Consider the following 57,671-nt stretch of genomic DNA (forward strand, 5'->3'; position numbering starts at 1 on the left):
GCCCCGCACCAACGGCAAGGCCGAGCGCTTCATCCAGACCTCGCTGCGGGAATGGGTCTACGCCCAGCCCTATCACTCCTCGCACGAGCGAACGCGCGCCATGCAGCCCTTCCTCAGAGCCTACAACACTGCCCGCCCACACTCCGCCCTCGCCCAACAAACTCCATGGCTCCCGCTGAATAATCTTCTTGGAAACGACTCCTAGTTCTCGCGCAGCTCTTTGAGCCGAATGGCGAGGAGCGTCGGCCCGATGCCGGACACGGCGCATGGGAGGCCAGCGTGCGAAGAGAGTGTCAGACCGTGCTCCATGTGATGGGCGATGGCGTGATCGCGTTCGGCAATCTGGTGGGTGAAGTGGTAGGGGATCACCTCGATCTGGTCGGCGACCTCGTCTCGACGTCCATTTTGGCAACGTGGCTTCTCGGTCTTGTGGATGACGACCAACGGTCTGCGGAGCCTGAGGAAATCGGGCAATCGGCTTGGCGCCTTGCTGCTTGAGCGAGTGATGGGAAGGTCGAGAACGGAGCTTGTTGGGCAAGCACCCGGGTATCGACACGGTCGGTCTTGGCAAGGACGCCCGAGACTCTCGCGAACTCGCGTGCCCCGCGGATTGGTCCGTGAGAGGTCAACGCCGAATGCGGCGACGGGCCTTCGAAACCACTGGCCGCCTCAAAGACGACGAAGGCGTCCGCCCCCAGCGACGAAACCGGGCGGCGATAGCGTCAGGGACGTTTGGGACCTGCGAGGACGTGGCGTCCGGCAGGCGTGGAGGTCGAGGAAGGTGCGCGCACGGTCGAAGCCGATGACGGTGCGTGGTGTGGGTCCTATCCGTGTCGTGCGCGATCGGCTGTCGCAACCAACTGTCCAGGGCTTAAGAGCGATGCGGAACTGAGCCACGCTCCCTAACGGGTTCAGCGACCCTTGAGGGACGGTCTTCCTTCCGCGACTCCGGAGCTATCACTTCGGCAAAAGACAGGAAGCGCGCGTTATGCCGGCCGGCCACAGGGTGCCCGGTTCCGATGCAGCGAGGTCCACCCGGTCACCACGCACCTTCGTGCTGGGCAGCACTTCGCCCGCCACCAATTCCGACGCCGTCCGCGGCACAAATGCTAACGCCAAGCCGCCCCGGTGCGCTGGGCGACTATCGTGGCCAAGCGGACGGCAGCGCACGGCCCGCAATGCGGTTGGAGTCCACCTTCGAGAAATGCCTTAGTATCGCACCGACCAACTGATTTGCTCAGCACCCAGCATTTCCCGATCCGTCACGTGGGGCGCGGACGTCGCGCGGTGCCCTGCCGCGTTCGGTTGGAGAGCGTTTTATCGGGCCGAGCTTGCAGTGCGCGCGCCGACCGCTTGGAAGTGGTTCGGGTGTGGCAAGGGCGCCCAGCCACCAAGTCCCGTCGTGAAGGTTGATATTTGCTGGGCGCAGAATTCGGCCGGGTTCACCAGCGTTTATGTCTAACGCCCTATCCGCGGGGGAGCGCGTCGACCGTGGGAGACGGGAGTGGAGGGGCCGTCGGCAAGGCGGTCGGGTCCGAGTATGGTTTCGGCACCGCCTTGCCCTCGGCTCCCGTGATCCGAGTTGGCGACCATTCCGTGCGCTCCGGACTCGCTGACACGAGGCGATGTCGTTGCGGAACGCCTTCCGCGCCTCAGCCGGAAGGGGCGGCGATCTGGCATGTGGCCGGGCGGACATCGGGCCTGTCTGCTGCATCTGCCAATCTTCAGCGCCATCGTCCGGTGCGGTCCGTCCCCCGCCATCCCCATGAGAATGGAGGATTGTGGTGCGGACATCACCACTCCTTCCGATGTACGCCGTGACGGTTAGGTGGCAAATAGCATGTTTCGCCGGGTATTGAGGCCTGTCGCCGAGGTGGTGCGAGGGACCTCAAAAACCGGGACGCAGACTGCCGTTCAGCCGGTGGCACGTGTCGCCATTCCACTTCGGGTCACTGAGCAGCGGTGACTTGGCGCTCTCCTGGAAAAGGCGGGAAATCAACGTTTGAGGATGGGAATGGCGAGGCTTTGACACTCCAACAGATGGCGCCCACTTGCCGAGCGTCTGACGGGGGCAAGCAGTCGGCACCTCGGACGCAGTCGACTGGATGAACACTTGCGCGGCGCGGCCCGAAGCCTGCCACTACCGCCGAGGATGCGTCTCAAGCCCAGAGATCGCGCCGCCTTCGCGCCTCAGCCCGTGCGCCCCCACACGCCGCATCCAACCCCCCGCCCTACGCAGCCGCCGCAACCCTACTCCCCCGTCACGACCCCCGTCGCATACCGCTCCTCCAGCGCCACCAGCCGGTCGTACCCCGTCAGTGCGTTCAACTCGTCGAACGACACCAGGAGGTCGGGGCGGTCGATCGGGGTGTCGCCGGCGAGCATCGTCTGGAAGGCATCCATCGCGTTGGTCATGCCGCGCACGGCGGCCGTTGAGAGGAGGCGGGGGTAGCTGACGCCGGCGACCCCGATGTCCTGGAGGCGCCGCGGGTGGATGAGGGGGGTCGTCGGGCGGGAGCGGATGCCGAGGCCCATGTTGACGGTCAAAGGCTTCGGCACGCTGCGGGCGACCTTCGCGATGTCCTCCTCTGACAGGAGGGCGTCGGCGAAGAGGAGGTCGGCGCCGGCCTCGGCGTAGCGGTTGAGGCGGTCGATCGCGGCCTCGATGCCGAGCGGGCCGGCGGCGTCCGTGCGCGCGCGGATGCAGAAATCGGGGTCGCGCCGCGCGTCCACCGCCGATCGCACCTTCTGGACCATCTCTTCGCATGGGATCACGGCCTTGCCCGCCATGTGGCCGCACCGCTTCGGCCAGACCTGATCCTCGATCATCAGCCCGGCGAGGCCCGCGTCCTCGAAGGCGCGGACCACGAAATGGACGGTCGCGGCATTGCCGTAGCCGGTGTCGCCGTCGGCAAGGAGGACGAGGTCCGAGAAGGCGGCGATCGCGCGGCAGGCCTCCAGATTGTCCTTGAACGACATCACGCCCCGGTCGGCCCAGCCGAGGTGGGATTCGGAGACGCCCGCGCCCGAGATGGAGGCGATCTTGAAGCCGGCGCGCTCCACCATGCGGGCGCTGTAGCCGTCATAGATGCCGGGGATGATCACGATGTCGGGGCCGGCGAAGATCTCCTTGAGGCGTTTTCCCTTCGACATCGCATTCTCCCGGTGGCGTCTCGGCCGTTTCTTCGGATTGTTGGCGTGAGGCGGCCGCCTCAGCCGACGAGGCTCAGCCGCTTGGCGTTCTGCAGCATGTTGGTGTGCGAGTTGCGCAGGTGAGCCCGCATCGCTGCCTCCGCCGTGTCCGGCTGGCGCGCCGCGATAGCGGCCACCACGGCGCGGTGCTCGGCCATGGCGGTCATCGTGCGGCCCGGAAGCGCGCTCGAGCGGTAGCGGAAGACGCGCAGCACGTAGAACGGGTCGCCATAGAGCATCTGGTAGAGGTTTTCGCTGTGGCTGCCGCGCACGACGCGCAGGTGAAAGTCGAGCGGCTTGCCCTGATAGTCGGGCGAATATTCCCCCGCGCGCTCTTTCATCTCCTGCCGGTCGACGAGGTGGGCGAGCTCTTCGATTTCCGCCTCCAGCATGTTCTGCGCGGCGAGGCGGGCGGCCATGCCCTCCAGCGCCTCGCGAATGTCGAGGAGCTCGACGAGGTCCTTCACGGTCATCTCCGCGACGCGCACGCCGATATTGTGCGTGCGCACCACGAGGCGCCGCCCTTCGAGCCGGCGCAGCGCCTCGCGCAGCGGGCTGCGGCTGACGCCGAGCTCGCTCGCCAGCGCCTGCTCGGTCAGCTTCGCGCCGGCCGGAAGCTGACCCAGGATGATCGCGTTCTCGAGATGCGAGACGATGCTGTCGACCAGCGAGGCGGTGCCTTCGGTGCGGAGCTGCGTCGGGGCGGGCGCGTCGGTCACGGTTCGGGGTACACCTTGCTGGCGATGGGGTGGGCGTCCTTCGCGCTGGCGGGCCGGATCCGTCCCGCTTGCGGGGGCGGAGCGCGGTTCGGTGCGAACAGCGAGGCGTCCGGTCCGCCGCGGCGCGTGCGCCACGATTTATACAATGGCACGATGACGACCGTCACCAGGAAGAGGGCGAGGATGCCCATCGCGATCGGCCGTTCCAGGATGTAGTCCCAGTAGCCGCCGCTGATCTGGTAGACGTAGACGAGGTTGGTGTCGGCGAGGCGGCCGAGGAGGAGGCCGACGACGGCCGCCGGGATCGAGTAGCCGTAGCGCCGCATCACCCAGCCGAGCGCGCCGAACGCGAGGAGCGTGTACGGCCCGACCATGTTGCCCGTCAGCCCGTACGCCCCGAACACCGCGACCGCGAGGACGCTCGCGACGAGGTAGCGGATCGGCACCTTCACCACGGCGCTGACGAGGTGGATGGTGAAGAGGCCGATCACGAAGAGCAGGATCGCCTGGATGAAGTTGCCGAAGATGATCGCGTAGACGATGTCGGTCTGCTCGCGGATGAAGCGCGGACCGCCGGTGACGTTGTGCATGGCGAAGGCGGCGAGCATCACCGCGGTGCCGCCGCCGCCCGGCAGGCCGAGGGCGAGGAGGGTCACCATCGAGCCGCCTTCGGAGGAGGAATTCGCCGACTCCGCCGCGATCACGCCCTTGGGGTTGCCGCGTCCGAAGCTCGCGGGATCGGGATCGCGGCGGCGCGTCTCGGCGTAGGAGACGAGGTTCGAGATCGACGAGCCGACACCCGGAATGGCGCCGATCAGCGAGCCGATCAGCCCGCCGCGCAGCACCACCATCGGATGGCGGAAGACCGCCCGCGCACCGGCCGTGATCTGCGTGAAGCTTAGCCGCCGCGCCTCCTGCGACTGGACGAGATAGTCCTTGTGCATGAGGCCGAGGAGCTCGGAGATCGCGAAGAGGCCGAGCATGGCGGGGACAACCGGCACCCCGTCCATCAGCGCGGTGAAGCCGAGCGTGCCGCGGATGTTGGAGGTCGGGCTCATCCCGATCGTGCCGATGAGGAGGCCGACCGCGCCCGCAAGGAGGCCGCGCAGCGCCGAGTCGCCGCTGAGGATGCCGATCAGCGTGACGCCCCACAGGACGACGAACAGCATTTCGAGCGGGCCGACCTTGAGGACGAAGATCGACATCGGCCCGATGAGGAGGAAGAGCAGGAGATAGGAGAAGAATGTGCCGACGCAGGACGCGCCGAGCGCCAGCCCCAGCGCCTCGTTCTGCCGGCCCTGCTGGGTCATCGGGTAGCCGTCGAACGCCGTCGCCACTGAGGTGGACGTGCCGGGGATGTTCATCAGGATCGCCGAGACGCCGCCGCCGAAGCCCCCGCCCGTGAAGATCGAGGTGAGGAAGAGGAGGGCGGTCAGGAAGTCCATGTAGAGCGTCGTCGGCAGGAAGATCGCCATCGCCATCGACACCTGCATGCCGGGGACAGCGCCGAAGACCAGTCCGATGATCAGTCCGACCGGGACGACCGCCCATGCGGTCCACGAGGTCGAGAGCAGCGTGATGGCATCCACTGCGGCGGAGAGATCAGGCCACATGACGACTGTCCATCGGTCAAAGAATGAGGGTGGGGAGGCGGTAGGGCAGCATCAGCTGGAACATCAGGACCGCGCCGATGCCGAAGAGGACCGCATAGAGCGCGGCCGAGAGCGGCCTTTTCGGGTTCTGCAGCAGGAGGAGCAGGAACACGAAGAGGATGGTGCCGACGTCGAAGCCGAGGACGTTGAGGCTGCCGATATAGAGCGCCAGGAGCGCGAGGCCGGCGAGCGGCTTCAGGGTGGGGACGCTCTCCGCCTCCGCCCCGGCCTCCACGGCCGGCGTGGTGTTGGCCGGCGTCGCCCCGCGCGTTGCGCGCATCACCTCCTGCGCGATCACCGCCGCGCAGAAGAGGAGGACGATACAGGCCAGCGGCAGCACGAAGATGAGGTTCCCGACCGCCATCGAGCGCGTCATGGAATCCCACAAATACCAGGCGGTTGCCGCGGCGATCGCCGCGGCAAAGATGATCTGGCCCGTGGGCTGCCGAGTGGTTGTCGACATCGGCCCGTCAGCTCTTCATGAGTTCCTGATACTGCTCGAAGATATCGTGAACCTCGTTGACGCGGCGGGTGGTTTCCTCCGGGCCGAGCCAGTCGTGGCCCATCTTGTTCGACTCGGCGAACTCGATGAACTCCGGATCCTCGACCGCGCTCTTGTAGGCGCTGACGAGCTTGTCCCAGCGCGCAGGGTACTGTTCGCGGAACTCCGGCGTCATCGCGAGGCCGCGCATCGAGCCGCTGAGGAGCGGGACCGTGATGTTGAGCGGCTTCAGGACGTCGTTGACGGGATCGGCGTCCCACTCCGGGTGACGGTCGGGGCGCACCACCGCGAGCGGGGTCAGGAACTCGCGGATGGAATCGGTGCCGTCGCCCGCGATCACGATGAAGTCGACCTGCCCGCCGGCGACCGCCTGGCGCGCCTGGCCGCCGCCCGAGAAGGTGACGAGGTTGAGATTCTCGGCCGGGATGCCCGCCTTCTCGAGAAGGAGGAGGCTCGTGACGTGACCGCTCGACGAGGCGACGACGCTCGCGCGGATGCGGCCCGGCCGCTCCTTGATCGCGGCGAGGAGGTCCGGCAGCGTCTGGTAGCGCGACTCCTTCGACGCGGCGATGAGGTCCCAATCCGACCAGTGCGCGTTGATGAAGGCGAAGTCCGACAGCTTGTAGGGCGCGTTGTTGAAGAGGATCGTGAAGGAGATGTACGGCGCCATCGCGGGGGCGAGCACCGTGTTTCCGTCCTGCGGCTGGTCGAGGAAATATTGCTGGCCGAGCTGCGTGCCGCCGCCGGGACGATTGTCCACGGTGATCGGCTGGCCGAGATATTTCGACATCACCGGGGCGAGGCCGCGCATCGTGCGGTCCATGCTGCCGCCGACGTCGGAGGGGATCACGAAGGTGATCGGCTGCGTCGGCCAGTCGTCGGCGCGCGCGATCCCCGGAAATGTGCCCGCGAGGGAGCCGGCCGCGACGGCGGTGGTCCCTTGCAGGAAGCGTCTGCGATGAAGGCTCGTCTTGGACGTGTCGCTCATGTTTCTCCTCCCGATATTCTCTTCGTTTTGTCGGAGTCGGATCGCGCGGGCCGACGAGGTCAGGCCGTTTCGCGTTCCGGCGAAGCGTCGAGGATCTGGGCAAGGACGTACTGGAGCACGCCGCCGCTGAGGTACCACTCGGCCTCACGGCGCGTGTCGATCCGGCATTGCACCTCGGTGTGTTGGACCGTGCCGTCCGGCCGCCTGATGCGCAGCGTCAGCGGCATCTTCGGCGTCAGCCCCTTGTCGAGGCCGAGGATGTCGAAGGTCTCCTCGCCCGTGATGCCGAGCGTCTCGCGCGTCTCGCCGTTCGCGAACTGGAGCGGCATCACCCCCATCCCGACGAGATTGGAGCGGTGGATGCGCTCGAAGCTCTCCGCGACGATCGCGGCGACGCCCATGAGGCGCGTACCCTTGCCGGCCCAGTCGCGCGAGGAGCCGGTGCCGTATTCCTTGCCCGCGATGACGATCTGCGGCACGCCCGCCGCCTTGTAGCGGTTGGCGGCCTCGAACACGCTCATGACCGCGCCGTCCGGCTGGTGGCGCGTGAAGCCCCCCGGCTTCTCCGGCACCATCTCGTTGACGAGGCGGATGTTGGCGAAGGTGCCGCGCAGCATCACGTCATGATTGACGCGGCGCGCCACGTAGGAGTGGAACGCCTTGTCCTCCACGCCGACCGAGCGGAGATAGTCCGCCGTCTCGCCCTTCGCGGGGATCGCGTTGCCGGGCGAGATGTGGTCGGTCGTGATGCTGTCCCCGAGGACGAGGAGGGCGCGGGCGCCGGTGATGTTCTCCGCGCGGCCCGTGTGCGCGATGAACTCCCGGTCGAAGAAGGGCGGGCGGCGCAGATAGGTGCTCGCCTGGTCCCAGTGGAAGACGCCGCCCTTCGGGCTTTCGAGCGCGCGCCAGGCCTCGTCCCCCTCGAACATCGCGGCATAGCGCCGGCGGAAGAGCTCGGGCGAGATGTGCCGGGCCATCAGCTCGGCGATCTCCTCGGTGCTCGGCCAGATGTCGGCGAGCATGATCGGCTGCCCCTCCGGGCCGACGCCGATCGGGTCCGTCTCGAAATCGACGAGCACGCTGCCCGCGAGAGCGTAGGCGACCGTGAGCGGGGGCGAGCCGATATAGGCGCCGCGCGCGAGGGGATGGATGCGCCCCTCGAAATTCCGGTTCGAGGAGAGGACGGCGGCGACGACGAGGTCGCGCGCCTCGATCTCGGCCGCGACGTCCGGGTCGAGCGCGCCGGAGCCGCCGCCGCAGGTCATGCAGCCGAAGCCGACGATCTGGAAGCCGAGCCCGTCGAGATCGTCCTGGAGGCCGGAGGCGCGCAGATAGTCGGCGACGACGCGCGATCCGGGCGAGAGCGAGGTCTTCACCCAGGGCTTGGGCGACAAGCCGAACTCACGCGCCTTGCGCGCGAGGAGCCCGGCCCCGATCAGCACCGAGGGGTTCGAGGTGTTGGTGCAGGAGGTGATGGCGGCGATCACGACGTCGCCGTCGCGCAGCGGGCGCGGCACGTTGTGGATCCCGGCGGTGTCGGGCGCGGCGCGTCCGTCCGGCATCACCTCCGCGAGGCTCGCCGGGACTTCGCCGAGATTGCGGCGGTCCTGCGGGCGGCGGGGTCCGGCAATGGAGGGGCGCACCTCGGCAAGGTCGATGTCGAGTTCGTCGCTATAGCGGCGGCGCGGATCGTCGGCGCCCCAGATGCCCTGCGCCTTCGCATAGGCCTCGGCGAGGGCGATGTCCTTGTCGGACCGCCCCGTCTGGCGCAGGTACCGCAGCGTCTCCTCGTCGATCGGGCAGAAGCCCATGGTCGCCCCGTATTCGGGGGCCATGTTGGCGAGCGTCGCGCGGTTCGGCAGCGAGAGGGAGGCGACGCCGGGGCCCGCGAACTCGACGAGCTTGCCGATGACGCCCTTCTTGCGCAGCCGTTCCGTGACGGTGAGGACGAGATCGGTGCTCGTCACCCCGTCGCGCAGCTTGCCGTGGAGGCGGCAGGCGACGACCTCGGGGATCGCGAGGGTGATCGGCTCGCCGAGCATGGCCGAGCCCGCCTCGATGCCGCCGACACCCCAGCCGAGCACGCCGAGCCCGTTGATCATCGGCGTGTGGCTGTCCATGCCGACCAGCGTGTCGGGATAGGCCCACAGGACCCCGTCCTTCACCTCGCTCCAGATCGGGCGCGAGAGATATTCGACGTTCACCTGGTGGACGATGCCGCTGCCCGGCGGCAGGACGCGGAAGTTCCGGTAGACCCCCGCCGCCCATTTCAGGAAGCGGTAGCGCTCGGCGTTCCGCTCATATTCGAGCGCGAGATTCTTCCCGTAGGCGTCTGCGGTCCCGGCGAAATCGGTCGTGACGGAGTGATCGACCACGAGGTCGACGGGGATGCTCGGGTTCACGACCTGCGGATCGCCGCCCTCGCGCTTCACCGCATCGCGCATCGCGGTGAGGTCGGCGAGGAGGGGGATGCCGGAGGAATCGGGCATCAGGACGCGCACGGGGAAATAGGCGATCTCGCCGGTGCGCGACTCCGGATCGACCGGCCAGCGCGCCAGCGCCTCGACGTCCTGCCACGTGACAGCGTCGCCATCGACGTGCCGAGCGAGGTTCTCGAGAAGGATCTTGAGCGCGACCGGCATCGCGTCGATCGCGGCCCCGTCGACAAGCTCTCCCACGGCGTCCAGCGAATGGATTGTGTAGGTGTCGCCACCCACGGCGAGCGTGCGATCCGTCCGAGGACCGCCTGCCTCTTTGGTCACCGGCGTCTCCCAACATTTTATCGTTTTGTCGACAGTATGACGCTGGTTTTAGATTTTACAACCACCCGTTTCGCGTCAATATGGCGTAAATCCAGGAGATGGCGCATAACGCGGCTGGATGCGTCAAAATGATTGCATACAGTACACGCGGCGGATCTGCGTACTTTTTAGGCGAAGATGGCTCGCGAGCGGGTTCGTTGAAGCGGCTCCGGGCAGCGAGGAAAGGAAAGAAAATGGGCCAGTCCCAGGCACAAATCCTGAAGCAGCGGATGACGCGGGGTGCCGGTTTGGTGGTCCCCGGCGCGTCGAACGCGCTCGCGGCCCGGGTGATCGAGACGATCGGTTTCGAGGCGCTGCTCGTCACCGGCGCCGGTGTGACGAACGGCTATCTCGGCGCGCCGGACGTCGGCATCATCTCGCTGAAAGAGCTGGTCGACCATGTCTGGGCGATCGTCGACAGCGTGGACATTCCCGTGATCGCGGATGCCGACACCGGCTTCGGCAACGCCGTCAACGTCAACCGCACCGTGAAGATGATGGAGCGGGCCGGCGCCGTCGCGATGCAGCTCGAGGATCAGGTGTTCCCCAAGCGCTGCGGCCATTTTGATGGGAAGGACGTCATCCCGGTCGACGAGATGATCTACAAGATCAAGGCCGCGGTGGACGCCCGCCAGTCGCCCGACTTCCAGATCCTCGCGCGGACGGACGTGCGCGCGGTCGAGGGGATGGACGCCGCGATCGAGCGGGCGAACCTCTTCCGCGAGGCGGGCGCCGACCTCCTCTTCATCGAGGCGCCGCGCACGGTGGAGGAGCTGGCGCGGATCCCGGCGGAGGTGCCGGGCATCCACATCTGCAACATGGTGATCGGCGGCAAGACGCCGGTGCTGCGCAAGGAGGAGCTGGCGGCGATGGGCTATGGCGGCATCGTCTACGCCAACGCCGCGCTCCAATCGGCGCTCCAGGGCATGAAGACCGTACTCGGCCAGCTCAAGGAGAACGGGTCGGTGGAAGGGCTCGAAGGCCTCATCGTGCCGTTCGCCGAGCGGCAGGCCTTCGTCAATCACGACCACTACAAGGACATGGAGAAGCGCTACACGCCGCCGCGGGAGGCGCGCAGCGAGGCGGCCGAGTAGGGGCGCGCCGCCCGCCGGCCAGCGGGCTTGTGGCCATCGCCGGCGAAAGTGTCTACATTGAAGCGCGCGCCACCGTCGCGGCGGGGCGCGCGACCTTCAACCCGGCACAAGCAGGCGACCCCAACTCGATGAGTGACACGACGTCCAGCACCGATGGCGAACAGGCGCTCGTCGAGCGGATCACGAGCTCGGTCTTCTCGGCGATCCTGACCGGAGAGCTGCCGCTCGGCGCCAAGGTGCGGGAGAAGCGGCTCGCTGAGCAGTTCGGCGTCAGCCGGGGCCCGCTGCGCGAGGCGATCCGGTGCCTGGAAGGGCGCGGCCTCATCGAGCGGACGCCGAATTTCGGCCCGCGCGTCGTCTCGCTCGGGACCGAGGACGTCATCCAGATCTATGTCGTGCGCGAGGCGCTCGAAGGGATGTGCTGCCGGCTCGCGACCGAGTTGATGAGCGACAAAGAAATCGATGCGCTCGCCGAGCTGTCGGACCGACATCTGCGTGAGGAGAAGTGGGCGAGCGAGCCGATGCCCTTCGAGCAGGACCTGGATTTTCATCACAACATCATTCGGGCCGCGAAGAATGTCCGGCTCGAACGGATCATCAAGACCGAACTCTACGACATGCTGCGGATCTACCGGGCCTGTTCTGGAGGCGCGCCGGGCCGCGGCAAGCAGGCCATGTACGAGCATCAGGCCATCGTCTCGGCGATGGCGGAGCGCGATTCGGCGCTCGCGGAGATGCTGATGCGCCGGCACATCCGCAATTCACGGATGAATCTGATCCGGCGGATCAACGCGGAGGCGGCGGCATCAGAGGTCGACGAGGCCGAGCCCAAGCGCCGGACGAGGGCCAAGTCGCCCGCCGCGAAGGCGGCCGCTATCGCGGGCAACGAGGCCGGCTGACCGTCCCGCGCGCGCCGGGCGGCCGCGCTCCCGCAGCCGGCATCCCGCCTCCCTCCCGAGACGAAACGCATCGATCCCATTGACAGGAGAATGTGTAGACACTTTAGTAAGTGTCTACAAAAAGAAGGCCGCCACCTGGGGAGGGGGCGATTGCGATGTCTCTCGACAGCTTCAATGTGCGCGTGAGGCTCGAGGCACCGGATGGGGAGGACGGGTTCGTCTTCAGCCTTCCGCGCCTCGCCGACCAACTCGGGATCGACCTGTCCCGGCTGCCCTACAGCCTGCGCGTTCTCCTGGAAAACCTCGCCCGCCATGAGGATGGCGACGTCGTCACGCGCGACGACATCGCCGCGCTCGCCGCCCACGTCCCCGGCGAGGGCCGGGCGCGGGGCGAGATCGCCTACCACCCGACACGCGTCTTGATGCCGGATTCATCCGGCGTCCCGGCCGTCGCGGACCTCGCGGGGCTGCGCGACGTGGTTCGCGAGGCGGGCGGCGATCCCGAGATTGTCGACAGTATCATCCCCGTCGACGTCGTGATCGACCATTCGGTCATGGTGGACGTCGCCGGAATCCCCAACGCGGTCGAGATCAACATGGCGCGCGAGTTCGCCCGAGGGCGCGAGCGCTATGCGCTGCTGCGCTGGGCGGAGAACGCGTTCGAGCGGATCCGCATCGTCCCGCCGGGCAACGGCATCCTCCATCAGATCAACCTCGAATATCTCGCGACCGTCGTCTCCGTGCTGACGGACGGGGGAGAGCGCACGCTCGTTCCCGACACGATGGTCGGCACCGACAGCCACACCCCGATGGTGAACGGGATCGGGGTCGTCGGCTGGGGCGTCGGCGGGATCGAGGCGGCATCGGCGATGCTCGGCCAGCCGATCTCGATGCTGGTCCCGCCCGTCACGGGCTGCCGGATCGCGGGGCGGCTGAAGCCGGGCGTGACGGCGACGGATCTCGTCCTTCACCTCACCGAGCGCTTCCGGCGTGCCGGCGTCGTCGGCCATTTCGTCGAATTCTGCGGCGCGGGGCTCGATCATCTGGCGGTCACCGACCGCGCGACGATCGCCAACATGGCGCCCGAGTGGGGCGCGACGATGGGCTTCTTCCCCATCGACGCCCAGACCATCCGCTATCTGGAAGCCACCGGACGGGACGCGCGCCACCTCTCGCGGGTCGAGGCCTATGCGCGGGCGCAGATGCTCTGGCGCGATGGCCGGGTGCCGGCGTTCGACCAGATCGTCGACATCGATCTCGGCGAAGTCGCGCCGACGCTCGCCGGGCCAAGCCGGCCGGACCAGAAGGTCTCGCTCGGCGGTGTCGCCGAACGGTTCGACGCGTTCGCGGGTGAGCGACGGGCGACCACGCTCGCGCCCGCGCCCGCCGGCGATGCGCATCCGGTCGACGGCGACATCGTCATCGCCGCGATCACGAGCTGTACCAACACCTCCAACCCGTCGGTCATGCTGGCGGCGGGTCTCCTCGCGCGCAACGCCGTGCGGCGGGGGCTCACGGCGAAGCCTTGGGTGAAGACCTCGCTGTCGCCGGGCTCGCGCCGGGTGACCGACTATCTCACCGAAACCGGCCTTCAGGACGACCTCGACGCGCTCGGCTTCCAGACGGTCGGCTACGGCTGCATGACCTGCATGGGCAATTCGGGCCCGCTCGCCGAGCCGATCGAGGCGGCGATCAAGGACGATGATCTCACCGTCGTCGCCGTCCTCTCCGGCAACCGCAATTTCGAGGGGCGCGTCCATCAGCTCGTCCGCGCGAGCTTCCTCGCCTCGCCGCCGCTCGTCGTCGCCTACGCGATCGCCGGGACCGTGCGCATCGATCTCGAGACCGAGCCGCTCGGCACCGATCGGGACGGAGAGCCGGTCTACCTGCGCGACCTTTGGCCGAGCGACGAAGAGATCGCGTCGTTGGCGCAGAGGAGCGTCCGGAAATCCCTCTTCGTCGAGGGATATCGCGACATCTTGCGCGGCCCGGCGCTCTGGCAATCCCTCAAGGGGCCGGCGGGCGCGACCTTCCCGTGGGACGCGGCGAGCACCTATCTGCGCTTCCCGCCCTACACCCGCGTCGACGACGGCGTGGGCGGCGGCCTTGCCGACATCACCAGCGCGCGGCCGATCGCGATGCTCGGCGACAATGTCACGACCGACCACATCGCCCCCGTCGGCGCCATCCCGCTGAAGAGCGCGGTCGGCACCTACCTCACCGAGCGGGGCGTCGCGCCGATCGACTTCGATTCCCTCTCCTCGCGCCGCGCCAATGCCGAGATTGTCGCGCGGACCGCCTTCGCGAACGTGCGGCTGCGCAACGAGCTCGCGGGCACGGCGGAGGGGAGCGTCACCGTCCACCAGCCCTCTGGCGAGGCGATGTCGATCTTCGACGCGGCCGAGCGCTACCGGGCCGAGGGTGCGCCCCTCATCGTGGTCGCGGGGAAGAATTATGGCGCGGGCTCGTCGCGCGACACCGCCGCGAAAAGCGTGCGGCTCCTCGGCGTGCGGGCCGTCCTCGCGGAAGGGTTCGAGCGGATCCATCGCTCGAACCTCGTCGGCATGGGCGTCGTCCCACTCCAGTTCATCGACGGGATGGACCGCCACACCCTCGCGCTGACCGGCGTGGAGCGGTTCGACATCACCGGCCTCACCGGCACGGAGCCGGGGGGCAGCGTCCGCGTCCGCATCCACCGCGCCGACGGGACGACCGAGGACATCATTGTCCGCCTGCGCATCGACACGCGGCGCGAGCGCGACTGGGTCCGCTCGGGCGGCATTCTCCCCTTCGTCGGCCGCGCGCTTCTCGCGACCACGCCGCGCGGGCGCGCCGCATCCGCAGGCCTCTCATGACCCGCGGAGGCGATGGGCGCGCTGGCCCCGGACCCTCCGTTCCACACCGGCATCCTTCGCGCGGTCCCACGGATCGCGCCTCCGACACAGCCTGTTTCTTGAGGACTTTATGACCGATACGACGCGAACGGGGCTGAAGAGCCTGCTTCGCCCCGGAGCAGCAGTCCTGCTTCCCGGAGCTTCCAACGCCCTCACGGCCCGCATCATCGAGGATGCCGGCTTCGACGCCTTCCTCGTCACCGGCGCGGGGATCGCGAACACCTATCTCGGGATGCCGGACGTCGGTCTCACGACGGTCACCGAGGTCGCCGACCACGTGGCGCGCATCCGCGACGCCGTCGAGATCCCGATGATCGCGGACGGTGACACCGGCTTCGGCAATCCCATCAACACGCAGCGCACGATCCGCCTGTTCGAGCGGGCCGGGGCCAACGGCATCCAGCTCGAGGACCAGGTGTTTCCGAAGAAGTGCGGACACTTCAACGGCAAGCGCGTGATCCCGGCCGAGGAGATGGTGCAGAAGGTCAAGGCCTCTGCCGACGCGCGCAAGAGCGAGGAGTTCCTGATCCTTGCCCGGACCGACGCCTACGCCGTCGAGGGCTTCCAGGCCGCGCTCGACCGGGTCGCGATGTACAAGGAGGCGGGGGCCGACCTCCTCTTCGTCGAGGCGCCGCGGGCGGTGGAGGAGCTGCGCGAGATCCCGCGCGCGGTGCCGGGCGTCCACATCATCAACATCGTCTTCGGCGGCAAGACGCCGATGGTCCCGCGCGAGGAACTCGCCAGCATGGGCTTCGCGGGCGTGATCTACGCCAACGCGGCCCTGCAGGCGGCGATGCTCGCGATGTCGGACGTGCTCGCGCACCTTCGCACCAACGGCTCGCTCGCCGGCAAGGAGGAGTACGTCCTGCCGTTCGAGCAGCGCCAGGCCACCCTCCGTCTCGACGATTTCGAGGCGCTCGACCGCCACTATGCCGTGGCCGGCGAGGCGGGGCGGGCGTCGAGCCAGCGCGCCGCGATCGAGGTCTGACGCGGCGCGCAGGCACAGAGCGGCATCCGACAAGAACACAAATCGACTGGAAGGAGAGGGAGCGTGCCGGAGTCTAACGCATTCGATGTCGTCGTCGTCGGGTCGGGGATCGCGGGGCTGTCCGCCGCGGTCGCCGCGGCCCAGGATGGCGGTCGCGTCGCGCTGGTGGAACGGGCGCCGCGCGAGGAGCGCGGCGGCCAGACCCGCTACACCGAAGCCTATCTGCGGATGAAGAGCGAGGAGGAGGTCACCGACGACTTCGAGCTCCATTTCGCCAACAACGCGGGCTACTACCTCGACCCCGACTTCATCCGCGAGGCGGGACGGGACTACGAGTCCTGGTCGTCGCTCCTGAAGGGGCACAGCTTCGCCGACACCGAGGTCGTCGCGGCGCTGGCGGCGGAGGCCGGGCCGACGATCGGCTGGCTGAAATCGCTCGGCGTGAAGTTCGACTTCCTGCCGACGCAGTTCCTGACCAAATCCCAACCGCGCCTCCTCCCGGTCGGCGGCGGCGCGGCGCTGATCGAGGCGCTCGCGGCGGCGGCGGAGACGCTCGGAATCGTGAGCTTCTACGACACCACCGCGCGCAGCCTGATCCAGGACGAGGACGGCGCTGTCGTCGGCCTCGTCACGGTCGGCAAGGGCAACAAGACCGTCCGCCTCATGGCGCCGTCGGTGATCCTCGGCTGCGGCGGGTTCGAGGGCTCGGCCGAGATGATGACCCGCTATGTGGGTCCGCGCTCGGTCTATCTGCGGCCCGTCTGCCGGGGCGCCTACTACAACAAGGGCGAGGGCATCCAGATGGCGCTCGATATCGGCGCCGCGCCCAACGGCGATTTCGGCTCCTATCACGCCGAGCCGATCGACCCGCGCTCGGGCGTCAGCGAGCCGTCCGTCTTCGCCTTCCCCTACGGCATCCTCGTCAATCGCGAGGGCGTGCGCTTCACCGACGAGGCGCCGGGGCCGGTCGACGCGAACTATGAGAACGTCACCCGCAAGATCTACGTCCAGCCGGAGGGGATCGCCTACGCGATCTTCGACCGCAGGCTGAAGGACGTGCCGAACTACCGCATCGCCCTTCGCACCGACCAGCCGGCGATCGAGGCGAACACCATCGCCGAGCTCGCCGCCAAGCTCGACATCCCGGCGGAGGCGCTGGAGGCGACGGTCGCGGCCTACAACGCGGCCTGCCCCACATCCGGCACCTTCCTTCCGCTGGAGCCGGACGCGCTCGCGACCGACGGTCTCACGCCGCAGAAGTCGAACTGGGCGCGGCCGATCGATGACGGCCCGTTCCAGGCCTACCCGATCATCTCGGCGAACGTGTTCACCTTCGGCGGCCTCAAGGTCGACCCGAACGGGCGCGTCCTCAACCGCGACGGCGAGCCGATCCCCGGCCTCTACGCCGCCGGCGAAACGATGGGGATCTACTACAAGGTCTATCCGGGCGGCACGTCCGTCCTGAAGGGCGCCGTGTTCGGCCGGCTGTCCGGTCAGCACGCTGCCAAGCGCTGCGGTGCCGCGAAGGCGCACGCGGCGAGCGTCCCCGCCTAGAGGCGGGCCAGTTCACCGAGACCGCGCACAAACCAAACAATAAGGGAGGAACAATATGCGTCTCATGCTTGGGGTTGCCGCAACGGCACTGCTGATCGCCTCGTCCGCGTTCGCGCAGGATGAAGGCCTCACCGACTCGACGATCCTCATCGGCACCTTCACGCCGACAACCGGCCCGGCGGCGAATTTCGGCAAGGTCGTCTCCGGCGTCGAGGCCGTCTACAAGGCGGTGAACGACGAGGGCGGCATCAACGGCCGCAAGATCGAGATCATCCGCGAGGACACCGCGTGCGATCCGACGCGCGGGGTCGCGGCCGTGAAGAAGCTGATCTCGCAGGATCGCGTCTTCATGCTGCATGGCGGGACGTGCAGCAACGTCGTGATGGCGGCGAAGCCGGAGATCGTCCGCTCGGGCATCCCGTTCGTGGTCGCGGGCGCCGCGAACAGCCATATCGGCACGCCGACCGAGGCCAACATCTTCCAGCCGGTGGCCACCACGGCGACCGTCGCGCGCACGATGGTCGACTTCGCGATGTCGAAGCCGGACGCGAGCAAGATCGCGATCATCAGCCACTCCGACGACTGGGGGAAATCCAACCGTGACCCGGCCGTCGAATATCTGAAGTCGAAGTACAATCTCGATCCGGCGCTGGACCTCTTCATGGAGCGCGGCTCGACCGACACGACGCCGCAGGTGCTGCGTCTGCGGCAGGCCAATCCGGACGTCATCCTCGCGATGCTCTATCCGGCCGAAGTCGCGATCTTCATGCGCGACATGTACAAGTATGGCCTGCGCGTCCCGACGCTCGGCACCCAGGCGATCTCGATCGAGGACACGAAGAACCGCGTCGGCAATCCGGCGGCGGTGGAGAATTTCTACGTCTTCTACCCGGTCGCCGCGCCGATCGATTCCCCGACCATGAAGCCCTACTACGACATGGTCGCGAAATACTTCCCCAATGAGCGGCCTGAGACGCTGAGCTTCCTCGGCATGGGCGGCGCCTATGCGGTGGTCGAGGCGCTCAAGAATGCCGGGCCGGACCTCACGCGTGAGAAGTTCGTCGCGGCGATGAATGCGATCCATGACCTCGACACGGGCGTCGCCTCCGCCCCCATCGGCTTCACCCCCGAGGACCATGTCGGCATCAAGGGCGGCGCGATGGTCACCTATGTCGATGGCGAGGCGATGGTCGTCCACGAACTGACCCCGCAGGACTGAGAGCAGATCGGATGCTGCTCCAGCTTACTTTGAGCGGCATTGCGCAGGGGAGTATCTACGCACTGCTCGCTCTCGGCATGACGCTGCTGTTCCGTGCGACGACCGTCGTGAACTTCGGCTATGGCGAGATGTTCATGGCCGGCGCGTTCACCGTGTACGTCCTCCTGCAAATCGGGATGCCGTTTGCGGTGTCGGCCTTGGGCGCGGTCGCGTTCCTGTTCCTCGTCGGCATGGTTCTGGAGCGGGGGCTGATGCGCCCGCTCCAGAACTCCCCCCACATGGCGCTCGCCATGATGACGGTGGCGTTCTCGTTCCTCTTCCGCGGGATCGCCCGCCTTCTGTTCGGCGGCGAATTCCAGCCGATGCCGCCGATTTTCTCCTTCCCGCCGCTGGAACTCGGCGGGGTCATCGTGACGGCGCAGGACCTCATCATCGCCGGCATCACGCTCGCGACGGTGCTGCTCTTCTTCGTCCTCTTCAACAAGACGCGCCTCGGCAAGCTCGCCCAGGCCGTGTCGCAGGCGCCGCGCGGCGCCGCCCTCGTCGGCATCAACGTGCCCTTCTTCGAATCGGCGATGTGGGGTGTCGGTGCGGCGCTGGGGGCGATCGCGGGCATTCTCGTCGCGCCGATCACGCTCCTCTATCCCGACATGGGCGCGCAGGTTCTCCTGAAGAGCTTCGCGGCGATGACCCTCGGCGGCTTCGGCCATTTCGGCGGCGCGGTGATCGGCGGCCTTCTCGTCGGCCTCATCGAGCAGTTGGCAGGCGGCTACATCTCGACCGCGATGATCGACATCTCGGCGCTCCTCGTCATCGTCATCGTTCTCCTCGTCAGTCCGAACGGCCTGCTCGGCAAGAGGGAGTATGTCCGTGTCTGACCTTGCACCCACAACGGGGGCCTCGCGGCGCTGGGACATCTCGCGCTGGGCGATCGGCCTCCTGATCGCGGCCCTTCTCCTCGCCGTCCCGGTCGCGACGAACGAGTACACCCAGTACGTCGTCAACAGCATCGTCGTGTATGCGCTGGTCGGCCTCGGCTTCAACATCGTCATCGGCTATCTCGGCCAGCTCGCCTTCGCCAATGCCGCCCTCTTCGGCATCGGCGCCTATACGAGCGGGATCCTGATGACGAAGGTCGGCTTCCCGTACGAGCTCGCGATCCTGTCGAGCGCGGCGGTCGGCTTCGTCGCCGGTGCCCTCGTCGGCCTGCCGGCGCTGCGCCTCAAGGGCTACTATCTCGCCATCGTGACGCTCGCCTTCGGCGAACTCCTGCGCTGGGCCTACATCCACGCGGACTTCCTGACGGACGGGTCGAGCGGCCTGCCGGTCGGGGAGCCCTCGGTCCTCGGCTACACGCTCACCACGGACGTCGAGCGCTACTATCTCATCCTCGCGGTGACGGCGTTCATGTTCTGGCTGACGCGGAACATCCTCGCTTCGAAGGTGGGGCGCGCGTTCGTCGCCATCCGCGAGAACGAGCTGGCGGGCCAGGCGCTGGGGCTCGCCCCGGCCTACGTGAAGATCACCGCGTTCGCCTGGAGCGGGCTTCTCGTCGGCGTGGCGGGGTCGCTCTTCGCGATCCTCCTCGGGCGCATCGCACCGGAGAATTTCGGCCTCCACCAGCTCCTCGTCCACTTCTCGATCGTCATGATCGGGGGGCTCGGGAGCCTGCTCGGATCTGTGCTCGGTGCGACGCTGCTCACCGCCGCGCCGGAGCTTCTGCGCAACTTCGCGGGGCTCGAGGAGATCGTCTTCAGCCTTCTCCTCATCGGCGTGCTCCTCTTCATGCCGCGCGGGCTCGCCGGGCTCGTGGTGACGTACGTGCCGCAATGGCGCGAGCGGCTCTACCGGGGAGGTCCGCGATGAACCCGCTCCTCGCAGTCGAGGGGGTGGGGGTCCGCTTCGGCGGCCTCGCGGCCCTCACCAACGTGTCCTTCTCGGTGCCGGCCGGCACGGTGTGCGCGCTGATCGGCCCGAACGGGGCGGGAAAGTCGACCCTCTTCAACGCCATCACCGGCTTCGTGAAGCCGACGTCCGGCACCGTGCGCCTCGCCGACGAGGTGGTGACGGGCCTCGCGCCGCACATGATCGCGAAGCGCGGCGTGCGCCGCACCTTCCAGAATGGCGGCGTGTTCGGCGGGATGACGGTGCTGGAGAACGTCCTCGTCGGCCTTTCGCAGCGCACGGCCGGCAACATGTTCGGCCTCATGCGCGGCGCGAAGGCGGACCGCGCCGCCGAGCGTGCGGCGGTGGACGAGGCGCTGGAGCTCCTCTCCACCATGCATCTCGGCGACCTCGCCCAGCGTCCGGCGCGGGACCTCTCGGCCGGCCAGCAGCGGCTCGTCGAGATCGCCCGCGCGCTCGCCGGGCGCACCCAGCTCCTGATGCTCGACGAGCCGGCCGTCGGACTCTCCGAGAGCGAGCGGCACACGCTCGTGCGTCAGCTGCGGGCCTTCGCGGGGCAGGGGATCGCGGTCCTCCTCGTGGAGCACGTCATCGATCTCGTGATGTCGGTGTCGGACAATATCGTGGTGCTCAACAACGGCGAGGTGATCGCGGACGGGACACCCGAGCACGTTCGCGAACACCCGGCGGTGCTGGAGGCGTATCTTGGCCATGCGTGAATGTGTTCTCGGCGTCGACAACGTGACGGCCGGATACGGCAAGATCGCGGCGGTCACGGACGTGTCGCTCAATGTCCACCGCGGCGAGGCCGTCGCGCTGCTCGGCGGGAACGGGGCGGGCAAGACGACCCTCCTCAACACCATCAGCGGCTTCCTGAAGGCGAATGGCGGCGCGATCACCATGGAGGGGGCGCCGATCACGGGTCTCGCGCCCCACCGCATCGTCCATCGCGGCGTGATCCAGGTCTCGCAGGGGCGCCATCTCTTCGGCGACATGAGCGTCATCGACAATCTGTCGCTGAACGCCGTGGTGCCGAAGCACGAGATCCCGGCGGATCTCGACCGCATCTTCGACCTCTTCCCGAGGCTCGACGAGCGGCGGGAGCAGCGTGCGAGCTCCCTCTCGGGCGGCGAACAGCAGATGCTGGCGATCGGCCGGGCGCTTATGACGCGCCCGCGCATCCTGATGCTCGACGAGCCGTCGGGCGGGCTTGCGCCGAAATTCGTGGCGGAGATCGCGAGCATCGCGCGGCGGCTGAAGGAGAGCGGGGCGACGATGCTGCTCGTGGAGCAGAATATCGGGCTCGCGCTGGAGATCGCCGACCGGGTCTATGTCATGCGCGCGGGGCGGATCGTGGACGAGCGCGAGGCGGCCGAACTCAACAGCGACCGGCACGAACTCGCCCAGCGCTACTATCTCTAGACGGGCTGGTGGGGCTGGGGGAGGCGGCTGCGCCTCTCCCAGCCCGGCCGTGTCAGTCGGCCCACATGCCGCCATTGACGTCGAGGATCTCGGCGGTGACGAAACCGGCGAGGTCGGAGGCGAGATAGACGGCCGCCTCGGCGACCTCCTCGGCCCGGCCCATCCGCCCGACGGGCACCAGCAATTTCAGCGAATCGGGGAAGGATTTCGTCATCTCGGAGGCGATCGGCCCCGGCGCGATCGCGTTCACCGTGATCCCCTCCGCCGCAAGCTCGCGCGCGAGGAAGGACGTGATGATGTGAACCCCCGCCTTCGACACGCCATAGGCGATGTTGCCGGACTTGTTGAGCTCGTCCCGGTCGAGCCAGGCGCGGGCGTTGCCGCCATTCTTGCCGATGACGGAGCCGATATTGATGATGCGCCCGGACTGCTGGCGGCGCATCAGCGGGATCACGGCCTGGCAGCACAGGAAGGTGCCCTTGAGGTTGATGTCGAGCACCTCGTCCCAGACGGCCTCGGTCAGCGTCTCCGCCGCGCCATAGCGCGCGATCCCGGCGCAGTTGGCGATGATGTCGACACGCCCGTGCACCTTCTCGGCGGTGTCGACGAAATGGCGCACCGAAGCGGGGTCCGCGACGTCGAGCTCCACCACCGTGACGGACCCCGCGTGCGCGGACAGGCTGTCCTTCAACGCCGGCAGGTTCTTGATGTCCCCGACGACGAGGTGGGCGCCCTCGGCCGCGAAAGCCTGGGCGATCGCATTGCCGATGCCACCGGCCGCGCCCGTGACGAGCGCGATCTTATCCTGAAGTCTCAAGCCGTCTCCTCCATCACTCGTCCGCCGGCCCTTTGCGGCGAAAGCGCCGGAGGCCGTGCTGTTTTGAGGGCGCGGGATCGCGCCGGCGTGTCGCCAATCCGGGTGGGCGAGGGATCCGGGCATCGCCGGAAACGGCCACCAAAAAGTGTTGACACTCTTTGGAAATGTCTACACTTTGGCGGCGGGAGGAGCAACGAGAATGTCGGCGCCGGTCACAAGGCAGCCGGGCACCGGATCCCGATCGGGGACGCCCCGGCCGATCACCCATCATCCCTCGTCCGCGGTTCCACGAGATTAACGCGCGCGCCCGCAGCGCCGCGATCTCACCGCATCCGTCCCCCGAACCAGACGGGCCGTGCCGTGCCCCAGGAAGACACCGGAGGCTCCATGCTCGCGCACATCGTTGTGGGACATCCGAACAGCCAGTCCTTCAATGGCCACCTCGCGCGGACCATGCGCGACGCCCTGGTGGAGAGGGGCTGGTCGGTCACGACGAGCGACCTGTCGGCGATGGGCTTCGACCCCGCCGAGGGCGCGCATCAATATCCCGATCGCGACCCGGAGGCGGAGTACAACGTCCAGCGCGAGCAGCGCCTCGCCGCCGAAGCCGAGCGCCTGCCGCCGGACGTGCGCGCCGAGATCGCGCGCCTCGAGGCGGCGGATCTCCTGATCATGCAGTTTCCGCTCTGGTGGTTCGGCCCGCCCGCGATCCTCAAGGGCTGGTTCGACCGCGTCTTCGTCTACGGCCATGTCTACACGAGCCAGATGCGCCACGATCGCGGCTACTTCAAAGGCAAGCGCGCGATGCTGTCGGTGACGTGCGGCGGACCGGAGGAGACCTTCGCCGTCGACGGCCGCAATGGCGACATCGACGTCCTCCTCTGGCCGCTCCATTTCAGCCTCTCCTATGTCGGCTACACCGTGCTGGAGCCGCAGGTCTTCTACGGCGTGCAGGCCGAGATGCGGCACCGCTCCGTCGAGGGGCTGCAGGCGCTGCTCGCCGGGCAGGCGAGCGACGCGGGTGAGCGGATGCGCCATCTCGACACCGTCCCCGCGATGAAATTCGCCGGATGGGACGACTGGGAGAATGGCCGCCTCAAGCCCGGCATCCGCGCCCGCAGGCCGATGATGCCGCCGATGAATCCCGTCGCGCCGTGACCACACGACCGTCCTTCATGGCGACTCGGAGGCGCACCCTCGCATGACCGACGACGATGCAGTGGACGTGATCGTCGTCGGCGGCGGTCTCGCGGGCCATGCCGCGATGCTCGCGGCGGCCGAGGCTGGGGCCAGCGTTCTGATGATCGAGAAAGAGGGCGCGGTCGGCGGCAGCACGCTCCTCAGCGGCGGCTTCATGGCGTTCGCGGGCACCCGCGAGCAGGCCGCGGCGGGGATCGCCGACGACGAGGCGCTGCTCCTCGACGATCTGCGCACCGTCGCCGGGCCGGACGCCGACGATGCGCTGCTGACGACCTACGCCAGCCGCCAGCGCGCGCTCTACGATTGGCTCGTCGAGCGCGGCGTGGTCTTCAGCGCGGTGGAGCTGAGCGCCGGCCAGTCCGCCCCGCGCAGCCACCGCACGGACACGGACGCCCTGCTCGCGTGCCTTGCCGACACGGCCGCCGCTACCGGGCGCATCCGGCGCCTTCTCGACACCCCGGCCCGTCGCCTCCTCACCGATACCGAAGGCCGGGTCGAGGGGATCCTGGTGTCGACACAAAATGGCGAGCGCGCCATCACCGCGCGCCGCGGCGTGATCCTCACCACGGGCGGCTTCTCCCGCTCCGAGACGCTTCTGCGCACCTACGCCCCGAACCAGGCGGCGGCGCTGCGGATCGGTGGCGCGGGCAACACCGGGGACGGGCTGCGCATGGCGATGAAATGCGGCGCCGATCTTCGCGACATGGGCCAGATCCGCGGCACCTTCGGTACGCACCCGACGACCGGCCCCGACGCCCACAAGGTCGTCCTCGCCTTCTATCTCGGCGCGATCATCGTGAACCGGGACGGGGCGCGCTTCGTCGCCGAATCCGCGTCCTACAAGCAGCTTGGCGACGCCTGCCTGCAGCAGCCGGGCGCGCTCGGCTTCCAAATCTGGGATGCCGGCATCGCCGCGAGAAGCCAGCCCGGCGTCCCTCTCTTCGACCTCGACATTCCCGAGCGGGAGGGCCTCCTCCTCAAGGCGGACAGCCTCGCCGGGCTCGCCGCGCTCTGCGGGGTGCCTGCGGAGACGCTCGAAGAGAGCGTGCGCGCCTACAATTACGGGATCGCCGGCGGGGCCGATCCGCTCGGCCGCGACGGCCTCTGCCACGGAACCGGCGAGTGCCTGCCGCTCACCGAGCCGCCCTTCTACGCCTACCCGTCGACGAGCGTCGTCCTCGCGACATATTGCGGTGTACGGATCGACGAGTCGGCGCGGGTGATCGACGTCTTCGGCGATCCGATCCCCGGCCTCTATGCGGCCGGAGAGATGACGGGCGGCTTCCACGGCCAGTCCTACATGACGGGAACGTCGCTCGGCAAAGCGGCGCTGTTCGGCCGGATCGCCGGAGAGCGCGCGGCCGTCAGCAACGACCAGCGACAAGACGCGATGACCAAGGAAAGGAAGACCCATGGCGGGTGACCCGACAACGACCGGAAGCCACGATGGCGGTATGCGCGCCGAGGGCGCCTATCCCTTCAAGATCGGGGATCTCGATGTGATCGCGCTCCACGACGGCGTGCTGATGCGCGACCGCCCCGATGGTTTCGTGCGCAATGCGAGCAGCGCCGAGGTCGGCGAGGCGTTCGCCGCGATCGGCCTGCCGCGCGACAAGCTCACGCTCACCTTCAACGCGCTCGCGATCCGCAATGGCAGCGGCGTCGTGCTGATCGACACCGGTTTCGGCGAAGGCGGCCCGGCGGGCACCGGCCAGATCGTCCAGAACCTCGCCGCGGCCGGCATTGCGCCGGGCGACGTGTCGACCGTGCTCATCAGCCATTTCCACGGCGACCACATCTCGGGGCTGCGCGGCCAGGACGGCGCGCTCGTCTTCCCGAACGCCGAGGTGTGCGTGCCGACCCCGGAGTGGGACTTCTGGATGGATGACGGCAATCTGTCGTCCGCGCCCGAGGCGCTGAAGGGCCACTTCAACCTCGCCCGCAAGACCTTCCAGGCGAACGACATGGAGGTCCGGCAGTTCGGCTGGGGCGACGAGGTGCTGTCCGGCATCACTGCACTGCAGGCGAGCGGGCACACGCCCGGCATGACGGCGTTCGAGATCGTGTCGGGCGACGAGGCGACGATGTTCGTCGCCGACATCACCAACAACCCGCTGATCTTCGCCCGCCACCCCGAATGGCAGGCGATGTTCGACATCAACCCGGACGAGGCGGTCGCGACCCGCAAGCGCTTCCTCGACCGCGCCGCGGCCGAGCAGATGCGCCTCTCCTTCTTCCACGCCCCGTTCCCGTCGACGGGCTACATCCTGAAGAGCGGCGCCGGGTACGAGTTCGCTCCGGCGATGTGGACGACCCGCTGATCGAGGCGCGGCCCTTCATCCCACCGGATCGAGGGCCCGACGGCGACCGGCCCGCCCGGCGCGCGGACGGGCGCGGACGGGGCTAGGTTGGGTCCGGAGCCTAGATCGCGACGGGTTCGCCGAGCGCGGCCGCGACCTCTTCGCGGATCCGGCCCTCGTCGACGTCCGCCTCGGCGATGAAGACGAGGCGGGTCGCCCGCTCGTCCGCCCGCCACGGGCGGTCGAAGCTCGACGAGAGGCGCGTGCCGACGCCCTGCACCACGAGCCGCATCGGCTTGCCCGGCACGTCGAGGAAGCCCTTGAGGCGGAGGACGTCGTGGCGGGCGCTGATCTCTTTCAGCGCCGCGACGAAGGCGGCGGGATCCGCCACGGACGGCGCGTCGACGACGAAGGAGTGGAACTCGTCGTGGTCGTGCTCGCTGCCGTCCTCATGCTCCAGCTCGTGATGGGATTTGCGCGTCGCGATCAGCGTCTCGGTCGCGGCGCCGAGGCCGAGGAGCACGTCGGGCGGAAGCTGGCCGGCGGGCGAGACGACGTGCGGCGCCTTCGTCGAGTGGGCGACGGTCGCCTTCACGTCGGCGAGCGCGGCGGCCTCCAGCGCCTCGACCTTGTTGAGGACGATGAGGTCGGCGGCGCGAAGCTGGTCCTCGAACAATTCCTCGAGCGGCGACTCGTGGTCGAGCGACGGGTCGGCCTGGCGCTGCGCGTCGACGGCCGCGGGGTCGGGCGCGAAACGGCCGGCCGCGACGGCGCTCGCGTCGACCACGGTGACGACACCGTCGACGGTCACGCGCTCGGTGATGCCGGGCCAGTTGAAGGCCTGGACGAGCGGCTGAGGCAGCGCGAGGCCCGAGGTCTCGATCACGATGTGGTCTGGGAGCGCCGGGCGCGCGAGCAGCGCGTTCATGGTCGGAATGAAATCATCGGCGACGGTGCAGCAGATGCAGCCGTTGGTGAGCTCGATGACGTCGTCCTCGCCGCAGGTCTCGATCCCGCAGCCCTTCAGGATCTCGCCGTCGACGCCGAGGTCGCCGAACTCGTTGATGATGAGCGCGATGCGCCGCCCGTCCGCCTTCTCCAGAAGGTGGCGGATCAGCGTGGTCTTGCCGGCGCCGAGGAAGCCGGTGATCACCGTTGCGGGAATGCGCTTGGTGCGAAAGTCGGTCACAATCTCTCCTCCCCCGGTCACCCCGCCGGTGTGCGATATCCGTGTGCCGGCAGGTCTCCTGACTGGCGGGTCGCAGCGCCTCCCCCCGCCTTCCCGGACCGGCATGGCCCAGTGGCGTGTCGATGGGGCAAGCGCTCATCGCCTACAGTTGCGGGGGCAGTTCCGTTTCGCGCAGCGAACGCGGCGCGGCGGATTCCCTTTTGATCTCCTCGCGGAGAACCGGCGCGGGAGAAGTCGCAAGCTCCCCTCCGGGTGTCAAGCGCGATGTTGCCGCCGCCGTTGCGGTCGGGCAGCGCGGACCGCGCCGCGCTCGTCAGCGCGGGCCGAGGGGCGCGCTTGCGCGGATGGCGTAGCGATGCTGGAGCATCCGTTCGAGGCCTTTCGACAGGTGCATGTGGCGCGCCTGCGCGCGGTGGATCGCGCCGAGGTCCTCGTCGATGACGATGTCGCCGAAGCCGGCATCCTTCAGGAGCGCGGCGATCTCGCCCGCACGCGCACCGTGCGCGAAGGGGAGGCGGGAGAGGATGTCCTGATGCGTCCGCTGCATCTCGGCCTTCACCGCACCCGCCGCCGGGCGGCGCAGGAGGGCGCCCTTCAGGCGGACGAGGAGGGTCGCGAGGCGGGCGACGACCGTCGGCGTGACGAAGTCGCCGTCGACGATGAGGAGGGTGCCGCCGGGGGTGAGGACGCGGCGCCACTCGCGGAAGGCGGCCGGCGGGTCGACCAGCGTCCAGACGAGGTGGCGCGTCACGATCACCTCGCACGCGGCGTCCGGCAGCATCGTCGCCTCGGCGTCACCGTGGAGAAAGCGGATCGGGCGCCCGCGCGCCGCCGCCTTGGCCTTCGCCCGGTCGAGCATCGCCTCCGACCAGTCGAGCCCGGTGACGCGGAAGCCGAGATCGTCGAGCAGGTGCGCGATGACGCCCGTCCCCGTCGCGAGGTCGAGCGCGGTCCGCCCCGCGCCGTCGCCGAGGTGTCTGTGGATGAGGGCATGCCAGGCGCGCCGCTCCGGCTCGCTGAAGATCTCGTGGCCCGGCTGCTCGTCGAACGTCGCCGCACGGGCTGACCAGTAGGCGGCGATCTCGTCCCTGATGCCGAAGTTGCTTTTGACTAATTCTACCATACCGAGATCTCAGATCTTTATTGTAGTTGTTACAAATTCAAGCTCATTCACCACTGTTGACCTTCGATGCGGATAGTATATTTGCGAAACTCTTCTTAGCGGAGTGGAGCTTGATGAGGGTACACCTTTTCTCCGGCCTTGCGGCAGGTGCGACGATGCTCGTCACGTGCGCCATCGGCGGCGTGGCGCTCGCGGATCCGGTGACGATCACGGACGTCGCCGGCCGTTCGGTCGAGGTGGATGCCCCGGTCAAGACGATGATCCTCGGCGAGGGGCGGCTGATCTACGCCGTCGCGGCGCTCGAGGATGGGGATCCCTTCGCGCGCGTCGTCGGCTGGCGCGACGATCTCGGCAAGGCCGACCCGGCGACCTACGCCGTCTATCAGGCGAAATATCCCCAGATCGACGCGATCCCGACCTTCGGCGGCATCAAGGACGGCACGTTCGACATCGAGCAGGCGATCACGATCGGGCCGGACATCGTCGTCATGAATCTGGAGGCGAAGGGCGCCACCGAAGACGCCGGCCTCATCGAGAAGCTCGCCGCCGTCGGCATCCCGCTCGTCTATATCGATTTCCGCGACGCGCCGATCGCCAACACCACGCAGAGCCTCGAAATCCTCGGCACGCTCCTCGACAAGGAGGCGCGCGCGAAGGAACTGATCGACTTCCGCGACAGCGAGATCGCGAAGGTGACGGATCGCCTGCGCGAGGCGAACCCCGAGAAGCCGCTCGTCTTCCTGGAGCGCGCGGCCGGCTACAGCGAAGAGTGCTGCATGTCGTTCGGCAACGAGAATTTCGGCTTGATGGTCGAGATGGCCGGCGGCATCAACATGGCGAAGGACATCATCCCCGGCACCTTCGGCACGGTGAACCCGGAGCAGATCATCGCCTCGGACCCCGATGCCGTCATCGTCACCGGCGCGGAGTGGGACGCCTATGTGCCGGGCGGGGCCTGGGTCGGGCTCGGCCCCAATTCCGACCCCGAGAAGGCGCACGAGAAGCTCGCCAACCTCATGAAGCGTCCGGCCTTCACCGGTGTGAAGGCGGCCGAGACGAACAACGTCCACGGCGTCTGGCACCAGTTCTACAACAGCCCCTACCAGTTCATCGTCATCCAGCAGATGGCGAAGTGGCTCCACCCGGACCTCTTCGCCGATCTCGACCCCGAGGCCACCTTCAAGGAGCTGCACGCCCGCTTCCTTCCGGTGGACTATGACGAGGGCTATTTCGTCTCGCTCAGCGAGGATTGATGGCCCTGTCATCGGCTTCGGCGGGCACGGCGCGCGGTCGCTATCGCGCGCTCTCGCTCCAGCGCCTCGCCATCCTCGTCGGCCTCGCCGCGCTGCTCTTCCTCTCGGTCGCGGTCGACCTCGCGACCGGACCCGCGCGCTATCCGCTCGGCGAGGTGCTGACGGCGATGTTCTTCCCGGACGCCGTCGACACGCAGGTCCGCGTGGTCATCTGGCAGATCCGCATGCCGATCGCGCTGATGGCGGTGACCGTCGGCGCCTCGCTGTCGATCGCCGGGGCGCAGATGCAGACGATCCTCGCGAACCCGCTCGCGAGCCCCTTCACCCTCGGCCTCTCCGCCGCGGCGAGCTTCGGGGCGGCGCTCGCCGTCGTCCTCGGCGTCGCCATCGTGCCGGGGTTCGGGCCCTACATGATCCCCCTCAACGCCTTCGTCATGGCGATGGCGGCGGCTCTCCTCATCCATGTCTTCAGCCGGCTAAGGGGCGTCACGACCGAGACCATCGTCCTCCTCGGCATCGCGCTGGTCTTCTCCTTCAACGCCGCCCTGGCGCTCCTCCAATATCTAGCGTCCGAGCAGGCGCTCGGTGCGGTGGTGTTCTGGACGATGGGGAGCCTCGTGAAGGCGACGTGGGAGAAGGTCGCGATCACGGCGGCGGTCCTCGTCGTCGTCCTCCCGCTTTTCGCGCGGCACGCCTGGGCGCTCACCGCGCTGCGGCTCGGGGATGACAAGGCGCTCTCCTTCGGCGTGGCGGTCGGCCGGCTGCGGCTCGAGACGATGCTGGTGGTCTCGCTGCTCGCCGCGATCCCGGTCTCCTTCGTCGGCACGATCGGCTTCATCGGCCTCGTCGGGCCGCACATCGCGCGGATGCTGGTCGGCGAGGACCAGCGCTACTTCCTGCCGGCCTCCATGCTGGCCGGAGCGCTCGTCCTCTCCGCGACCTCCGTCGTGTCGAAGACGATCGTGCCCGGTGCGATCCTGCCGATCGGGGTGATCACCGCGCTCGTCGGCGTTCCCTTCTTCATCTCGCTCATCTTCGCGGTGAGGCGGCGCGCATGGTGAGCCTTGCTCTCGACGCGGTCGGGGCGCGCTATGGGCGGACCGATGTCGTCGCCGGCGTCACCACGCCCCGTCTCGAGGGCGGCGCGCTGACGGCGGTCGTCGGCCCGAACGCCGCCGGCAAGTCGAGCCTCTTCAAGCGGATCGCCGGCCTCGTCGGCGGGCCGGGTGATGTGCGGCTCGACGGGCGGCCCGACACCGCGCCGCGCGTCACCTACATGCCGCAGGACACCGGTGCGAACGCCGTCCTCTCGGTCTACGAATCGATCCTCCTCTCCGCCAAGCAGGGCGGGTCGTGGCGCGTGCGTGAGGACGAGCTTGCGCACATCGACGGGCTCCTCCAGGCGCTCCAGATCGAGCCGATCGCCTTCCGCAGCCTCGGCACCCTGTCGGGCGGCCAGCGACAGCTGGTGGCGATCGCCCAGGCCCTCGTGCGCGACCCGGATGTGCTCCTCATGGACGAGCCGACCTCGGCGCTCGACCTCCATCGGCAGGTCGAGGTGCTCGGCTTCATGGAGACCCTCGCGGCGCGGCGGGGGATGGCGGTCCTGATCGCCCTCCACGACCTCAATCACACGCTCCGCTATTGCCGCGACGTCATCGTCATCGCGGACGGGCGCATGGTCGCCTGCGGGCCGACGCGCGAGATCATCACGGCCGCCCTGCTGCGCGACGTCTGGCGGGTTGAGGCGCGGATCGAGCTCTGCTCGCGCGGCACGCCGATGGTGCTGGTGGACGGGTCGGCCTGAAGCACGGCCTCGGGTTCTGGAAAAGCCACCCTTTCCGGGCTAACCTTCGGATTGCGCGGCATCGCGCCAGGCCGGGGAAGGGATGGAGTTGCCGCCATGAACGCAGCACAACTCCGCGCATGGCGTAAGACCAACGGCTGGGGGCAGGCCGAGCTCGCGAAGAAGCTCGGCCTCCAGCGCCGCATGATCCAGTATTATGAGCGCGGTGAACGCGACGGGAAGCCGATCGCGATCCCGCGCGCCGTGGGGCTCGCCTGCTACGCCATCGCCTGCGGAGTCGTCGATTTCGACGGCCGCGGCGTCCAGTGGACCTTCGAGGAGCCCGCGCGCAAACCGGAGCGCGTGGAGGACGGGTCCGAGACAGAGCCCGCCTGAGGCCGTCCGGGCGCGCCCGCCACGCGGTCGAGGGGCCGCCGGTTCAAACGCCTGTCACTGTCGCGTGCCATATCGGCCCAGCGCGCCGCGGGGGCGGCCGAAGCACGCCACGGGGGACGGACGATGTCGGAATTTCAGGAGGTTTCGGCGCCGGAAGACCGCGCCTTGCTCGCCGACATTCTGACCCTGCGGCGGGCGGTCGCCGACGCGGCCCCGGCCATCGCGGCCGAACTCGGCACCGGGGTGCATTCGCCCGCGCTCGACAATCTCACGCACTATCTGGCGCTCCGCCGGCACGATGTGCGCGACCTCCAGCACAGCCTGATGTGGCGCGGGCTCTCCTCCCTCGGACGGCTCGAAAGCCGGGTCCTGCCGACGCTCGACGCGGTCGCCGCCGCGCTGTCCCGCATGGTCGGCGACTTTCATCCGGCCCCCTCGGAGGCCGACTATTTCGCCGGCGACCGCCGCCTCGCGGAGGCGAGCGAGACGCTGTTCGGCCCCGCGACGGCCGCCCGCCGTGCGCGGATCATGGTGACGCTGCCGACCGAGGCGGCGACCGATCCGTCGCTCGTGGACGATCTCGTCCGGCGCGGGATGAACGTCGCGCGGATCAATTGCGCGCACGATGATCGCGCGGCGTGGAAGGCGATGGCCGAGCATATCGGCATGGCCGCGCGGCAGCACGGGCGGCCGGTGAAGATCCTGATGGACATTGCCGGGCCGAAAATCCGCACGACCGAGACCGCCCACGCCAAGAAACAGCGCAAGGCGATGCCCGGAGACGCGCTCCGCCTCTTCGCCGCCGGCGCGCCCGCCATCGGCGAGGACGCACCCTTCGCGGCGACGATCTCGTTCCCGGAGGTCGTCGAGCGGGTCCATGTCGGCGACCGGGTCGTCTATGACGACGGCAAGCTCCACGGCGTCGTGGAAGAGGTGTCGCCGGGCAGCGCGCTCGTGCGCGTGCGCAGGGCGCGCGCGGCGGGCACCCGCATCAAGCCGGAGAAGGGCCTCAACTTTCCGGACACCGCGGTCGGGCTCTCCCCGCTCACGACCAAGGACGAGGCGGATCTCGCGACCGTCATCGAGTGCGCCGACAGCATCGGCTACTCGTTCGTCAGCCACCCCGACGATCTCGACCTGCTGGAGGCGGCGATCGCCAGATCCGGCGCGACCGGCCGGCCCCTCGGCCTCGTCGCGAAGATCGAGCGGCCGGAGGCGGTGCGCAACCTGCCGAACCTCATCGCGCGCGCGGCCGGCCGCCGCCCCTTCGGCATCATGATCGCGCGCGGCGACCTCGCCGCGGAGATCGGCTTCGAGCGGCTCGCCGAGATGCAGGAGGAGATCATGTGGGTCTGCGAGGCGGCGAGCGTCCCGGTCATCTGGGCGACGCAGGTCCTGGAGACGCTCGTGAAGGAGGGGACGCCGACGCGGGGCGAGATGACCGACGCCGCGATGTCCGCCCGCGCCGAGTGCGTGATGCTGAACAAGGGGCCCTTCGTCGGCGACGCGGTGGAGATCCTCGACCGTCTCCTCACCCGGATGGAGTCGCACATCCTCAAGAAAACGCCGACGCTCCGCGCCTTGAAATCCTGGTGATTCACATTCTGCGCAAATTGCTAGGGGGCAAGGCATTGCATTGTTGTCGCAGTGTCACCTTCGGGACGTAGAGGCTCAGCCAACGACATCACCCCGGAGCCTTTCCATGAAACAGCTCGCCCTTGCGACGACGGCGCTCGCCCTCCTTCTCGGCGCCGCGCACGCGCAGGACCTCCCGCAGGCCTCCAGCACCTGGTACACGGACGCCCAGTCCGCGCTGCAGGCACAGCTCGCCCGCCAGCCGAACACGAACCGCGCCAAGAACGTCATCCTCTTCGTCGCGGACGGCAACGGCGTCGGCACGAACTACGCGATCCGCCTGTTCGCCGGCCAGCAGCAGGGCAAGCTCGGCGAAGAGCATGTCCTCCCCTACGAGGCGTTCCCGAACCTCGCCCTCGTGAAGACCTACAACGTCAACGCCCAGACCCCGGATTCGGCCCCGACCGCGGGTTCGATGAACACCGGCGTCAAGCAGGTCTTCAACACGATCAACCTCGCCCCCGAGGGTGCCGTTCACGACGAGTGCGCCACCGAGGCCGACAACGCGCTGACCACCTTCGCCGAGATCGCCAGCGAAGCCGGCAAGTCGGTGGGTGTCGTCACCTCCGCCCGCATCACGCACGCGACGCCGGCCGCCGTCTACGCCAAGACCGCCAACCGCGACTGGGAAGACGCCGTGCCGGAAGGCTGCGATTCCTCGCGTGACATCGCCACCCAGCTCTTCGACCAGATGCAGGCCGGCGTCGTCGACCTCGCCTTCGGCGGTGGCCGTCGCTATTTCGCCCCGACCGGCGTCAACACCGAGGAAGGCGGCAAGGGCCACCGCGCCGACGGCCGCAACCTGATCGCCGAGGCGCAGGAAGCCGGTGTCCAGTATGCCTGGAACACCGAGACTTTCTCCGCCCTCAACCTCGACGGCTCGACCCCGATCCTCGGCCTCTTCGAGGACAGCCACATGAAGTATGAGGCGGACCGGACCGACGCCGACGAGCCCTCGCTCGCCGACATGACCCGCGCCGCGATCGAGTACCTGAAGACCAACGAGAACGGCTTCTATCTCGAAATCGAGAGCGGCCGCGTCGACCACGCGAACCACGACGGCAACGCCTATCGCGCGATGGTGGACGGTGTCGCCTACGCCGAAGCCGTTGCGATCGCCGACGAGCTGACCGACGACGAGGACACCCTCATCATCGTCACCGCCGACCACGAGCATGCGATCGCCTTCAACGGCTATTGCGGCCGCGGCACGCCGATCCTCGGCCTCTGCTACGATGTCGCGAAGGGCCAGGTGAAGCACTCCGAAGAGCCGGTCCTCGCCGCGGACGGCAAGCCCTACACCGTCATCGGCTACCTGAACGGCGCCGGCTCGCTCATGAAGGAGCAGACGGACGGCACGTTCTCCGGTTCGCGTCCGGACCTCACCCAGGAAGAGGCTGTGGACCCGGAATATCTCCAGCAGGCGCTGATTCCGACCTCGTCCGAGACCCACTCGGGTGAAGACGTCGCGGTCTACGCCAAGGGCCCGTTCGCCCACCTCTTCGACGGCACCATCGAGCAGAACTTCATCTTCCACGTGATGAAGCACGCCGCGATGGACACCGCGCAGAACTAAGCCATCGGGCACCGAGGGGCCGCCGCGGTGGCCCCTCTTACCACCGCCATCGCCTCAGGAGGGTTCAATGGACCGCAGAGATTTCCTGTCCGCCATGGGCGCCGCGGCGCTGCTCGGCGCCGTCGCGCGCCCGGCCGGCGCCGAGGACGTCGTGCGCATGCGCGACCTCTACAACAAGGACCTCTCCTTCTCCGACTACGCCAAGGCGATGGACGGCAAGCGCGTCACGCTCCAGGGCTTCATGGCGCCACCCCTGAAGGCGGAATCGAATTTCTTCGTGCTGACCAAGCGCCCGATGGCGGTCTGCCCCTTCTGCGAGACCTCCGCCGAATGGCCGGACGACATCGTGGCGATCTATTCCAAGCGTACGGTCGAGGTGGTGCCCTTCAACGTCCGGATCGTGAGCCGCGGCGTCCTGGAACTCGGCGACCATCGCGACGAGGAGACCGGCTTCGTGAGCCGCGTGCGCATCGTCGACGCGAGCTACGAACGCACTTGACCCAAGCCGGCCTCTCGCTGCGCGTCACCGGGCTCACCGTCGAGGGGGATCGCGGACGGCGGCTTCTCTCCGTCCCCGCGCTCGCCGTGTCGCCCGGCACATGCGTTGGCCTCACCGGCCCGTCCGGCGCCGGCAAGTCGACCTTTCTCTACGCCCTTGCCGGCCTGTCGAGGCGGGCGTCGGGGGCGGTGACATGGGGCGACACCGACCTCCTGACACTGTCGCGCGACCGCCGTGCGCGCTTCCGGCGGAACAATATGGGCATCGTCTTCCAGGACTCGCTCCTGTTCGAAGAGCTGAGCGCGGCCGAGAACGCCGCCTTGGTCGGCGCGTTCCTTCCGGCCGACCGGCGGCGCGCGGTCGCCCGCCGCGCGCGGGAGGAGCTGGCCGGGCTCGCCGTGCCGCTGGAACCCGTCCGGCGGGCCGACACCTATTCGGGCGGGGAGCGGCAGCGCATCGCGCTCGCCCGCGCGCTCGCGAACGATCCGGGGATCGTCCTTGCCGACGAGCCGACCGCGAGCCTTGATCGCGCGACCGCCGATCGCCTCGTCGACGACCTCACCCGGCTCGTCCGCGCCTCCGGCAAGTCGCTCGTTGCCGTCAGCCACGACCGGGCCCTGCTCGACCGGATGGACCGGGTGCTGGTCATCGAGAACGGTGAGGTTCAGGGCGCGTGATGCCGGATGCGCTGAGACTGTTCTGGGACGGGCTGACGCCCCTCCAGCAGGATGCCGGGCTCACCGCGGCGCTCCTCGCGCCCGCATTGATCATCGGCCTCGTCGTCGTCGCGGGCTATCGCCCCTTCGGCCTCGTGCGCGCGATGCTGTGGCGCTTCCGCTGGACCAACCTCCTGTTCGCGCTGCTCGTCGCGAGCTCGGTCGGGATCGGGGTGGGGCTGATCGCGCAGGAGCGCGGGCTGCGCCAGGGAACGGCGCGCGCGGCGGAGAAGTTCGACCTCATCGTTGCCGCGCCCGGCAGCGAAGTCACGATGCTGCTCGCGGCCGTCTATCTCCAGCCTGCCGACGTGCCGCTCGTCGACGGCGCCGTCTATGACGAGATCGCCCGCAATCCGCGCGTCTCGATCGCCGCCCCCATCGCGTTCGGCGACAGCTTCGACGGGATGCCCGTCGTCGGCACGACGCCGCAATTCGCGACCCATCTCGGCGACGCACTCGCCGAAGGGCGGATGTTCGCCTCGGTGGACGAGGCGATCGTCGGCGCCGACGCGCCGCTCGCGGTGGGGGCGTCCTTCTCCCCGGCCCACGGCCATGGCGACGCGGCGGAGGAAGAGGCGCACGCGGACGCGCACTATACGGTCGTCGGGCGCATGGCTGCGACCGGCAGTCCGTGGGACCGCGCGATCCTCGTTCCGATCGAGGCGGTGTGGCTCGTCCACGGGCTTGCGCCGGGCCACGGACCGGACTGGGCGGGGGAGGTCGGCCCGCCCTTCGCGCCCGACACGTTCCCCGGCACGCCCGCCATCCTCGTGCGCGCGGACGAACTCTGGGCGAACTACGCGCTCCGCTCCGAGTTCAACCGCGGCGACGTGATGGCCTTCTTCCCCGGCGCGGTCCTCGCCCAGCTCCATAGCCTCCTCGGCGACGTGCGGCAGGCGATGTCGATCCTCGCGATCATCACGCAGGTCCTCGTGGCCGCGGGCGCCCTGACCGGGTTCCTGGTGCTGACGCGCCTCTATGCCCAGCGCCTCGCGCTCCTTCGCGCGCTCGGCGCGCCGGCCCGCTTCGCCTTCGCGGTGGTGTGGTGCTACGCGGCGGCGCTGATCGCGGCGGGGGCGGTCCTCGGCCTGGCGCTCGGCTATGGCGCGACGGCGCTCCTGTCGCGGATCGTCACCGCGCGCACCGAGATTCTCGTCACCGCCTCGCTCGGCTGGCCCGAGATCCATCTCGTCGCCGGCTTCGTGAGCCTCACCATCGTCCTCGCCATTTTGCCGGCCCTCGCCTCGCTGTCGCGCGATGTCGTGCGCGACCTGCGCGGCTGAGGCATCGCGGGAGCCGCCCATGCACACACGACCCCGCGCCGCCACGCTCGCGGCCCTCGTCCTGTCGGCCGCGCTGATCGCACCGGCGATGGTCGCGGCGCCCCGCGCCGAGCCCGCGCACGACAGCGATCACGTCCGCGAACGCGCTGGCGTGCGCATCCTCCACGCCTGGACGCGGGCGACGACGGACCGCACGACGCTGGTCTTCGCCGAGATCGAGAACACGGGAGAGGCCGAGGTGACGCTCCACGGCGGCACCGCGCCGATCGCGGAGGGTGGCACCCTCGTCGGCCTCACCGTGAAGGACGGGGCGTTGTCGATGGTGCCCCTCCCACCGGTCCCGATCGCGCCCGGCCGCGAACTGGAGCTCGCGCCGGACGGCCTCGCGATCGCGCTTCACGGCCTCTCGCGCCCCCTCGGGGAGGGGGACGCCTTCGACCTCACGTTCACCTTCGACTTCGGCACCGTCGAGATCCCCGTCGCAGTCGAGCGCGCCGACGCGCGCCAACACAGCCACGCCCACCACCATCATTGAGGGGCGGATACCCCCGAAAGGTGGCGCTCGATTCGCAGCCGCACCGCCTCGTCCGACCAGTCGAGCGGCCCGGCATGGCGCGCCGCCACCGCACCGGTGCCATCGATGAAGACGGTGCTCGGATAGGCCGTCACCCCGAACGTCATCCCGGCATTCCCGGCGACGACCCTCAGCGAACCCATCCCCTCGAGCCCCAGCCGGTCGACGAGAAAGCCGGTGACGCGCGCCATCGGCGCGGTATCGACGGAGACGACGAGCACCCGCTCGGCGAGCGCGGGATTGCGATCCAGAAAGCCCTTAAGCTCCGGCAGCTCGGCAAGGCACGGCGCGCACCAGGTGGCCCACAGATGGACGACCGCGGGCCCCTCCGCGAGGAACCGATCGAACGGAACCCGCAGCCCGGACCCATCCTCCACCGCGAGCGGGGCAGGGCGCACGATCCCGGCCGGAGACGGCGCGGCGGCCAAGACGATGGCGAGGGCGAAGAGGATGCTTGCCGGACGCACGAGCCCTCCTTGGGGTGAGGGGTGATTTTAGCGCCCAAGGCGAACGTTTCGTGACGGTGCGGGTGGGGCTAGAACCAGCGATTGAGGTACGCCAATGCCAGAATTTGGGCGGCGAGCACACCGGCGTAGAACCAGGCATTTCGCATTCTGGCCGGAAGGCAGACGGCGATAATCGGGCTCAGAAGAAGCATGGCAATAATGGTCAATCGAAAAGGTGTCGTATTCAGGACGAGTGGATACATCGCGAGGGAAACAACGAACCCGAAGACGGGAATGACCCAAATCAGTATGCGAAGGGTCAAGTAGACCGCTTGCCCAACGAGTTTTTGTGTCGAGTTCTTCATGATGTTTTCCGGAAAAGGCATGCTCTGGAGGTTCCGTCTTCCCATTCCCTCCAGCTGATCCTTCCTCTCACTCTCAGGTTGCCACAGATCAGGCCTCCCAACACGCGGAGGTTCCGTGGGCGAAACTGGTCGTCGGCGCGGCGGGAGAGAGCGAGGCCGCTACGATCGGCCCGATAGCCGGAGGCGCGGTCTCGGCGCGGGCTACCGTCAGGATCTCCGCCCAGAGCCGGCACTGCGATCGAAACGACTGCTAAACATCTTTGCTAGACGCCTGAGCTTTCCTAGGGGCGACAGATGGATTTTGGCACGGAGGGCGAGTGTTTTCCGCCGTGTGAAGGTGGGGCGGTCGAACCGCGCAACAGGTCTTCGTAGACGCGGTGGTCATTCCGGTGTGATGGTACCTTCATTTGAAATACCCCGACATCCTAGCCAAAAAGGATGCGAGGGAGGATCGGCTAAGCATATGCAATTGATGGCCCCGGCGGAATTTCACTCGCGATTGGAGCGTTTGCGAGTGAGGTTGCTCGACACCTCCGCACGTAACAAGCTCCTGAATTTCACACACAGATCGAACGCGAGCAACGCCATCCGGGTCGTTGACGAGGTGCCGGATCAGCTCTTTGAGCGGCTGATGGAAGGCAATGCTTTTCTGTTCGATCCAATTCCGGAACCGACCGAGCGGGAACTCGAGCGTTGGAAGGCGGGACTCGGCCCGCTGGAGCGAGAAGGCACGAACCAGCCGACTGCACTCCAGTGGGCCCGATATCTCGGTCGGGACACGAGTTACGATCTCGGATTCTCTGGCGACGTGCCCGAAGCGCGGCACCAGGACGACCGGCTGCAGACGCTGCTCTTCCAAAAGCAGCTCGATGCCGTACTCAAGCGTTTGCGGCGGGACGCTCGTCTCGCGATCGAGGAACTTGGGACCAACCTGCTCCATCTAGCACTTGGATTTCTTCAGTGGCGCGAGAAAGAGGATAGTTCAAAGGAATATTTTGCTCCATTAATTCTGATTCCCGTTGAGATAACTAGCGAAACCCGCAGTGGTCGCCTGTTCTATAGACTGTCCTGGACAGAAGAAGACATTCAAACCAATCTTTCTCTGGAAAAGCGTCTGCGTGAAACTTTCGGTGTCGAGCTTCCGGTACGCGACGAGACTGAGAGACCAGAGGCCTACTTTCGGCGAGTCCGGCGGATCATTCCCCCGGGACGCGATTGGAAAGTGCGTCCATTCGGCACGCTGTCGTTGTTCCAGTTCGGGAATCTTGTCCTGTACCGCGATCTCGATCCGGAGATCTGGCCAGAAAATCAGGCGCCAGCGGATCATCCACTCGTGCAGTCTATCGCCTTTGGGGCGCAGCGATCCGACGGTAGCGGCCTTGGCGAGTTACCGGAGCTCTCCCCAGAGGCGATCGACCTCGAATTGCCGCTGATCGATCGCGCCGACTCAAGCCAGGCCAATGCGCTTGTGCGGGCGCTGACATCAAAAAGCCTCGTCATTCAAGGGCCGCCTGGGACCGGGAAATCGCAAACCATTACCAACCTTATCGCCGCCGCACTGGACCGCGGCGACACCGTGCTGTTCGTGGCCGAGAAGCTCGCCGCGTTGGAGGTGGTGCAAAAGCGGTTGAACGATGCTGGGCTTGGTGATTTTGTCTTGGAGCTGCACAGCCACAAAACACGCAAGCTGACGGTTCTCGAAGAGATCAAACGGCGCCGTGAGCGAAACTTTCCTGCGGTCCGGCAGTTCGCGCGTGAAGCGATCAAACTCGCAGAAGCGCGTGCAACTTTGGATGCGCATGTGACCGCAGTCGGCGAGGTGATCGGCGGTCTCGGTTGGTCCGTCTCGCGTGTGCTGTTCGAGGCGGGAGCGGCTCGCCTGCGGCGCTTAGGTGCCGGCGTCCCCCGCCTCGACGTCGACGCGGTGCCATTCCTCGACCTTACCGAGTTGGAGTACGACCGATCGCTCGCCCGATTGGAGACGTTCGAGGGGCTCCTGGAGGCGGTCGGCGCGTTCGGACCTTTGAATGCCCATCCCTGGGCCGGCGTGTCCTCGGAATTTGTTATCGGGACCGTCGACGAAGACGACGTTGTGCGCCTCGCACGTGGTTGGCGCGACGCGCTCGCAGCGGTGTCGGAGACAACGGAGCGGGCCGCCACGACGCTCGGTCTATCTGGGAATGGATCGACGGAGCTCGTCGACGCCTTTGTGCGATTGCATGCGGTATGGGATACCATTGCCGCCGTGGTGCGTGACTACAACAGTGCCGTCGACGAGGCGCGGCAACTCTTACGCGCTCTCAATCTACCATCCGGCGGCGAAGCTGCTGATATCGCAACCGCCGCGGACGCGGTCGCCCGGCTGGCAGAACTCCCGGATAACCGGCATGGCTTTTCACTCCAAGAGCTTGACCGCGACGATGTCGCAACGACGTTGCAGAACACTCGGGCAAGCATGGAACGGCTTGCCGCGGCGCGGGCGGCACTCGAGCGTGACGTCGATCTCGTCGCTGCACAGAGCATGGGCTCTTCCGCTCTGCGCAACACAGCCGAGACGATCGGAACAAGTGGGTTCCTACGCTTTTTGTCCTCGACATACCGCGCGGCGAAAGCGAGCGCACAGGTCGTGTTGCGTGGGCCTTACGATCGGACCACAGCAGCCGGGCTCCTTGCGCGAGCGGCCGATTGCTTGTCGGAGACGGCGGCCGTGGCTGCAGCGCATGGCGCGTTGATCGGAACGGACATCTCGGCCACCACCGCGCGACTGAATTCCGCCATCGCTCTCGAAGCGTGGATCCGCGGAACACGCACACGCTTCGGTCTGTTTGGCCCCGGCGCTGGCGTGGCCGATGCCATACTCACAATGCGCTGGTCGGAACTCGAGCAACTCCGCGCTTTTGCGCAGCGAGTGGACGCGCTGCCACGCTTTGCTTCAGCGCTCCAAGCCGTGCCGTCGGCGGACGGGTCGGCCTTGGAAGCCTTGCTCGCCGAGACAGCCGGAAAAATCATCGCCCCCCAGCTCGCGCACGCCGACGCGCAGGCGATGCAGACCGTGGCGGCCGCAGCACGCGCCGTTGCCGAGGCGGAGGCCGAGGCCATTCGCGCGCGGCTTGCGTTCACCGAGCGGACCGGACTGGGGCCGGGTGGGGCGCTGGCGGCCGACGGCCTTGCCGACCGGATTGCGGCCCTTGACGCTGCGCTCGCCAACCGCGGCGCGCTGCAAGGATGGATCGCGCTCGACCGGTTTCTGCGGGGCGACCTCCCGGCCGCGCTACGCGTGGTGGTCGACGCAATGGCGACAGGTTTAGTGCCGCCCGGCTTTGGCCGCATCGCATTCGAAGATGCGTTGTTCGACGCTCTTGGCCGTAGCGCCTACAAAAAGTTTCCGGATCTTCACAGAAGCGCAAATTTGGACGCCGCGCGTGAAACCTATCGTGAAGCGGACGCACGCGTCATGGAGTTAAGAGCCGCGCACATCGCCGCGAAGCTTGGCGAACTCAAACCACCGGAAGGCGAGATGGGGCGCGTTGTCTCCGACCTTACCGAGTTGCGTCTCCTTGACCGTGAGCTGCAAAAGAAGACGCGTCACATTCCGATCCGCCAGCTGGTGATGCGGGCCGGTAGAGCGCTGCAGGTGCTCAAGCCCTGCTTCATGATGGGTCCGCTGTCAGTCGCCCAGTATCTGCCGCCGAGTGGCATCACTTTCGATCTTGTCGTCTTTGACGAAGCCTCACAGCTGAAACCGGAACAAGCGCTGGGGGCACTCGCGCGAGCGCGGCGCGCTGTGATTGTCGGCGACACCAACCAGCTGCCCCCGACCGACTTCTTCAACCGCATCGGAGCGGACGACGAGGGTGCCGGCGACGACGACGAAGACATCGCCGAAACGGCGAGCATTCTGGAATCTGCCACCAACACAGCGCCATCGGAGATGCTCCGTTGGCACTACCGCTCGCGCGATCCGAGGCTGATCCAATTCTCCAACGAACGCTTCTACGACGGACGGCTCGTCCTTTTCCCCGCCGCACATGAGGCGAGCGACGACCTCGGCCTGCGCCTGCACTACCTGCCCCACGCAAGGTATCATCGGAGCACAAACCCTGATGAGGCAAAGGCCATCGCTGCCGCGGTGGTCGATCATCTTACGCGCCGGTCGCAGGAGTCGCTCGGAGTAGTCGCTATGAATGTCGCCCAGCGCGATCTTATCGATGCGGAGATCGACGGGCTTCTCGCCGCCGACCCCGCGTTGCGTGAACGGCGAGAGGATCTGGCGCGGGAGGCCGAGCCTTTCTTCGTCAAGAACCTAGAGAATGTGCAGGGCGACGAGCGCGACGTCGTGATGATCTCAATGACCTACGGGCCGGATCCGGCAAGCGGTCGGGTTGCACAGCGGTTCGGGCCGATCAATTCCGACGTCGGATGGCGCCGCCTCAACGTGCTCTTCTCGCGCGCCAAGAAGCGCATGGAGATTTTCACCTCCATGCGTGCCGATCAGATCATGGGGGAAGCCACCGCGCGCCGTGGCCCGCGCGAGCTGCGCGCTTTCCTCAACTTTGTCGAGACCGGTAGGGTCGAGAGTGAATTCGAAGTCGCGCCAACGGATCGCCCACCGGACTCAGAGTTCGAGGAGTCGGTGATCGCCGGGCTGCGTCGGGCCGGATTCAAGTGCAAGCCGCAGGTCGGCGTCACGGGCTTCTTCGTTGACATTGGGATCGTTGACCCTGACGTGCCTGGCGAGTTCGCCTTGGGCATCGAGTGCGATGGCGCCACCTATCATTCGAGCCGTTCTGCCCGCGACCGTGATCGCTTGCGACAAGACATCCTGGAGAGCATGGGCTGGACGATCGAGCGTGTCTGGTCGACGGACTGGTTCAGTGATCCGGAACGCGAGCTGAACCGTATCGTGGGTGTCGTCAACGAACGCATTGCTGTTCTGCGCGCTAAGCGTCGTGAGCGGCCGGAGCCCACTTGGCCAAAGCCAGCCCTACTCCTCCCCGCGCCGGCGGACAAGGAAGAGCCGGCTCCGGGCGCCGGAACAAGTTCGGCTGACGACGAGACCCCTGCGGCACTCGACGAGCCAGATCGCGCCTTGCCAGAGCGGACAATCGGTCGGCAAGACGAAGCCGGACGTCTAGAACACCTTGCGCCGCTCGAAACCGAAAGCGCGGCGGTCGATGTGGAGGATCCCGAATCGACTGAAGCCTCGTCGAATGAGTCGATCAGTCTCGAGACGGCGCGAAACCTGCTCATTTCGCTCAGGGAACGAATTTCGGATGCTCACCCCGATATCCCGCAACACGCGAACATATTGCGTAAGTCCATGATGGCACAACTTCTCCGTCAGAGACCGATCGACCAGAGTGAATTTCTTAGAAAAATCCCACAAAGTTTGCGAACGGATACTTTGCCGCCACAGCTTTCACTGTACGGAGAAGAAATATTCGCGATATTGGAAAGGGTTCAAGCCTAATAGGATGACGGATGATCCTGATAGTGCTGTCTGGCGCTCGTCACGGTCATTCTTCTGCTCGATCGCCTGATACTCTCGGACGTCATCTCGCGAAAGAGGCTTTGCCGTACGCGAGTGCTCGCCCGATGAAAACCCGGACGCGCGGCCTCGAACCGGGCACACTTCGGGAGCACTCCAAAACGCGCCCAGACTTCCGCTAGAAGCGGGGGGACACTTCGCGGGCAACGTCATCCGGAACCATGATCCACGCCGACGCTCCCTCCTATCCGCTCCGTCGCCGCTTTCTGCGCTATGCCTTGCCGGCCATGCTCCTCGGGCTTGGCGGTCTGCTGTTCACCGTCGCACAGGCCGTTTCGGTCAGCGTCGAGCGATACTATCGCGAGCAGGCCATGGCCATGCAGACGCTCCTGCTCGCCGACATGGCGAGAGCCGCGCCGACGGATTGGCGCGCGGCCACGACTTCGGCCACGCCGGCCCCCGACCTTTCCGCGATCCAGGCCGCGCTCGCCGCGGAGGCCGACGAGCTCGGCTGGACCTGCGCGCGCATCCACCTGCCGGACGGGCGCATGATCTCGGCGGACAACGGCGCCGGCTGCCCCACGCTGACGCCCGAAGACCGGGAGCAGCTCGTCGCGCCGGGCGACACCGTGTTCCGCGAGGAGCCGGGGCCGCCGATCGCGTGGACGGTCGCGAGCCTCGTGCGCGACCCGGCGACCGATGCGACCATCACCGTCCTCACGACCCGCCCCGCGGCGGCGCAGGAGACGAGCATCGGCTGGTCGACCCGGCTCTGGGTCGGCGGGCTCGCGGGCGTCCTCGCGGCGGCCATCGGCGTGGCGCTCTTCCTGGTTACGCGCGCCCAGCGCGAGATCGACGAGCGCACCGCGGCGCTGAACGAGGCGCGGCGCTCGCTCGCCCGCTTCGTCTCGCAGCACGGCCAGGCCCGCGCCGCGGGCTCGACCACCGGCGCGCGGCGGCTCTCGGCGACGGTCCTCTTCCTCGACATCCGCGATTTTTCGAGCTTCGCGGAAGGGGCGCCGCCGGAAGAGGCCGCGCAGCTCGTGGAGAAGGTCGCGGCCGTCGCGTTCGCCGCGGTCCTCGCGAACGGGGGCGACGTCGACCGCCTGCTCGGCGACGGCCTCATCGCCTGGTTCGAAGGGGACGACCGAAAGGCGCGTGCCTGGCGTGCCGTCGCCGCCATCCTCGCCGAATTGCGGCGCCATCCCCTGCCGCGCGCCGTCGGGCTCGGACTTCATGACGGGGAAGCGGTCGAGGCGACGATCGGGGCCGCGGGGCGGCTCGACGCGACCATTCTGGGGCGGACCGTCAATGTCGCGGCGCGGCTCTGCTCCGCCGCGGCGGGCGGCGAGGCCCTCGCCTCGGACACGATGCTGCCCCCGCCGGACGCCCTGCACCAGACCGGCCCCAGCGAGGACTACCTCTTCAAGGGCCAGGAGCGGCCCGTCGCGGCGGCGCGCTACGTCCTGAGCGCCCCGGCGGTCCCGCCGCAGGACGTGTGACGGCGTGGCCTCACGCCCCCCAACCGAAGCGCCGCGCCAGCCAGACCGCGCACGCGAGGAGCGCGATGAGCCAGATCCCGCCGATCGCCACCGCCGCCGCCCGGCTGACGGGACGACCCGCCGCGCGCCGCGCCGTCTCGCGATGCTCGTCCATCAGCGCGGGTGGGATGAGGCGGACCGCCAGCATGATGCCGAGCGGGAGGAGGAGCAGGTCGTCGAGATAGCCGACCACCGGGATGAAATCGGGGATGAGGTCGATCGGCGACAAGGCGTACGCCGCGACGAGGAGCGCGACCGCCTTCGCGTGCCACGGGGTGCGCGGGTCGCGCGCGGCGAGATAGAGGGCATGGACGTCCCGCTTCACCGCCGCCGCCCACCGCTTCAGCGTGGCAAGCCAAGTCACCGCGCCCCCTCGAGGACGAGGGCGTGGGGCTCCGCGGCGGGGTCGGCGCGCACCGCATTGCCGAGCGCCGTCGCCGCCGCGGGATCGATGGCGGCCTCGTCGACCAGCGAGAGGAGGCCGAGGGGATGCTCGACCCGCTCGCCCTCGACGGAGCCGACATAGAGCGGCGCGCCGCCGACGGAGAAGCGCGAGGGCCACAGGCGGAAGACGAGCCGTGATCCCGCGTCCGCGGGCCGGACCCAGACCTCCACCGCGCCGCGGCCGAAATGGAGCTGCGGCACCGGCGGGATCGCATCGAGCGGGGTCGACCGCGCGAGGAGGCCCCTCAGCGCCGGAAGGCTCCAGGATGGCGCCGTCTGCCACCCCTCGGCGGCGAGCCGGTCGCGCAGAGGCTGCCGGTCGCCGACCCATTGCAGGAGGAAGGGCGCCTCGATGTGGCCCTCGAAGCCGATCCGGCCGGAGGCGACCTTGCGCCACCCGTCCGTGCGCCAATCGGCGGCCGCGATCTCGATCGAGAGATCGCGCGGGGCATAGGTTTGCATCGCGGCCTGGTAGCCCGTTGCGATGTGCCATCCGCCGACGACCAGCGCGACGCCCGCCGCGATCGCGCCGAGGCGGGCCGGCTTCACGTCCGCCGCCGGCAGCCGGCCGAGCGCGAGGAGGAAGGCGGCCGTGATCGCCGCGGCGAAGGCGAACCCCGCCACGACGTCCGAGGGCCAGTGCGCCTGGAGATAGATGCGCGAGACGCCGATCAGGACGGCGATCGCGATCAGCGCCGCGACGACCGCCTGGCGCGGCCGCCCCTTCAGCGCGCCGCCGATGAGGACCGCGAGAAGCCCGAGGAGGACCGCGGAGTTGGCCGCATGGCCGGAGGGAAAGCTGTAATTCTCCGCGCCGGCATAAAGCTCGGTCAGCGGCCGCGCGCGTCCGAGGAGCGTCTTCACGACCGGAATGATCGCGAGCGGCAGGAGGGACGCCGCCGCGAAGGCCGCCGCAACGCCCCAGAGGCGCCGCCACAGGAGCCAGGCGACGACGCTGACGCTGATGCAGCCGAGGACGACGGCGTCGCCGAGCATCGTGACGAACACCATCACATGGTCGAGCCACTCCGTCCGCAGGCTCTGGATGAAGCGGCTGATTCCGAGGTCGGCCTCGACGATCGGGTCGCCTTCCTGGACGTCTTCCAGGAGGCCGCCGAACAGGAAGAGGGCGCCGATCAGCACGCCCGTCCACAGGAGGGCGAGGAGCGTCGTCGGATCGTCCGGGGAGAGGGTGCGCGCGAGGATGCGCGAGGGCCGGTCGGCGCGCGCGGCGGACCAGCGATAGACGGCCGCGCGCGCCCTCAGGATCGCCGGCGCGCTGAGGCGCGCGATGAGCCGCGCCAGCCACAGGACGAGCCCCACCACGACGATGAGGGCGACGAGCGCCGCCGCGAGCCGGCCCCCGATGCGGGCGAGGAGCCCGCCCGCGAGCCCCGCGCCGAAGATGTGCGCCGCCGACCAGATCACCGCCGAGGCGACGTTCGCCGCGAAGAACTTCGCCGGGTTCATCCCGAGGATGCCGGCCGAGGCCGGCACGAGGGTGCGAAGGCCCGGCAGGAAGCGCGCGATGACGATGCTCGTCGCGCCGCGCCGGCGGAAGACCGCCTCGGCGGCCGGCAGGAGGTTCGGCCGGCGGGCGATCGGCCCCCATCGGGAGATCTCGTCGCAATAGCGCCGGCCGATCCAGTAGGAGATCCCGTCACCGAGGATCGCGCCGATCGTCGCCGCGGCGTACATCGGCCACAGATTGTGCCCCGCCGCGCCCGTCGCGGCCGCCATCGCGAGGAGGATCGTCGTGCCCGGCACGATGCTGCCGATGACGATGAGAGACTCCGAGGCGGCGAGCACCACGACGATCACCGCGACGAGGATCGGGTGCGATGCGAGGTGGCCCGTCAGCCAGTCGATCAATCCGGTCACGGCGTTCAGCTCCGGTGTCGGGGACGCGCAGGTGTCGAAGGTGCGAGGCGCGGCGGGGGACGCATCCGCGCCGCGCCTCGCTGATCGGTCAGGCGGTGGCCTGCTCGCCCTCGCGCTCCCGCCGCGCCCAGCGCGTGGCGGCGAACAGGACAGCGAGGAGAAGCCCCAGCGTGATGAGCGAAGCGTATTCGCGTGGCAAGTTCATGCCGCCGCTCGCGAGGGGCTTCGTCAGGAGATCGCCGAACGTCGCGCCGAAGGGACGGGTGAAGATGAAGGCGACCCAGAAGAGCAGCGCCTCGTTCAGCCGTGTCCCGTAGTGAAGCGCGACGACCGCGCCGATCACGCCCGAGGTCACCGCGGCGCCGGCGATGTAGCTCAGCCCGACCGTGTCGGTGAGGTAGTCGCCGAACGCGGTGCCGAGGCTGTTGGAGAACACCACGGCGACCCAGAACAGGATCTCCACGTCGCGCCGCGCGATCGGGGAGACGCGGAGGTTGCCGCGGCGGGCGTACCAGACCGCCAGCGTCGCCGCGAGGCCGGTCACGAGGAGGACCGAGCCCCAGGTGTAGCCAAGGCCCAGCGAGCGGTCCATCAGGTCGGACACCTCCGTCCCGGCCGTGGTGGTCGCGATGATGGCGAGCCAGAAGAGGGCCGGGTGATAGGCCCGTGCGCGGATCTGCGCGGTGAGGATGATGGCGAGCGCCGCGAAGGTGACGGCGAAGCCGACATAATAGCCGAGATTGAGCGTCATCGAGATGTAGTCGCCGGCGGTCTCGCCGAGGGTCGTCGCGAGGATCTTCATGATCCAGAAGGCGATCGTGACCTCGGCGACCTTGTTGATCGTCTCGGCCGGCAGAGCGGGTGCGGTTGCGGTCATGGCTGATCCTGTCTCGGTGCCGCGCGACCGGCGGCGGCCGGATGCGGCGGGGAAGCGAGTGGGGGAGGTGCGGCGCGACGAGGGATCGGACGGCGCGAGGCCGTCCGATCGTGCGCACCGTGCCGGGCCCCGACATGAAGTGGCTGGTGCGCCTGCCGCTGAATTTGCTGGAACTATACAATTCTGTGATGTGCCGGCGGACGCTTCGCGAAGGCCCGCCGGCGTGCGGTGCGACTATGCGGCGGGGACCATCTCCTGGTCCTTGCCCGTCAGCCCCATCCAGGTGACGACGGCCACGATGATGCCGAGGAAGAGGAGGCTGGTGACGATCGTTCCGAAGCCGAGCCCGCCATACTCTGTCGGCTGCGACAGGAGATCCCCGAACGAGGCGCCGAGCGGCCGGGTGAAGATGTAGATCAGCCAGAAGGCGAGGATCCCGTCGAGGCCGAGGGCGTAGTAGCCGACGGCGAGCGAGGCGATGATCGACCCGAAGAGGATGCCCGTCGCGAGATAACCGAGGGCGAAATGCTCGGCGACGAGGTCGCCCGCCCCCGTCCCGAGGGCGAAGGTGAAGAGGATCGCGAGCCAGTAGAAGGCTTCGCGCCGCGTCGTGACGATCGTGTGGATCGACAGCGTGCCCTCCGAGCGGAACCAGACCCAGAAGGTCAGGGCCAGCGCCGCGACGAAGGCGACCGTGCAGGTGACGAGGCTGACGCCGAGATTGTCGACGAGGTTGTCGGTGATCAGCGTGCCGACGATCGAGATCATCACCACCGCGAGCCAGTAGATCCACGGCACGTAGCGCCGCTGGGCGAATTGCAGGGCCAGCGCGCCGATCAGGGCCAATGTCATGATCGCCGACGTCGCCGGCAGGCCGAGGCCCAGATTGACGGCGAGATAGTCGGCCGCCGTCTCTCCCATCGTCACGGCCATCAGCTTGATGAGCCAGAACTCCGCGGTGACCTGCGGCACGCGGTTCGGCGTGAAGTCCCGCGTTGCGCGGAGCGGGCGGGCGGGCCGGATGTCGGCCTTGTGGATGTTGGGCATCATGGTCGTCTCCGGGATCATTGGGCCGCGAGCGCGAGCGCTTCCGCCGCGAAGGCGTCGGCCCGCTTGTCGTCGTCGGCGTTGCAGCGTTCGGTGGCCTTGGCCTGGAGGTCGGCCGCCTTGGCGGTGTCGGCGGGGACGATCGCGCCGTCCGCGAGCGCGGCGCGCAGGTCCGCCAGCATCGCCTCGCACGGAAGGGCGTGGCCGTTGGCATCGGTGACCGCGACGCCGGCCACGATCTGGGCCTCGCCCGGATAGGCGAAGCGGCCGGCCGGGCTGGCGAGCGTCGTCGACAGGGCGGCGAGCGCGTCCGTCACCTTCGCGGGATCGGGCTTGCCGGCGCGCAAGGCGGAGAAGGCGTCATCGGCGGCGGCGTCGAGATTGCCCCAGGCGCTCGGGGATTTCGGCCGCATGGTCGCCTCGGCATCGTCCCACAGGGTCTCGAAATCGGTGATCCGCTTCTCGGCGGCGACGAGATCGCCCGTGTCGACCAGCGTCTGCGTGTCATGCACGATCGTCTCGTAGGGGGAGAGGTCGCCGAACGGATTGGCGGAGGCGGACTCCGATGGGGGCGGCGCGCCGGGGACGACCCATGTTTCGGCGGCCGCGAACACCGCGACCGGCAGCGCGATCAGCGCCGTCGCCAGGAGAAGCTGTTTCATAGGACACCTTGAGCTTGGAGTGCTGCCAAGTTCGGGGCCGACCCATACCGGGCGCTGCCGCGCGCTATACAAATGTGCAATCTTCGGGGCGGCGCCGCGCCGCCGGCGGATTGCAGATTTTCAATCTTCCCGTCAGGGGCGCGTCGGCTCCCCCATCCAGCTCTTGGTGGCACGAGGGCGGCAGTGGGCCGCCCCGCAACTGGGAGAACCGCATGACCCACAGGATCAAGCATCTCGGCGGTGCCGCCTTCACCATTCTCGCGCTGACGATCGCCACCCCCATGGTCGCGACGATGGCGCACGCCGGAGGGGCCGACGATCCGGCCGAAGCCAAGGCCTTCCTCGCGTCCGGCATGACCCTCGCCGACGCCGTGTCGGCGGCCGAGGCGAATTCGGGCGGCACCGCGATGGCCGCCGCCTGGGAGCCCTCCGAGGCCGGTGCGACGGTGTTCGAGGTCGAACTCGCCAAGGCGGACGGGTCGGTCGCGACGGTGCTCGTCGACGCTCAGACCGGCGCCGTCAGCAAGGCGGCGATGGGCGACGATGACGGTCCCGACGAGGATGAGGACCGTGACCGCGAAGACGGCGGCGAGGGGGACGATCCGGACTGAGCCGTCGCCCAAACGCAACGGAACAGCGGCGGCATCGCCGCTGTTCCTCCCCCACAGGCCCTTGGCGCGGGCCGCCTTTTGCCCGTCGGACCAAGGCCGGGCTATGGGACCCGCGCGGCCGCGAGAAAGCATGCTCCATGTTCGACTGGATTTCCGCCTTCATCCACCAGGTCGGCCCGTTTGGTATCGCGCTCCTGATGTTCCTCGAGAACGTCTTCCCGCCGATCCCGTCCGAGCTGATCATCCCGCTCGCGGGGTTCAACGCGGCCGAGGGCCACGCGAGCCTTCCGGTCGTGATTCTCTCGGGCTCGCTCGGCTCGCTCGCCGGCGCGCTCTTCTGGTACTGGATCGGCCGGCGCATCGGGCATGAGCGCCTCGGCCGCCTCGCGCAGCGCCACGGCCGCTGGCTGACGATGACACCCGATGAGGTCGGCGCGGCCAACGACTGGTTCCACCGCTATGGCGGGCTTGCGGTCCTCACCGGCCGTCTCGTCCCGACCGTGCGCACCTTCATCTCCGTTCCGGCGGGCGTCGCCCGGATGCCGCTCCCCGCCTTTCTCGCCTTCACCGCGGTGGGGACGGTCGCCTGGACAAGCCTCCTCGCCTTCGCCGGCTACTGGCTGCAAACCCGCTACACGCTGGTCGAAGGCTGGCTGAACCCTGCCTCGACGCTTGTGATCGCCGTGCTCGTCGCGTGGTATCTCTGGCGTGTCGCGACATTTCCCCGTCGCGTGCCGCTCGTGGCAGAAAGCGAGGCGAACGAGCGAGGGGAATGAGGGCGGCCCGACCCGGCCGCCCGCGGCGTCGAAGGTGTGAGCGGCCATGAAGATCCTGGTGATCGAAGACGACAGGACGACGGGGCCCTACGTGGCCGACGGGCTGCGCGAGGAGGGGCATGTCGTCGACCTCATCTCCGACGGCGCGCAAGGCCTCATCCAGGCCGCGGCCGGCGGCTATGATCTCCTGATCGTCGACCGGATGCTGCCGGGCCTCGACGGGGTGTCGCTCGTGCGGACCTTGCGCGGGACGAAGAACCCGGTGCCGATCCTGCTCCTCACCTCGCTCGACGGGGTGGAGGACCGGATCGAGGGCCTGAATGCCGGCGCGGACGATTATCTCGTGAAGCCGTTCGCCTTCGGCGAGCTCTCGGCCCGCGCGGCGGCGCTCAGCCGTCGCCCGCCCCCCGTCAGCGAGCCGACCATCCTGCGCGCGCACGACCTCGAGATGAACCTCCTGACGCGCAAGGTGACGCGCGGCGGCACGCTCATCGACCTTCTCCCGCGCGAGTTCGCGCTGCTCGAGCATCTCCTGCGCCGCAAAGGCCGGGTGCAGACGCGCACCATGCTCCTCGAGGCGGTGTGGGACATCCACTTCGATCCGCAGACGAACGTCGTCGAGACCCACATCAGCCGCCTGCGCGGGAAGGTGGACAAGCCGTTCGGCCGCGACCTGATCGAGACGGTGCGCGGGGCCGGCTACCGGATCGAGGGATGAGCGAGCCCCGCACCGCGCCGCGATCGACGCCGCTGCGGCTCGCGAGCACGCTGATCGTGATCTTCTTCCTGTTCAGCCTCGCCGGCTATGGCGCGTCCTACTTCATCACCCGCGAGCTACTGACGGGCGATGTCGACGCGCGCCTCCAGCAGATCGTCGACGAGCTCCGGTCGATCCCCGAAGAGGACGAGCGCGCCGAACGGGTCGCCGAGATCGCCGGCGCCGCCGATCCGGCGGAGATCCTGGTGCGCTATGCCGGGCCGGATGGGGCGGCCGCGATCGGCAACCTCACCGCGCCCGTCAGACTCTCGCCCGGCGCGATCGTGCGCCACGGCGACCTGCCGCTGCCCGAGGCGGCGCTCGCCGACACCTATGTCGGCTGGCAGGGGCCGGCGGGGCGCGGCACGCTGACGGTGCTCGTCAGCCGCGACAGCCTCGACGAATTGGGGGAGACCTTCGCCAAGGTCCTCCTCTTCAGCCTCGTGCCGGCGCTCATCCTCGCGACCCTCGTCGGCGCTCTGGTGGCGCGCTCGGCGCGCGACCGGGTCGAGACGATCCGCACGGCCCTCGCGCGCCTCACCTCCGGGGAGACCGGCGCCCGCGTCGCCCTGCCGCCGGGCGGGGAGGCGGACGATCTCGGCCAGATCGCGCTCGCCGTCAACCGGATGGCCGATGCGCAGGAGGCCTCGATCGAGGCGATGCGACAGGTCTCCGCGGACATCGCGCACGACCTGAAGACGCCGATCCAGCGCGTCGCCGTCCTCCTTGACCGGCTCGATGGCGAGCCGCTCGCCGATGCGGCGCGCGAGACGATCGAAGCGGCCCGCGCCGAAACCGCCCAGATCGTCGCGACCTTCCAGTCCCTCCTCCAGATCGCCCAGCTCGAAAGCGGACAGGCGCGCTCCGGCTTCAAGGACGTCGATCTCGTGGCGCTGGTCGCCGATCTCGTCGACGTCTATGAGCCGGCGGTCGAGGCGAGCGGCCACCGGCTGCGCCTGACCACCGCCGGTCCGGCGATGGTGAAGGGCGAGCGCACTCTGCTGGGGCGGCTCGTCGCGAACCTGATCGAGAACGCCTTGCGCCACACCCCCGGAGGCGCGATCACGCTCAGCGTCACGGGCGGCGAAAGGCCGACCCTCGTCGTCCGCGATCAGGGCCCCGGCATCCCCGAGGCCGAGCGCGGCAAAGTCCTGCGCCGCCTCTACCGCCTGGAGCGAAGCCGGACGAGCGAGGGGAGCGGCCTCGGGCTCGCCCTCGTGTCCGCGATCGCGGACCTCCACGGCGCCACACTGACGCTCGGCGACGCCGAGCCGGGGCTTCTGGTGACGATCGCATTTCCGCCTGTGTGAGCGTCGGCCGTCAGGGGCGGAGCCCGAGGCGCGGCTGCCTCACGCGGCGGCGCCACTCAAGGTGGAACGCACCGGGTGAGGAACAGCATCGCCATCGGGCCGATCTCGAACGCCTCGTGGATCTCCATCTCGAACATGGCGAGCCATCGCGCCTGCGCTTCGTAGGCCTGGCGCTCCCGCGCGGCCGGGCACGCATATTTGGACCCGGCGAGGCTCTGGAGGTGGTGGACGGTTTCGTGGACGAGGATGGACACGTCCGCCGGTGAGGTCTCGGACCAGGTGTCGGGCAGATAGATCGTGCCGGACTGCTCGTCATAGAAGGCGTAGACGCTGGGGGCGGGGGTGGTGTTGCGCATCGGGGCGGCGCCGCTCGCGGTGCGCTGGACGATGGCGCTGCGGATCGCGCCGATTTCGGCCGACGCGACGAACGCGATCTTCGGGTGCTGCTCGGCCGCCGGAAGGTCGGCGGTGATGGCGATCCAGCTGATGATGGTCGCGAGAAGGTCCTGCATGCTCGCATTTCCTCGTCATGCCTGACGGGGAAGGTGTGGCGGCGTGGCGCGGCGTGCGGTCCGATTTCGGCCGGATCATCCGGTTCCGGCAGTATTGTGCTATCGTGGGGAGGCTCAACCATTGGGGCTGAGTTCCCCTCGGGTTCGGGGGCCTATGATGGGTTCAGAACCTCCGCGGCACGTGGCGCGTGCCGATCCAATGGGACCAAGACCCGCCGTCGTGAGGAAGGCGGTCGAGATCCTGCGCGCCTCCGTGTGCGCACCGCTTCGCGCGGCAGACCTCGCGCGGCTCTGCGGCGTGCCCGAGCGGACGCTGAACGCCCAGTTTCAGCGCTTTGTCGGCCAATCGCCGATGCAGTATCTGCGGTGCCTTCGCCTGGAGGCCACGCGGGCCGCGTTGGTGGATGCTCGATCGACCGAGAGCGTGACGGTCATCGCGGCGCGCCACCACTTCAACCACCCCGGCCGCTTCGCCAAGGCCTATGCGGAGGCCTATGGCGAGCTGCCGTCGCAGGCCTTGCAGCGTGCCCGCGCCACGGAGCGGGCGCAGCCTTTCGAGGTCGGCCCGTGCATCGTCCGGATCGAACAATATCGGCTGGCGACGCTAACCATCGTCCCGCCCGCCGCCCCGCGGCACGATCCGGGCCTTCGGTGGATCGCCGACGGGGTGGCCGAGGCGGTCGCGGCGGACCTCAGCCGGATCCGGACGCTGAGCGTGCGGCTCGCGTCCGCCGGCACCGGTTCGCCTCAGCCGCGAGGGGATGTCTGTTCGCACCGGCTTTCCGGGTTCCTGACCCTCGGCGGCGATCGTGTGCGGCTCATCCTGCGGCTGACCGACATCGGAAGCGGGCGAAGTCTCTGGGGCGCGAACCTCGAGTGCGAGGCCGATGTCTTCGCCCTCCAGGCGCGCGCGGTCGAGGCGGCGCGGCGCCATGTGGTGGCCGCGATCCGCCGCGAGGACATCGACCGGGCCTCAATGGTGGCGCTCTGCGATCAGACCACGCGGGATCGTGCCCTGCGCGCGCTGGACCTGCTCCTGGGGTCGAGCGCGGACGGCGCGCGGCAGGCCGTCGACATGCTCGGCACGGCGATGGCGCGCGATCCGGACAGCGGCCTCGTCGCGGCGCTCGCGGCGTGGGCCCACGGCCAACTCGTCATGTACAATGGTGCGCCCGTGACCGAGGACGATCGCCTGGAGACGGCGGCGCTGCTTCGGCGCGCCGCGATCCTCGACGACGGCGATCCGCTGGCGCTGACCGCCCGGTCCGCCGCGCACATGGCGCTCGGCGAGCTCGACGCCTCCGAAGGGCTCGTCGTGCGTGCGCTCCGCACGGAGCCGACCCTCGGCTGGGCGTGGAGCCGGGCGGGATGGCTCTGCTGCTATCGCGGCCGCTACGATCGCGCGATCCGCAATTTCCGCCGCGCCCTCGCGCTGGAGGACCGGCGCGCGCGGGCGAACGTCTATGTCGGCATGGGAACGGCCGCGTTCGGCTTGGGCCGCTACGATCACGCGGCGCGGTCGCTGCGGCAGGCGATGCGGCTCAATCCCGATCTCGGTTGGCCCAATCGCAGTCTGTCGGTCTCCTATCTGCGGATGGGAGAGCGGCGGCTCGCCGTCGAGTCGGTCGACTCGCTCCGACGCTTCCGCCCCGATCTCACCGTGGACGAGGTCCTCGCCGCCGTCCCGTTCCAGCCGGATTTTCTCGGTCGCCTCGGGGACGGGTTGGACCGCCTCGGATTGCCTGACCGACGCTAGAGCATCTTATTGATCGCGAGCGCGTTTTTCCCGCTCAAGTGATTCCACTTGAGCGGACGTGCTCTAGGCGCGGGCGACAGCTCATTCAGCCTACGGAAATCCTTTCGACTCGCGCCGCGCACCTCTCAGGAATAGATTGTTTCTGCCTTAGATGACCGGGGAACATCTTCGCCTGGAAATAGCATATAAACTCATCAAGGAAGGAAACGGGCATGAAGCCATCTATCGCGATCGCCGGTGCTGCGCTGGGCGCGCTCATTTCTACACAGGCGGGTGCGCAAGACCTCAACAACGCACCCATGCAACAGCAGTGGAGTCCGACAGAGTGGGGCGCCGAAGACATGGCCGGCGCCGTCAATCGAACGACGCCCGACATCGTGCTGAAGGCCATCGGCCTCGTGAAGCAGGGGAAGGTCGCGACGCTCGGCAAGGTGTACCAGCAGGATGCCCCCGCATTCGGCAGCCGTGGTTGGAGAATGACCATTCCGGGCCTGCCGACCGGCGGCCCGTTCGGCTCGCACCAGCTGGTCTACAATGACGAATATCTCGCGACCGAGATCGGTCAGATCGGCACGCAGTTCGACGGGCCGGGCCATATCGGCGTCGTCACCCCGGAGGGAATGTATTTCTACAATGGCCGGATCCTGGAGAAGGACCCGCAGATCGGCCCCTACGGCCTCGGCCCGCTCGGGGTCGAGCACGTCGCCGAGAAGGGCTTCGTGTGCCGCGGCGTGCTGCTCGACGCGGTGGCGCTGAGGGGAGGCCAGCTCCCGATCCCGACCGGCGCCGCCGGCGATCCGGGGATCATCACCGGGGACGACATCGAGGCGATGGTGAAGGCGCAGGGCATCGCGCCGATCGGGGAGGGCGACTGCGTCTTCCTCTACACCGGGCACGGTGACATCTGGCATCCGAGCGACTGGGACAAGTTTGACGCGGTCGAGAAGGGCGAGCGGGTCGCGCAGTTCAATTCCGGCGAGCCCGGCTTCGGCATTTCAGGGTGCGAATATCTGGCCGAGCGG

General features: G+C 68.4%; 50 protein-coding genes and 1 riboswitch (1 of these 51 running past the window's edge). Of the genes, 32 read left to right on the plus strand and 18 right to left on the minus strand.

Features of this window, described 5'->3' with window-relative positions:
* A partial coding sequence (locus tag DBV35_RS00005) for an integrase core domain-containing protein (RefSeq protein ID WP_157961496.1) occupies positions 1–205 on the plus strand: 205 nt, incomplete at its 5' end.
* Here the strand turns inward: DBV35_RS00005 and DBV35_RS30045 are convergent.
* The 7 genes from DBV35_RS30045 to acnA (DBV35_RS00040) all read right to left on the minus strand — a co-directional run bounded on the left by DBV35_RS30045 (position 202) and on the right by acnA (DBV35_RS00040) (position 9,815).
* A complete protein-coding gene (locus DBV35_RS30045; protein WP_157961497.1) occupies positions 202–474 on the minus strand; it encodes a hypothetical protein in 273 nt (90 codons plus the stop codon). The two genes, DBV35_RS00005 and DBV35_RS30045, sit on opposite strands and share 4 nt — an antisense overlap.
* A 1,776-nt stretch (positions 475–2,250) precedes the next feature.
* Positions 2,251–3,153 (minus strand): isocitrate lyase/PEP mutase family protein, encoded by a 903-nt coding sequence (locus tag DBV35_RS00015; protein ID WP_108658216.1) that lies wholly within the window; start codon positions 3,151–3,153, stop codon positions 2,251–2,253.
* Positions 3,154–3,212: 59 nt separating this feature from the next.
* Positions 3,213–3,911: a GntR family transcriptional regulator gene (locus DBV35_RS00020; RefSeq protein WP_157961498.1), complete on the minus strand. Its 699-nt coding sequence runs from the start codon at positions 3,909–3,911 to the stop codon at positions 3,213–3,215.
* Positions 3,908–5,524: a tripartite tricarboxylate transporter permease gene (locus tag DBV35_RS00025; RefSeq protein WP_108658218.1), complete on the minus strand. Its 1,617-nt coding sequence runs from the start codon at positions 5,522–5,524 to the stop codon at positions 3,908–3,910. Before DBV35_RS00025 ends, DBV35_RS00020 begins: the two co-directional genes overlap by 4 nt.
* Positions 5,525–5,540: 16 nt before the next feature.
* The gene (locus DBV35_RS00030; RefSeq protein ID WP_108658219.1) at positions 5,541–6,026 is read right to left on the minus strand and encodes a tripartite tricarboxylate transporter TctB family protein; all 486 of its coding nucleotides are present in this window, start codon (positions 6,024–6,026) and stop codon (positions 5,541–5,543) included.
* 7 nt (positions 6,027–6,033) lie between these two features.
* Complete coding sequence (locus DBV35_RS00035; protein WP_108658220.1) at positions 6,034–7,053, minus strand: Bug family tripartite tricarboxylate transporter substrate binding protein; 1,020 nt, start codon at positions 7,051–7,053, stop codon at positions 6,034–6,036.
* A 59-nt stretch (positions 7,054–7,112) separates the two neighbouring features.
* On the minus strand, positions 7,113–9,815 hold the full coding sequence (gene acnA / locus DBV35_RS00040) for an aconitate hydratase AcnA (RefSeq protein WP_108658221.1): 2,703 nt from the start codon (positions 9,813–9,815) through the stop codon (positions 7,113–7,115).
* Between the two features lie 233 nt (positions 9,816–10,048).
* Here acnA (DBV35_RS00040) and DBV35_RS00045 point away from each other — a divergent pair, with 233 nt between their 5' ends.
* From DBV35_RS00045 to DBV35_RS00090, 10 genes are all read left to right on the plus strand, one after another.
* The gene (locus DBV35_RS00045; protein WP_108658222.1) at positions 10,049–10,948 is read left to right on the plus strand and encodes an isocitrate lyase/PEP mutase family protein; all 900 of its coding nucleotides are present in this window, start codon (positions 10,049–10,051) and stop codon (positions 10,946–10,948) included.
* Between the two features lie 128 nt (positions 10,949–11,076).
* Positions 11,077–11,847 (plus strand): GntR family transcriptional regulator, encoded by a 771-nt coding sequence (locus DBV35_RS00050; RefSeq protein ID WP_157961499.1) that lies wholly within the window; start codon positions 11,077–11,079, stop codon positions 11,845–11,847.
* Between the two features lie 155 nt (positions 11,848–12,002).
* The gene (gene acnA, locus DBV35_RS00055; RefSeq protein ID WP_108658224.1) at positions 12,003–14,702 is read left to right on the plus strand and encodes an aconitate hydratase AcnA; all 2,700 of its coding nucleotides are present in this window, start codon (positions 12,003–12,005) and stop codon (positions 14,700–14,702) included.
* A 109-nt stretch (positions 14,703–14,811) separates the two neighbouring features.
* Positions 14,812–15,729, plus strand: coding sequence for an isocitrate lyase/PEP mutase family protein (locus DBV35_RS00060; protein WP_108658225.1), 918 nt, complete (start codon positions 14,812–14,814; stop codon positions 15,727–15,729).
* A 63-nt stretch (positions 15,730–15,792) separates the two neighbouring features.
* Positions 15,793–17,283 (plus strand): FAD-dependent tricarballylate dehydrogenase TcuA, encoded by a 1,491-nt coding sequence (gene tcuA / locus DBV35_RS00065; protein ID WP_108658226.1) that lies wholly within the window; start codon positions 15,793–15,795, stop codon positions 17,281–17,283.
* Positions 17,284–17,338: 55 nt separating this feature from the next.
* On the plus strand, positions 17,339–18,502 hold the full coding sequence (locus DBV35_RS00070; protein ID WP_108658227.1) for an ABC transporter substrate-binding protein: 1,164 nt from the start codon (positions 17,339–17,341) through the stop codon (positions 18,500–18,502).
* Between the two features lie 11 nt (positions 18,503–18,513).
* Positions 18,514–19,380, plus strand: a complete 867-nt coding sequence (locus DBV35_RS00075) for a branched-chain amino acid ABC transporter permease (protein WP_108658228.1) — start codon at positions 18,514–18,516, stop codon at positions 19,378–19,380.
* The gene (locus tag DBV35_RS00080; RefSeq protein WP_211099922.1) at positions 19,373–20,368 is read left to right on the plus strand and encodes a branched-chain amino acid ABC transporter permease; all 996 of its coding nucleotides are present in this window, start codon (positions 19,373–19,375) and stop codon (positions 20,366–20,368) included. Before DBV35_RS00075 ends, DBV35_RS00080 begins: the two co-directional genes overlap by 8 nt.
* A complete protein-coding gene (locus tag DBV35_RS00085; protein ID WP_108658230.1) occupies positions 20,365–21,126 on the plus strand; it encodes an ABC transporter ATP-binding protein in 762 nt (253 codons plus the stop codon). Before DBV35_RS00080 ends, DBV35_RS00085 begins: the two co-directional genes overlap by 4 nt.
* Positions 21,119–21,829 carry an ABC transporter ATP-binding protein gene (locus DBV35_RS00090; RefSeq protein WP_108658231.1) on the plus strand — a complete coding sequence of 237 codons (711 nt, stop codon included), beginning with the start codon at positions 21,119–21,121 and terminating at the stop codon, positions 21,827–21,829. Before DBV35_RS00085 ends, DBV35_RS00090 begins: the two co-directional genes overlap by 8 nt.
* A 52-nt stretch (positions 21,830–21,881) precedes the next feature.
* On the opposite strand, the gene DBV35_RS00095 is transcribed toward DBV35_RS00090, so the two are convergent.
* Entirely contained in the window at positions 21,882–22,646 is a 765-nt protein-coding gene (locus DBV35_RS00095) for an SDR family NAD(P)-dependent oxidoreductase (protein ID WP_157961500.1), read from the minus strand.
* A gap of 387 nt (positions 22,647–23,033) precedes the next feature.
* Here DBV35_RS00095 and DBV35_RS00100 point away from each other — a divergent pair, with 387 nt between their 5' ends.
* From DBV35_RS00100 to DBV35_RS00110, 3 genes are read left to right on the plus strand one after another with little or no spacing between them, the layout of a single operon-like run.
* The gene (locus DBV35_RS00100; protein ID WP_108658233.1) at positions 23,034–23,804 is read left to right on the plus strand and encodes an NAD(P)H-dependent oxidoreductase; all 771 of its coding nucleotides are present in this window, start codon (positions 23,034–23,036) and stop codon (positions 23,802–23,804) included.
* A gap of 43 nt (positions 23,805–23,847) precedes the next feature.
* Positions 23,848–25,269, plus strand: coding sequence for an FAD-dependent oxidoreductase (locus DBV35_RS00105; protein WP_108658234.1), 1,422 nt, complete (start codon positions 23,848–23,850; stop codon positions 25,267–25,269).
* A complete protein-coding gene (locus tag DBV35_RS00110) occupies positions 25,259–26,167 on the plus strand; it encodes an MBL fold metallo-hydrolase (protein ID WP_108658235.1) in 909 nt (302 codons plus the stop codon). The genes DBV35_RS00105 and DBV35_RS00110 overlap by 11 nt, the downstream gene beginning before the upstream one ends.
* A gap of 100 nt (positions 26,168–26,267) precedes the next feature.
* Here DBV35_RS00110 and cobW read toward each other — a convergent pair whose 3' ends face one another.
* Both cobW and DBV35_RS00120 read right to left on the minus strand, forming a co-directional pair.
* A complete protein-coding gene (cobW, locus tag DBV35_RS00115) occupies positions 26,268–27,335 on the minus strand; it encodes a cobalamin biosynthesis protein CobW (protein ID WP_108658236.1) in 1,068 nt (355 codons plus the stop codon).
* A 31-nt stretch (positions 27,336–27,366) separates the two neighbouring features.
* A riboswitch (cobalamin riboswitch) is annotated at positions 27,367–27,574 on the minus strand.
* A 74-nt stretch (positions 27,575–27,648) separates the two neighbouring features.
* On the minus strand, positions 27,649–28,458 hold the full coding sequence (locus tag DBV35_RS00120; protein WP_108658237.1) for a class I SAM-dependent methyltransferase: 810 nt from the start codon (positions 28,456–28,458) through the stop codon (positions 27,649–27,651).
* A gap of 155 nt (positions 28,459–28,613) precedes the next feature.
* On the opposite strand from DBV35_RS00120, the gene DBV35_RS00125 reads away from it, so the two are divergent.
* The 10 genes from DBV35_RS00125 (at position 28,614) to DBV35_RS00170 (ending at position 38,137) form a co-directional block, all read left to right on the plus strand.
* Positions 28,614–29,711: an ABC transporter substrate-binding protein gene (locus DBV35_RS00125; RefSeq protein WP_205648591.1), complete on the plus strand. Its 1,098-nt coding sequence runs from the start codon at positions 28,614–28,616 to the stop codon at positions 29,709–29,711.
* Positions 29,711–30,772 (plus strand): FecCD family ABC transporter permease, encoded by a 1,062-nt coding sequence (locus DBV35_RS00130; RefSeq protein WP_108658239.1) that lies wholly within the window; start codon positions 29,711–29,713, stop codon positions 30,770–30,772. The genes DBV35_RS00125 and DBV35_RS00130 overlap by 1 nt, the downstream gene beginning before the upstream one ends.
* Entirely contained in the window at positions 30,766–31,518 is a 753-nt protein-coding gene (locus DBV35_RS00135) for an ABC transporter ATP-binding protein (RefSeq protein ID WP_108658240.1), read from the plus strand. Before DBV35_RS00130 ends, DBV35_RS00135 begins: the two co-directional genes overlap by 7 nt.
* A 96-nt stretch (positions 31,519–31,614) precedes the next feature.
* Positions 31,615–31,893: a helix-turn-helix domain-containing protein gene (locus DBV35_RS00140; protein WP_108658241.1), complete on the plus strand. Its 279-nt coding sequence runs from the start codon at positions 31,615–31,617 to the stop codon at positions 31,891–31,893.
* Between the two features lie 123 nt (positions 31,894–32,016).
* On the plus strand, positions 32,017–33,489 hold the full coding sequence (locus DBV35_RS00145) for a pyruvate kinase (protein WP_108658242.1): 1,473 nt from the start codon (positions 32,017–32,019) through the stop codon (positions 33,487–33,489).
* 106 nt (positions 33,490–33,595) lie between these two features.
* The gene (locus DBV35_RS00150; protein ID WP_108658243.1) at positions 33,596–35,104 is read left to right on the plus strand and encodes an alkaline phosphatase; all 1,509 of its coding nucleotides are present in this window, start codon (positions 33,596–33,598) and stop codon (positions 35,102–35,104) included.
* A gap of 67 nt (positions 35,105–35,171) precedes the next feature.
* On the plus strand, positions 35,172–35,603 hold the full coding sequence (locus DBV35_RS00155) for a hypothetical protein (protein ID WP_108658244.1): 432 nt from the start codon (positions 35,172–35,174) through the stop codon (positions 35,601–35,603).
* The gene (locus DBV35_RS00160) at positions 35,600–36,280 is read left to right on the plus strand and encodes an ABC transporter ATP-binding protein (protein ID WP_108658245.1); all 681 of its coding nucleotides are present in this window, start codon (positions 35,600–35,602) and stop codon (positions 36,278–36,280) included. The genes DBV35_RS00155 and DBV35_RS00160 overlap by 4 nt, the downstream gene beginning before the upstream one ends.
* Positions 36,280–37,602, plus strand: a complete 1,323-nt coding sequence (locus DBV35_RS00165) for an ABC transporter permease family protein (protein ID WP_108658246.1) — start codon at positions 36,280–36,282, stop codon at positions 37,600–37,602. Before DBV35_RS00160 ends, DBV35_RS00165 begins: the two co-directional genes overlap by 1 nt.
* A 19-nt stretch (positions 37,603–37,621) precedes the next feature.
* On the plus strand, positions 37,622–38,137 hold the full coding sequence (locus tag DBV35_RS00170; RefSeq protein WP_157961501.1) for a copper chaperone PCu(A)C: 516 nt from the start codon (positions 37,622–37,624) through the stop codon (positions 38,135–38,137).
* Here DBV35_RS00170 and DBV35_RS00175 read toward each other — a convergent pair.
* Positions 38,131–38,643 (minus strand): TlpA family protein disulfide reductase, encoded by a 513-nt coding sequence (locus DBV35_RS00175; RefSeq protein ID WP_108658248.1) that lies wholly within the window; start codon positions 38,641–38,643, stop codon positions 38,131–38,133. The genes DBV35_RS00170 and DBV35_RS00175 overlap by 7 nt on opposite strands.
* A 68-nt stretch (positions 38,644–38,711) precedes the next feature.
* Positions 38,712–38,987 carry a hypothetical protein gene (locus tag DBV35_RS00180; protein ID WP_157961502.1) on the minus strand — a complete coding sequence of 92 codons (276 nt, stop codon included), beginning with the start codon at positions 38,985–38,987 and terminating at the stop codon, positions 38,712–38,714.
* A gap of 514 nt (positions 38,988–39,501) precedes the next feature.
* On the opposite strand from DBV35_RS00180, the gene DBV35_RS00185 reads away from it, so the two are divergent.
* Both DBV35_RS00185 and DBV35_RS00190 read left to right on the plus strand, forming a co-directional pair.
* The gene (locus DBV35_RS00185) at positions 39,502–44,457 is read left to right on the plus strand and encodes a DUF4011 domain-containing protein (protein ID WP_170134849.1); all 4,956 of its coding nucleotides are present in this window, start codon (positions 39,502–39,504) and stop codon (positions 44,455–44,457) included.
* A gap of 239 nt (positions 44,458–44,696) precedes the next feature.
* Positions 44,697–45,977 (plus strand): adenylate/guanylate cyclase domain-containing protein, encoded by a 1,281-nt coding sequence (locus DBV35_RS00190; protein ID WP_108658251.1) that lies wholly within the window; start codon positions 44,697–44,699, stop codon positions 45,975–45,977.
* Between the two features lie 10 nt (positions 45,978–45,987).
* On the opposite strand, the gene DBV35_RS30465 is transcribed toward DBV35_RS00190, so the two are convergent.
* From DBV35_RS30465 to DBV35_RS30930, 5 genes are all read right to left on the minus strand, one after another.
* On the minus strand, positions 45,988–46,380 hold the full coding sequence (locus DBV35_RS30465; RefSeq protein ID WP_170134846.1) for a YkvA family protein: 393 nt from the start codon (positions 46,378–46,380) through the stop codon (positions 45,988–45,990).
* A complete protein-coding gene (locus DBV35_RS00200) occupies positions 46,377–48,341 on the minus strand; it encodes a VTT domain-containing protein (RefSeq protein ID WP_157961503.1) in 1,965 nt (654 codons plus the stop codon). Before DBV35_RS00200 ends, DBV35_RS30465 begins: the two co-directional genes overlap by 4 nt.
* An 88-nt stretch (positions 48,342–48,429) precedes the next feature.
* On the minus strand, positions 48,430–49,218 hold the full coding sequence (locus tag DBV35_RS00205; RefSeq protein ID WP_205648397.1) for a COG4705 family protein: 789 nt from the start codon (positions 49,216–49,218) through the stop codon (positions 48,430–48,432).
* A 234-nt stretch (positions 49,219–49,452) separates the two neighbouring features.
* A complete protein-coding gene (locus DBV35_RS00210) occupies positions 49,453–50,268 on the minus strand; it encodes a COG4705 family protein (protein WP_205648398.1) in 816 nt (271 codons plus the stop codon).
* Between the two features lie 14 nt (positions 50,269–50,282).
* Positions 50,283–50,927: a hypothetical protein gene (locus DBV35_RS30930; protein ID WP_108658253.1), complete on the minus strand. Its 645-nt coding sequence runs from the start codon at positions 50,925–50,927 to the stop codon at positions 50,283–50,285.
* Positions 50,928–51,139: 212 nt separating this feature from the next.
* Between DBV35_RS30930 and DBV35_RS00220 the strand changes: the two genes are divergently transcribed.
* From DBV35_RS00220 to DBV35_RS00235, 4 genes are all read left to right on the plus strand, one after another.
* The gene (locus tag DBV35_RS00220; RefSeq protein WP_108658254.1) at positions 51,140–51,538 is read left to right on the plus strand and encodes a PepSY domain-containing protein; all 399 of its coding nucleotides are present in this window, start codon (positions 51,140–51,142) and stop codon (positions 51,536–51,538) included.
* A gap of 137 nt (positions 51,539–51,675) precedes the next feature.
* Positions 51,676–52,314: a DedA family protein gene (locus DBV35_RS00225; RefSeq protein WP_108658255.1), complete on the plus strand. Its 639-nt coding sequence runs from the start codon at positions 51,676–51,678 to the stop codon at positions 52,312–52,314.
* Between the two features lie 46 nt (positions 52,315–52,360).
* A complete protein-coding gene (locus tag DBV35_RS00230) occupies positions 52,361–53,032 on the plus strand; it encodes a winged helix-turn-helix domain-containing protein (RefSeq protein WP_108658256.1) in 672 nt (223 codons plus the stop codon).
* Entirely contained in the window at positions 53,029–54,381 is a 1,353-nt protein-coding gene (locus DBV35_RS00235; protein WP_108658257.1) for a sensor histidine kinase, read from the plus strand. Before DBV35_RS00230 ends, DBV35_RS00235 begins: the two co-directional genes overlap by 4 nt.
* Before the next feature lie 56 nt (positions 54,382–54,437).
* Here DBV35_RS00235 and DBV35_RS00240 read toward each other — a convergent pair whose 3' ends face one another.
* A complete protein-coding gene (locus DBV35_RS00240; protein ID WP_108658258.1) occupies positions 54,438–54,893 on the minus strand; it encodes a DUF6647 family protein in 456 nt (151 codons plus the stop codon).
* Positions 54,894–55,014: 121 nt separating this feature from the next.
* On the opposite strand from DBV35_RS00240, the gene DBV35_RS00245 reads away from it, so the two are divergent.
* Both DBV35_RS00245 and DBV35_RS00250 read left to right on the plus strand, forming a co-directional pair.
* A complete protein-coding gene (locus DBV35_RS00245; RefSeq protein ID WP_157961504.1) occupies positions 55,015–56,649 on the plus strand; it encodes a helix-turn-helix domain-containing protein in 1,635 nt (544 codons plus the stop codon).
* A gap of 341 nt (positions 56,650–56,990) precedes the next feature.
* Positions 56,991–57,671, plus strand: the 5' portion of a protein-coding gene (locus tag DBV35_RS00250; RefSeq protein ID WP_205648399.1) for a cyclase family protein. Its footprint extends 237 nt past the window's final position; the window shows 681 of its 918 coding nt (coding positions 1–681); its start codon is at positions 56,991–56,993; the stop codon falls past the right edge of the window.

This window comes from Acuticoccus kandeliae (assembly GCF_003073115.1).

Excerpts from the sequence above, each read along its gene's own strand:
- DBV35_RS00015 (WP_108658216.1), bottom strand. The coding sequence starts at position 3,153 with ATGTCGAAGGGAAAACGCCTCAAGGAGATCTTCGCCGGCCCCGACATC.
- DBV35_RS00025 (WP_108658218.1), bottom strand. The coding sequence starts at position 5,524 with ATGTGGCCTGATCTCTCCGCCGCAGTGGATGCCATCACGCTGCTCTCG.
- DBV35_RS00030 (WP_108658219.1), bottom strand. The coding sequence starts at position 6,026 with ATGTCGACAACCACTCGGCAGCCCACGGGCCAGATCATCTTTGCCGCG.
- DBV35_RS00035 (WP_108658220.1), bottom strand. The coding sequence starts at position 7,053 with ATGAGCGACACGTCCAAGACGAGCCTTCATCGCAGACGCTTCCTGCAA.
- DBV35_RS00045 (WP_108658222.1), top strand. The coding sequence starts at position 10,049 with ATGGGCCAGTCCCAGGCACAAATCCTGAAGCAGCGGATGACGCGGGGT.
- DBV35_RS00050 (WP_157961499.1), top strand. The coding sequence starts at position 11,077 with ATGAGTGACACGACGTCCAGCACCGATGGCGAACAGGCGCTCGTCGAG.
- acnA (WP_108658224.1), top strand. The coding sequence starts at position 12,003 with ATGTCTCTCGACAGCTTCAATGTGCGCGTGAGGCTCGAGGCACCGGAT.
- DBV35_RS00060 (WP_108658225.1), top strand. The coding sequence starts at position 14,812 with ATGACCGATACGACGCGAACGGGGCTGAAGAGCCTGCTTCGCCCCGGA.
- DBV35_RS00070 (WP_108658227.1), top strand. The coding sequence starts at position 17,339 with ATGCGTCTCATGCTTGGGGTTGCCGCAACGGCACTGCTGATCGCCTCG.
- DBV35_RS00075 (WP_108658228.1), top strand. The coding sequence starts at position 18,514 with ATGCTGCTCCAGCTTACTTTGAGCGGCATTGCGCAGGGGAGTATCTAC.
- DBV35_RS00085 (WP_108658230.1), top strand. The coding sequence starts at position 20,365 with ATGAACCCGCTCCTCGCAGTCGAGGGGGTGGGGGTCCGCTTCGGCGGC.
- DBV35_RS00090 (WP_108658231.1), top strand. The coding sequence starts at position 21,119 with ATGCGTGAATGTGTTCTCGGCGTCGACAACGTGACGGCCGGATACGGC.
- DBV35_RS00100 (WP_108658233.1), top strand. The coding sequence starts at position 23,034 with ATGCTCGCGCACATCGTTGTGGGACATCCGAACAGCCAGTCCTTCAAT.
- DBV35_RS00105 (WP_108658234.1), top strand. The coding sequence starts at position 23,848 with ATGACCGACGACGATGCAGTGGACGTGATCGTCGTCGGCGGCGGTCTC.
- DBV35_RS00110 (WP_108658235.1), top strand. The coding sequence starts at position 25,259 with ATGGCGGGTGACCCGACAACGACCGGAAGCCACGATGGCGGTATGCGC.
- DBV35_RS00120 (WP_108658237.1), bottom strand. The coding sequence starts at position 28,458 with ATGGTAGAATTAGTCAAAAGCAACTTCGGCATCAGGGACGAGATCGCC.
- DBV35_RS00125 (WP_205648591.1), top strand. The coding sequence starts at position 28,614 with ATGCTCGTCACGTGCGCCATCGGCGGCGTGGCGCTCGCGGATCCGGTG.
- DBV35_RS00130 (WP_108658239.1), top strand. The coding sequence starts at position 29,711 with ATGGCCCTGTCATCGGCTTCGGCGGGCACGGCGCGCGGTCGCTATCGC.
- DBV35_RS00135 (WP_108658240.1), top strand. The coding sequence starts at position 30,766 with ATGGTGAGCCTTGCTCTCGACGCGGTCGGGGCGCGCTATGGGCGGACC.
- DBV35_RS00140 (WP_108658241.1), top strand. The coding sequence starts at position 31,615 with ATGAACGCAGCACAACTCCGCGCATGGCGTAAGACCAACGGCTGGGGG.
- DBV35_RS00145 (WP_108658242.1), top strand. The coding sequence starts at position 32,017 with ATGTCGGAATTTCAGGAGGTTTCGGCGCCGGAAGACCGCGCCTTGCTC.
- DBV35_RS00150 (WP_108658243.1), top strand. The coding sequence starts at position 33,596 with ATGAAACAGCTCGCCCTTGCGACGACGGCGCTCGCCCTCCTTCTCGGC.
- DBV35_RS00155 (WP_108658244.1), top strand. The coding sequence starts at position 35,172 with ATGGACCGCAGAGATTTCCTGTCCGCCATGGGCGCCGCGGCGCTGCTC.
- DBV35_RS00165 (WP_108658246.1), top strand. The coding sequence starts at position 36,280 with ATGCCGGATGCGCTGAGACTGTTCTGGGACGGGCTGACGCCCCTCCAG.
- DBV35_RS00170 (WP_157961501.1), top strand. The coding sequence starts at position 37,622 with ATGCACACACGACCCCGCGCCGCCACGCTCGCGGCCCTCGTCCTGTCG.
- DBV35_RS00180 (WP_157961502.1), bottom strand. The coding sequence starts at position 38,987 with ATGAAGAACTCGACACAAAAACTCGTTGGGCAAGCGGTCTACTTGACC.
- DBV35_RS00190 (WP_108658251.1), top strand. The coding sequence starts at position 44,697 with ATGATCCACGCCGACGCTCCCTCCTATCCGCTCCGTCGCCGCTTTCTG.
- DBV35_RS00205 (WP_205648397.1), bottom strand. The coding sequence starts at position 49,218 with ATGACCGCAACCGCACCCGCTCTGCCGGCCGAGACGATCAACAAGGTC.
- DBV35_RS00210 (WP_205648398.1), bottom strand. The coding sequence starts at position 50,268 with ATGATGCCCAACATCCACAAGGCCGACATCCGGCCCGCCCGCCCGCTC.
- DBV35_RS30930 (WP_108658253.1), bottom strand. The coding sequence starts at position 50,927 with ATGAAACAGCTTCTCCTGGCGACGGCGCTGATCGCGCTGCCGGTCGCG.
- DBV35_RS00220 (WP_108658254.1), top strand. The coding sequence starts at position 51,140 with ATGACCCACAGGATCAAGCATCTCGGCGGTGCCGCCTTCACCATTCTC.
- DBV35_RS00225 (WP_108658255.1), top strand. The coding sequence starts at position 51,676 with ATGTTCGACTGGATTTCCGCCTTCATCCACCAGGTCGGCCCGTTTGGT.
- DBV35_RS00230 (WP_108658256.1), top strand. The coding sequence starts at position 52,361 with ATGAAGATCCTGGTGATCGAAGACGACAGGACGACGGGGCCCTACGTG.
- DBV35_RS00235 (WP_108658257.1), top strand. The coding sequence starts at position 53,029 with ATGAGCGAGCCCCGCACCGCGCCGCGATCGACGCCGCTGCGGCTCGCG.
- DBV35_RS00240 (WP_108658258.1), bottom strand. The coding sequence starts at position 54,893 with ATGCAGGACCTTCTCGCGACCATCATCAGCTGGATCGCCATCACCGCC.